A 56,562-nucleotide genomic window follows, 5' to 3' on the forward strand; every position below is an offset into this window, starting at 1 on the left:
GGGACAATATAACGGTGGAAGGTGATTTGATAACGCCAATAGCGATGTCCGAGGGGTTGAGGTTTGCAGTGCGTGAGGGCGGCAAGACAGTGGGCGCAGGGGTTATAACAAAGGTAATTGAGTAGAAAGAAGGCTGAAGGTTAGGAAGGCTGAAGACTGAAGGGTAATGTACCTTCTTCCTTCAGTCTTCTACCTTCCTCACCTTCAGTCTATTCTTAAAGGAACTTAAAATGGCAATGGGTCAGAAGATTAGGATACGGTTAAAGGGGTATGATTATAAACTGCTTGATCAGTCTGCGGCTGAGATCGTAGATACAGCGAAGAGGACAGGAGCCAGGGTATCAGGTCCGATCCCCCTCCCTACGAGCATAAACAAGTTTACAGTTCTCAGATCGCCTCATGTAGACAAAAAGTCGAGAGAGCAATTTGAAATGCGGACGCATAAGAGGCTTATTGACATTTATGAACCTACTCCTGAGACAGCGGATGCATTGATGAAGCTGGATATATCTGCAGGCGTTGATGTGGAGATAAAATTATAATAATTGGCTGATATCTGGTCAGCATGAACTAAGAAAGACAGAACTCAAAATGATTAATGGATTGATTGGAATAAAACATGGTATGACGCAGATATTTTCAGCAGATGGCCGCGTAATACCCGTGACAGTGGTTGAAGCCGGACCATGCAGGGTAATAAGAAAGAAGACTGTTGAAAAGGATGGTTATGAGTCTGCTCAGGTGTCCTTCAAAGATGCCAAAGAGAAGCATTTGACAAAAGCGGTCCTGGGGCATTTCAGGAAAAACAAGGTGACGCCTTCAAGATATATAACTGAATTTGGCGGTGATATGTCTGCGCTGACCCCAGGGCAGGAGCTTACAGTGGAGATATTTCAGGAAGGTGATGTGGTGGATGTAAGCGGAGTCACCAAGGGCAAGGGTTTTCAGGGGGTTGTAAAGAGGCATAAATTTGCAGGCGGCCCGGCAACTCATGGATCTATGTTTCACAGGGCTCCTGGATCAATCGGAAGCAGTGCTTATCCATCAAGGGTCAGAAAGAACAAAAGGCTTCCGGGGCACATGGGGAACAAGAGGCGTACGGTGCAGAATCTTGAGGTTGTTGGCGTGCGAAAAGAAGATAACCTGCTTTTAATAAGGGGGGCTATTCCCGGAAGCAAGGGATCGCTCGTATACGTAAAGAAGGCCGTCAAGGCGGGTAAATAATCAGAAAAGTGAGTGTGGGTGATAAGATGCAAGTGCCGGTAGTGGATCTGAACAATAATGTGGTTGGTAATGTAAGTCTTGATGATAAGATATTTGGTATTCCTGTAAACAGGGCGCTCCTTCATGAAGCAGTGACGCTGTCATTAAATAATCAGCGGCAGGGGACTCATGAGACCAAGACAAGGGCTGATGTCAGCGGCGGCGGGAAAAAGCCATGGAAGCAAAAGGGGTCAGGCAGGGCCAGATCCGGTTCTTCAAGATCTCCTGTCTGGAGGAGCGGTGGTATTGTGTTTGGTCCGCATCAGCGTGACTACTCCTATAGCATGCCAAGGAAGAAGGGCAGGCTTGCGTTGTTCAGTGCCCTTTCATCAAAACTAAAGGATAATAATCTTGTAGTAATTGATTCTTTTGGCATCAAGGATGGAAAGACCAGGGAGGTCGTATCACTTTTGCGCAGGCTGAATGTATCAGACAGCACCCTGATTGTATGTGATGCCGGGAATGAGGCTCTATACAGGGGTGGGCGCAATGTAGCTGGAGTTGCTGTTATTGATGTTGAGCAAATTAATGTCTACGATCTTTTAAAATTCAAGAACCTTATTATCACGAAGGATTGTATTGAGAAAGTGGCTGAGGTGTGGTCGTGAATATTGATATCCATGATATAATATGCTATCCGATTATTACGGAGCGCAGTACAGTGCTTCGTGAGGAGATGAATAAGGTGCTGTTTGTTGTGAATGCCAGGGCGAATAAAATACAGGTAAAGCAAGCGGTTGAAGAATTGCTTAAAGTAAAGGTTGAGAAAATAAACCTGATCAGTGTGCATGGGAAAAAGAAGCGGCTTGGCAAGTTTGAGGGTGTCCGGCCCGGAAGGAAAAAGGCAATTGTAACCCTGAAAAAAGGGGAAAAACTCGAAATATTTGAGGGCGCGTAAGTTATGGGGCTGAAAAAATTTAAACCAACATCTCCAGGAGTAAGGGGAAAGACAAGTCTTACATTTGATGAGATAACCAGGTCAAAGCCTGAGAAATCGCTTGTATCATCAAAGCAGCAGCATGGTGGCAGGAATAATAACGGTCATATCACCGCTGATCATAAGGGGGGCGGTCATAGAAAGCTTTATCGTCAGATTGACTTTAAACGGGACAAGACAGCAGTCCCGGCAAAGGTTGCTGCTATTGAATATGATCCGAACAGGACTGCCCGGATCGCTTTATTGCATTACACAGACGGAGAAAAGAGATACATCATTGCTCCGGAAGGTTTGAGGGTGGGCGATCTCGTAAGCTCTGGTCCGGACAGCGAGATCAGGGTGGGAAATGCCCTTCCTCTGGCAAATATACCGCTGGGTACGGTTGTTCATAATGTGGAGTTGATGCCTGGCAGGGGTGCAAGACTGGCAAGAAGTGCAGGTGCAGCAGTTCAGTTGATGGCCAGGGATGGTGATTACGCGACAATCAGAATGGGGTCCGGTGAGATAAGGATGGTTAATTCGAGGTGTATGGCAACGCTTGGTCAGGTCGGAAATGTTGAGCATTTTAATGTTTCCATAGGAAAGGCCGGCAGGTCACGTTGGCTTGGAAAGAGGCCTCATGTGAGAGGTGTTGCAATGAACCCTGTGGATCATCCTCATGGTGGAGGCGAGGGTAAGACATCAGGGGGAAGGCATCCGTGTACCCCGTGGGGCAAACCGACCAAGGGTTATAAGACGCGCAGGAATAAGACTACTGGTAAATTGATTATAAAGCGGAGGAAGTAAGGTAAATGGCACGTTCCATCAAAAAAGGACCTTTTATAGACTCTCATCTTTCAAAAAAGATTGAGGTGATGAATCAGGCAGGTGAGAAGAAGATAATCAAGACATGGTCAAGAAGGTCAACTATAATCCCTGAAATGATAGGCCATACTATAGCTGTGCACAACGGAAAGAAATTTATTCCTGTCTATGTAACTGAGAATATGATCGGTCACAAGCTTGGAGAATTTTCCCCCACGAGGACGTTTAAGGCGCACTCCGGCGCCAAGACAGAGAAATCTACTGCATTAAAATAACAGGGTTATAAGACAGGGGAGTCGTAAACTATATGGAAGCGAAGGCTATATTAAGATATGCAAGGGTGGCGCCAAGGAAGGCAAGGCGCGTTATGAATCTTGTCCGCGGCAAAGATGTCGGTGAGGCGCTGAATATTCTCAAGTTCCTGCCGCAGCATGCGTCATTTACGATAGATAAGGTGCTCAAATCTGCTATAGCAAATGCGAAGCAAAAAAACATCGGAGATGTGGATGACCTGATCATTAGCAGCGCATATGTGGACCATGGACCGGCGCTAAAGAGGTTTAAGGCAGGACCAATGGGGCGTGGCATGAGCAGAAAGCGTCATATGAGTCATATAACTGTAGTGTTGTCTCCTAAAGAGGCAGTAAAAAGGCATTAATAAAACGTATTAAGTAAGGGAGGGGGTCAGCTTGGGACAGAAGGTTCATCCGGTTGGGTTCAGATTGGGATATATTAAGTCATGGCAATCCAGGTGGTATGCAGAGCGCGGGTATGCTGCATTACTGCATGAGGACCTTAAGGTGAGAAGACTTGTCAAGAGTAAGCTGGCTCACGCAGGTGTTTCCACTATAGGCATTGAACGTTCTACCCAGACTGCAAAGGTTAATATTCATACGGCCAGGCCCGGAATCATTATAGGAAGAAAAGGGGCTGAGGTTGAAAAGTTGAAAAAGGACCTGGAGGCGCTTACTGGCAAGCAGGTCTTTGTAAATATACTTGAGATAAAGAAACCGGAGATTGACTCACAGCTTGTTGCAGAAAATATCGCATCGCAACTGGTGAAGAGGATTGCCTTCAGAAGGGCAATGAAAAAGAGCGTTGCTTCTGCCATGAGGTTTGGTGCGCAGGGGATAAAGATACAATGTTCAGGCCGTCTTGCCGGCTCAGAGATTGCGAGGACAGAATGGTACCGTGAAGGTCAGGTACCACTGCACACCCTCAGGGCTGACATTGATTATGGATTTGCAGAGGCAAAGACTACATATGGGCAGATTGGCATTAAGGTATGGATCTACAAGGGAGAGGTACTTTCTGACAGGGAGGATATAGCAGGTGTTAGCGCCTAAGAAGATAAAACACAGGAAGCGTCACAAGGGACGCACTAACGGCAAGGCGACGAGAGGGGCTGACCTTAGTTTTGGAACATTTGGCCTTAAGACTCTGGAGCCTGGGCTTATTACGGCAAGGCAGATAGAGGCTGCCCGTATTGCTATAACAAGGCACGTCAAGCGCGGCGGAAGGGTATGGATAAGGATATTTCCCGATAAGCCTGTAACCAAGAAGCCGGCTGAGACGAGGATGGGAAAAGGCAAGGGGCCTGTTGAAGGATGGGTTGCAGTCGTGCTTCCCGGGCGCATATTATATGAGATGGATGGTGTTACAAAAGAGATTGCCAAAGAGGCATTGAGGCTTGCGTCACATAAGCTGCCTGTAGCGACTAAATTTATTGAAAGAGGCGGGGAGGTCATATGAAACTGAAAGAGATGCTCGGCGCCACCCTGGAGGAGCTCGCAGGACGTGAGACAGAATTGAAAAGAGAGATGTTTAATCTTAGATTCCAGCAGGCTGTTGGCGGAAGTCTTGAGAATCCAATGCGCATCAGAAACGTAAGGAAGGAAATTGCGAGGCTTAAGACTGTGGTTCAGCAGAGGAAGGCGGAGGGGTAATGGCTGTAAAGAGGCGGAAAGAATTCGTGGGCCGGGTGATAAGTGACAGGATGAACAAGACGGTGACCGTGCTTGTTGAAAATCTGTACAGGCACCCGACATATGGAAAGATAGTTAAAAGGCGGATGAAATTCAAGGCACATGATGAAGATAACAAGTGTCACACAGGCGATAAGGTAAAGATTATTGAGACAAGGCCTATAAGCAAAGATAAGCATTGGGCAGTTATTGACATACTTGAAAGCAGTCAGGCAGGGGAATAGGAACTAACATGATTCAGCCAAGGACAATATTAGAAGTCGCGGATAACTCAGGTGCAAAGAAGGTTATGTGTGTAAGGGTAATGGGCGGATCCAATAAAAGGTATGCCGGCATCGGCGATGTCATCGTTGTAAGTGTTAAAGAGGCGATCCCGGATGGAACTGCAAAGAAAGGCCAGGTTGCCAAGGCTGTAGTTGTAAGGTCAGTAGACAGCCTTCGCCGTGACGATGGTTCTTATATCAGATTTGACAAGAATGCTGCGGTTCTTATCAATGCCCAGGGCGAACCGGTAGGCACTAGAATCTTCGGCCCCGTGGCCAGAGAGCTAAGGTGGAAGAAATTCATGAAAATTATTTCTCTTGCTCCGGAGGTGGTCTGATGCAGTTAAGAATCAGGAAAGGTGACACAGTTGAGGCCATTTATGGAAAAGAAAAAGGCAAGAGGGGCAAGGTCCTCAGGGTGTTGTCATCAAAGGGGAGCAGATTTGTGCTCGTCGAGAAGCTCAATATGATAAAAAAACATATGAAGCCTTCACAAAAGATCAAAGAGGGCGGCATACTTGAACGGGAAGGACCGTTGCATATATCCAACGTATCCATGGTTTGTCCAAAATGCAGCAAGGCTACAAGGGTAGGAATGCAGGCAGGTGATGATAAGAAGATGCGTTATTGTAAGAAGTGCAGGGAGATAATAGATTAGTTAACTTTTTTTGTTGAATAAAGGTACATTATGGGAAAAGGTGAAGCAAAAAAGAGTCAGCCAAGATTAAAGGAAAAATATCAAAAGGAGGTTGTTCTCGCACTGATTCAGGAGTTTTCTTACGAAAATCCCGTTCAGGCGCCTCATATTGAAAAGATTATAATCAATGCAGGTATTGGTGAGGCTGTTCAGAATGTTAAATTGCTGGATGGGGTAGTTGAAGAACTGAAACAGATTTGCGGACAGCAGCCACTTGTCAGGAAGTCAAAGAAGGCTATAGCGACTTTCAAGCTTCGCGCCGGGATGCCTATAGGTTGCAAGGTTACCCTCAGGGGCGACAGGATGTACGAGTTTCTTGACAGATTAATCAGCATTGCATTACCCAGGATAAGGGACTTCAGGGGGATTAACGGAAATGCATTTGATGGGCAGGGAAATTATACCCTTGGTTTAAAAGAGCAGATCATCTTCCCTGAAATTAAGTATGAGTCTGTAACATTCGTACATGGCTTTGACATTACAATAGTTACAAGCGCAGTAAATGACAATGAGGGTAAGGCTTTATTGAAGATGATGGGTATGCCGTTCAGAAATTAAAGTAACTGATGGAGGGAATGTGGCAAAGAAGTCTCTGATAGCAAAATCAAAACTGGAACCCAGGTTTAAGGTTCGAAAGTATAACAGGTGTCCGTTGTGCGGGCGGGCGAGGGCATTTTTACGGAAATTTCAGATGTGCCGTATATGTTTCAGGTCTCACAGCCTCCTGGGTGAAATTCCGGGAGTAATCAAGTCGAGCTGGTAGAAGGAGCGATTAAATTATGGTAATGACAGATCCTATAGCAGACATGCTGACAAGAATAAGAAATGCGAGTAACCAAAAGCATTCTGTGGTTGAAATACCATTGTCCAAACTGAAACTTGAGATGGCAAGGATTCTCAAGGAAAGTGGTTTTGTTTCGGGTTATAGTGTTGACGGAGATGGAATAGACAGGAAGATCTCTGTTCATTTGAAGTATAGCAGGAATGACATTCCGGTACTTACTGGTATTAAGCGGGTCAGTAAACCGGGGTGCAGGGTTTATGTGGGCAAAGATGAGATTCCGCGCGTTGTGGGCGGGATCGGAGTTGCCATACTTTCGACATCCAGAGGGCTTCTGTCAGACAGGGAAGCACGGAGAGACGAGGTTGGCGGTGAACTGTTGTGTTATGTCTGGTAACAATATCAAGGGGTAAATAACGTGTCAAGGATTGGCAAGAAACCTATAGTAATCCCCAAAGGGGTGGAAGTCAGGATAGAAAGTAATATAGTGTCTGTTAAGGGGCCAAAGGGAAATTTACAAAAGGCATTCTCAGGAGACGTGAATATTTCGAAGGATGACGGTAATATCTCAGTTGCCGCTTGCGGCAATGAAAAACACTACAGATCTCTTCACGGACTTACACGGACACTTATATCCAATATGATAGAAGGTGTAACCAATGGATATGAGAAGGTGCTTGAAATTAGCGGTGTTGGTTATAAATCAGCGCTGCAGGGCAGGAATATCATGCTGAATTTGGGTTACTCTCATCAGGTTACTTTTCCGCTTCCTGCAGGCATAGATGCCACTATTGACAAACAGACTGTAATTACACTTAAGGGGTCTGATAAGGAGTTGCTGGGGCAGGTTGCCGCAAATATACGTGGAATGCGCATGCCAGAACCTTATAAGGGCAAGGGTATTAAATATAAGAGTGAACGCATACTTAGAAAAGCCGGGAAGACCGGTAAGAAATAGGGAGGATTAAGTTGTCTAAAGCAGATTCAAGGGAGAAGAGGCATAACAGGGTCAGGAAAAAGATCAGCGGAACAGAGGAGAGGCCAAGGCTGAGCGTATACAAGAGTAACCGCTTTATCTATGCCCAGCTGATTGATGACATGAAAGGTCACACCCTTGTTAGCGCATCCTCCATAGAGGAAGCGCTGCGAAGTGGCAATGTAAATTGTGAACTCTCAAAGAAGGTTGGCCTGTTGATAGGAAAACGGGCAGTGGAGCGCGGTATAAAAGCGGTTGTCTTTGATCGCAGCGGCTACAGGTATCATGGTAATATTAAGTCCCTGGCAGAAGGCGCCAGAGAAGGCGGACTGGAATTTTAATGCACTGTATTTGTTAGGGGGGGGTCTTGAAGAAGATTAATGCGGACGAACTTACTTTAAAAGATAAGGTTGTTTACATAAACAGAGTTGCCAAAGTGGTTAAAGGCGGGAGGAGATTCAGCTTCAGCGCACTCGTTGTGATAGGCGACGAGAATGGTTGCGTGGGATTTGGCAAGGGCAAGGCTTCCGAAGTCCCGGAAGCTATACGCAAGGCAATGGAGCATGCCAAAAAGAATCTTGTAAAATTTCCTTTATCTAATGCAACTGTACCGCATGAAATAATCGGACGTTTCGGCGCCGAGTCTGTGGTCATCAGACCTGCCTCATCAGGTACAGGGATAATTGCAGGAGGGGCTGTCAGGGCAATGATGGAGGTCGCAGGAGTGCAAAACGTATTGTGCAAGTCCCTTGGCAGTGGCAATCCTTTTAATGTGGTACGTGCAACTATAGAGGGTTTGAAATCATTACGTATACCTGAAGATGTGCTGAAAATGCGCGAGACTAAATCAGAGAGTGCATGCTGATCTGATTAAATAACCTCTGAATTTCCGGAGAATATAATGAAAAAGATTGCGATAAGGCAGGTCAGGAGCGGGATAGGGACTCCTGTAAAACAAAGGTTAGTTATTAAAGGATTGGGTTTAAGGCGAATAGGGCACACTGTTATGCGGGACGATACACCTGAAACAAGAGGTATGGTCTGGAAGATCAGGCATCTTGTAGAGGTGGTGGAGGGGGCCGATGAAGCTTAATGAATTAGGACCTGCAAAGGGTGCTAAAAAGAAACGCAAGATTGTTGGCAGGGGGCCCGGTTCAGGCCATGGCAAGACTTCTGCAAAGGGACACAAGGGACAGCTTGCCCGTTCCGGTGGGGGGAAGGGGCCTGGTTTTGAAGGCGGTCAGATGCCGCTTCAGAGGAGACTGATCAAAAGGGGGTTTAAGAATCCCTTTAAGATAAAATATGATGTGGTTAATCTTGATACTCTTGATAAGTATTTTAAGGCTGGTGAAACCGTTACTCCGGATACCCTTTCTGGAAAGGGTATAGTTAAAAGATCTGCAGATGCCATAAAAATCCTCAGCCGCGGAGAGATAAACAAGCCGCTGCTGGTAAAGGCCAATAAATTCAGCAGGAAGGCTATTGAGATGATCCAGAGCGCCGGTGGAACTGCAGAGGTAATTTAAGTGTTTGAAAGAATCGTCAATAGTATTAAAAATGTCTTAAAAATTGAAGAGCTCAGGAGCAGAATCCTCTTTACATTCGGACTACTCGCTATATACCGTCTTGGTGCTCACACGCCTACCCCTGGTATTGATGGCTCTGCATTAAGTAAGTTTCTGCAGGAAAAAGGCGGAGCACTGATGGGATTTTTTGATATATTCTCAGGTGGCGCCCTCTCAAAACTTTCGATATTTGCACTTGGTATTATGCCGTATATTTCGGCATCAATCATTCTGCAACTGCTTACTGTAGTCATTCCTACACTGGCAAACCTTGCCAAGGAAGGAGAGAGCGGACGGCGTACAATTACGCAATATACAAGATATTTGACTGTTCTGATCAGTGTAATTCAGTCATTTGGAATTGCGGTCGGTATTGAAGGAATGCAAAATGGGATGTTCGTTACGTCCCCGGGCTGGTCGTTCCGTATTATGACTGTGCTGACACTAACTACAGGAACTATTTTTGTCATGTGGCTCGGTGAGCAAATTAATGAACGCGGTATTGGAAACGGCATATCAATCATTATCTTTGCAGGTATTATTGCCAATATTCCCAAAGCGGCGATTAATACCTTCAGGCTGTACGATGCTGGCCAGATCGGCACAATGCTGCTGATACTTGTTGGAGTCATGATATTGGTTGTTACTGCCGGTGTTGTATATATTGAGAGTGCAAAGAGGAAGATACCGGTACAGTATGCTAAAAGAGTTGTCGGGAGAAAGGTATATGGAGGCCAGAGCACCCATATACCGCTTAAACTGAACACAGCAGGTGTTATACCGCCTATTTTCGCATCGTCACTTATTGCTTTTCCTGCAATGGTTGCAGGATTTATTACAGTTCCGTGGGTTAATTCAATAGCCAATCAGTTTGCCCCCGGTTCTTTTCTGTACACATTTCTTTATGCCGTGCTTATAATATTCTTTTGTTATTTTTATACAGCCGTTGTTTTAAATCCCGTTGACATGGCAGATAACATGAAAAAGTACGGTGGTTTTATTCCTGGCATAAGACCCGGGCAGAGGACATCTGATTATATCTACAGAGTCATGTCAAGGCTGACGCTTGTTGGTGCTATCTATCTGACAGCTGTATCCATACTGCCAGAGCTGCTCGTCAGGTATGCAAATGTCCCTTTTTACTTTGGCGGCACATCCGTGCTGATAGTAATAGTCGTTGCAATGGATACCGCACAGCAGATTGAGACTCATATGATAAGCAGGAATTATGAAGGGTTTCTGAGAAAAGGGCGGGTCAAGAGTAAGGGGTCCTGGTAAACGGAGAATCTGAAATGAGATTTATATTGTTAGGACCTCCTGGTGTTGGCAAGGGTACGCAGGCATGGAAGCTTGCAGAGAAATACGGTATTCCGCAGATATCTACCGGGGATATGCTTCGAGGCGCCATACAGCAGGGAACTGAACTTGGTTTGAAAGCCCGATCATATATGGACAGCGGCAGTCTCGTGCCTGATGAGGTTGTTATTGGAATTGTGGAAGAGAGGCTTAAGATGAGTGACTGTGCTGCAGGCTGGATACTTGATGGATTTCCAAGGACTCTCCAGCAGGCTGGTGCATTGGATAAGGTGTTGAGCAGCATCAATTCAGGGATTGACCATGTCCTTAGTCTCGAAGTCAGGGAAGAAGAGGTCATAAAAAGGATCAGCGGAAGAAGAAGCTGTGAGGGCTGTCAGAAAACGTTTAATATTTACTTTAACATGCCCGGGAAAGACGGCATTTGTGACAACTGCGGCGGCAGGCTTGTTCAGAGAAAAGATGATATGGAAGAGACTGTACGGAACAGGATGAAGGTGTACAGGGAAAGTACGGCACCGCTTATTTCGTATTATAAAGGGCGCGGATATCTGAAGAGTATAGATGCTAATGGTGATATAGCAGGTGTATTTGATTTAATCTGTTCCGTGATTTAAAATATGATAATTATAAAGTCCCGGAAGGAGATTGAAAAGATCAGGGCATCCTGTATAATAGTTGCCCGGGCGCTTGAAGAGGTAAAGAAAAGGGTTAGTGCGGGGATCACAACTGGGGAATTAGACAGGATAGCAGAAGAGTATATTGTTAAAAATGGCGCTAAACCGGCATTTAAAGGATACAGGGGTTATCCGAGCGCGACGTGTATATCTGTAAATGATGAGATCGTACATGGGATACCATCTTACAGATGTTTAAAAGACGGCGATATCGTCAGCATTGATATCGGGGTTTTGCTTGACGGTTATTACGGTGATGCTGCGGTTACTGTGCCGGTTAACGGAATAGACAGTGAAAGCAAGCGGCTTCTGGAGGTAACTGAAGAGTCGCTGTACAAGGCATTAGATGTTGCAGTTGCAGGTAACAGGGTGTCTGATATCTCCTGTACCATTCAGGATTTTGTTGAGGGAGCGGGTTACTCTGTAGTAAGGGAATTTGTCGGGCATGGGATCGGGAGTTCTCTGCACGAAGATCCGCCGGTACCTAACTACGGTGAGAGGGGCAGGGGGCCCAGGTTGAAGGTCGGGATGGTACTGGCCATAGAGCCAATGGTTAACGCGGGCGGCTGTGAATTAAATATACTGGATAATGGCTGGACAGCAGTTACAAAGGATAAAAGCCGTTCAGCCCATTTTGAACATACTGTGGCGATTACAGAGGATGGCCATGAAATTTTGAGTATGCTATAATGTTTCAGATTCGGGATTAAAATAATATTTCCTTAGATCAGAGAGATGGCAAAAGAAGATTCAATTGAGGTGCAGGGTACAATAGTGGAGACACTGCCTAATGCAATGTTTAAAGTAACATTGGACAACGGACATAAAGTGCTGGCACATGTGTCAGGCAAGATGAGGATGCATTTTATAAAAATACTGCCTGGCGATAAGGTAACGATAGAGCTGTCACCATATGACCTGACAAGAGGGAGAATTGTATATCGCTTTAAGTAGCTGAGGAGAGAGGAGCTTTAGTAATGAAAGTCAGATCATCCATAAAAAAGATGTGCATTAAGTGCAAAATTATAAGACGAAGAGGGACGTTGAGGATTATTTGTTCTAACCCAAGACATAATCAGAGGCAGGGATAAAAAGCAATCATCTGAAGCCGCGGGAAGCCGGCTTTAATAAAGAGGGGATTATAAATTGGCAAGAATAGAAGGTGTGGATTTACCGGGTGTTAAAAGAGTGGAGGTAGGCCTTACTTACATATATGGCATTGGCCGGAACGCATCAAGAAGGATACTTGCTGCGGCAAATGTTGATTTGAATAAAAAGGTCAAAGACCTTACTGAGGAGGAAGTAGTTAAGATCAGGGACGAGATAGACAAGAATTTTACGGTCGAGGGTGACCTAAGGCGTAAGATTGCAATGAACATCAAGAGGCTTATTGATATCGGGAGTTACAGGGGAACTCGTCATAGAAGGGCACTTCCTCTGCGTGGTCAGAGAACGAGGACAAATGCGAGAACGAGAAAGGGACCACGCCGTACAATAGGTACAAAGAAGAAGGAAACAAAGTGAGGCTATAGAAATGGCGAAGAAGACACCGAAGAAAAAGGAAAAAAAGAATATTCAAACCGGAGTTGCCCATATTCAGGCATCTTTCAACAATACGATAGTTACTATTACGGATGTTGGCGGAAATGTTATTGTATGGTGCAGCGCCGGATCAGAAGGATTTAAGGGGTCAAGAAAGAGTACACCATTTGCTGCCCAGAAGGCAGCGGAGGCAGCTGCCAGGAAGGGCATGGAACATGGACTCCGGCATGTTGAGGTACTGGTTACAGGTCCAGGCGCAGGAAGGGAATCAGCAATAAGGGCTCTTCAGGCTGCAGGGTTAAAGATTAATGCAATTAAAGATGTTACACCTATTCCACATAATGGCTGCAGACCGCCAAAGCGTAGAAGGGTGTAGGAGGGAGACTTAGTTGGCAAGATATATAGGGCCTGTCTGCAGGTTATGCAGAAGAGAAGGGATGAAGCTGTTTTTCAAGGGAAACAGATGCATGACGGAAAAGTGTGCATTTGAGAGGAGAGGTTATCCTCCCGGATTGCATGGTCAGAAGGGACAAAGAGGTTCAAAGGCGACCAACTATTCTATTCAGTTGAGGGAAAAACAGAAGGTGAAGCGCGTATACGGTCTTCTGGAGACACAATTCAGGGGATTCTTTGAAAAGGCATCCAAAAGCAAAGGTGTTACAGGTGAATTGCTGTTGCAGATGCTTGAGAGAAGACTTGATAATACGGTATTCAGGGCAGGGTTTGCCGAATCACGCAATGAGGCGAGGCAATTGGTAAGGCATGGACATTTTCTTGTAAATGGAAGGAAGGTCAATCTGCCGTCATACCTCATTAAGGAAGGTGACATTATAGAGATAAGGGAGAAGAGCCGTGAGGACGTCAGATTAAAAGACGCCATTACTAACCTTGGGAATAAAACTATCCCTTCATGGCTGGGTGTAGAGGGAGAGAATTTCAGGGCGCGTGTTACCGGACTTCCGGCACGAGAAGAGATTCTCCTGCCTATAAGTGAGCAGTTGATTGTAGAGCTCTACTCTAAGTAAATACGACCGCATGAGACAGGTTGTATTTACCCTGAGCGTAGCGAAGGGACTGATATAAGATAATATTATTCAGGGGGAGCTAATGATAATAAGGACTAAAGACTTTCAGATTCCAAAGAAATTAGAAGTAAACAGCGATACACTGACACCGACATATGGTGAATTTTATGCTGAACCATTTGAAAGGGGATATGGTGTTACAATTGGAAATTCGCTGAGAAGAGTGCTCGTGTCCTCAATAGTCGGTGCTGCAGTAACATCTGTTAAGATAAATACAGTTCTGCACGAGTTTTCTGCCATACCAGGGGTAAAAGAAGATGTAACTGACATAATACTGACCTTAAAAAATCTCAGGCTGAAGATGTACACTGATAAACCCAAGACGATTTACCTCCAAAAAAAGGGTGCCGGTACAGCTCTGGGACGGGATATTATTCATGATGCTGATGTGGAAATACTGACGCCTGATCTCGTGATAGCCACGATAGAGAAGGATGCGGCGCTTGACATGGAGATGACGGTTAAACCCGGAAGAGGTTACATTACATCGGAGCGAAATAAGGAGGAAGGGCTTCCAATAGGTGTAATACCTGTTGATTCAATTTTTTCGCCTGTTCAGCGGGTCAATGTCCGGATTGAAAATGCGCGTGTGGGGAAACAGACTGACTATGACCGCCTTATCCTGGAAGTGTGGACTGATGGAAGTATAAGGCCTGATGAGGCCATTAATCATGCCGCAAGAATCCTTAAAGACAATCTGAACATATTTGCAGAGGGTGATAATGACGAGTCCGATGCAGATAATGAATCAAATGCAACTACCCTGCAGGCAGCAAAAGAGGAGACTACTGTAGAAGGGAAGAAGTCTGATCTTGCCAGGAACCTTTACAGGAGTGTGGAGGAACTTGAGTTATCTGTAAGGTCTGCCAATTGCCTCAAGAATGCAAACATCTACACCCTTGCTGACCTCGTCAAAAAAACAGAAAACGAAATGCTTGAGACAAAAAACTTCGGCAGGAAATCACTCAATGAGATCAAAGAGCTTTTGATTGGCATGGGGCTGTCATTTGGCATGGATATCGACAGCATGGTAAAAAATGATGAAGGACAAAAGATATGAGACACAAAAAAGCCGGAAAACAATTAAGCAGGGATACAAAACACAGAAGATCATTATTAAGAAATCTTGTAACTGCGGCACTGGAGCATGGCAGGATAGAGACCACGCTTGTAAAGGCAAAGACTGTCAGGCCAATCGTTGAGAAGATGATTACCATAGGCAAGAGGGGAAGCCTGCATGACAGAAGACAGGCCCTTTCCTACATCAGGAGTGAGTCGGTAGTGACCAGGCTATTTGATTCGCTGTCCCCCCGTTTTCTTGACAGGACAGGTGGTTATACAAGGATTATCAGAACCAGAAGAAGACTGGGTGATTCTGCTGAGATGGCCATATTGGAATTGATTAATACAGGAAAAGATACCGGTAAGAAAGAGACTACCTGAGTCTTCGCAGTTAATCCTCTCTCCAGGACTTGCCGTTCGTTAAAAAGTGATTATATATCAACCTTGTCAAAGTATCATTGACAGGGAGACTAAAATAACCATTTAACTAAGAAAGGAGGCGATAAAATGTCAGGAGCAACAAAAATCAATCTGAAGTTCCGGCCCTTAAAGGACCGTGTATTTGTCAGTTATGCGGAGGAGGGTGAAAAGACAGCCGGCGGGATTTATTTACCTGAGACTGCCAAGGAGAAGCCGCAGAAGGGCAAGGTCGAGGCCGTCGGGAGCGAGGTAAAAGAGGTGAAAGTCGGGAATACGATACTTTTTGACAAGTATTCCGGATCCAAGACCAACATTGATGGCACTGAGTATCTGATTATAAAGGAAGAAGATATTCTGGGAATACTGGAAGGTTAGTAAAAATACAAAAAAATAAAAGGAGGGATGTTGAATGCCTAAACAGATAATGTACGGTGATGACGCAAGGGCAGCCATTCTTAAGGGTGTTAATCAATTGGCTGATGCAGTAAAGGTGACCCTTGGTCCGAAGGGGCGTAATGCGCTGCTTGATAAGAAATTTGGTGCCCCGGCAATTACTAAGGATGGTGTTACTGTCGCAAAAGAGATCGAGCTTAAGGATTCCTGGGAGAATATGGGGGCGCAGCTTGTCAAGGAAGTTGCAAGCAAGACCAGTGATGTTGCCGGTGATGGAACAACAACTGCAACTGTTTTAGCACAGGCTATTTTCAGGGAAGGCGCCAAGAATGTTTCAGCCGGTGCAAACTCCATGGAGATTAAGCGTGGTATTGATAAGGCTGTTGAGGTCGTGGTTGAAGAGATCAAAAAGATGAGCAAGCCTTGTCAGGACCGTTCAGAGATTGCACAGATCGGTACGATATCGGCCAACAACGATAATACTATTGGTGAATTGATTGCAGAGGCTATGGAGAAGGTTGGAAAAGATGGTGTAATTACTGTTGAAGAGGCCAAGACAATGGCGACTTCTCTCGATGTTGTAGAGGGGATGCAGTTTGACAGGGGATATATATCTCCATATTTTGTGACCGATCATGATAGAATGGAGGCCGTTCTTGAAGATGTTCTGATTCTTATCTATGAGAAGAAGATCAATTCCATGAAGGACCTCCTTCCGGTTCTTGAACAGATTGCAAAAATGGGCAGACCTTTGTTGATTATATCCGAGGATATTGAAGGCGAGGCCCTTGCAACATTGGTGGTAAATAAACTCAGAGGCACATTAAACTGTTCAGCAGTGAAGGCTCCGGGGTTTGGCGACAGAAGGAAGGCCATGCTGGAGGATATAGCTATCCTTACAGGCGGTCAGGTAATATCAGAAGACATCGGGCTTAAGCTGGAAAACGTAAAGATTACAGATCTTGGACGTGCAAAACGCGTTACCATTGATAAGGATAATACCACTATAGTTGAGGGCGCCGGCTCACACGACAAGATTCAGGGTCGTGTAAAGCAGATCAAGACGCAGGTTGAAGAAACCACTTCTGATTATGACAGGGAAAAATTGCAGGAGCGTCTCGCAAAATTAGTCGGCGGTGTTGCTGTAATCAATGTCGGGGCATCCACTGAGACTGAGATGAAGGAGAAAAAGGCCAGGGTGGAAGATGCACTGCACGCAACCAAGGCTGCTGTGGAAGAAGGTATTGTACCTGGCGGCGGGGTTGCACTCCTCCGTAGTGTTTCAGCTCTTGATAAGCTGAAGCTTGATGGTGATCAGAAGATAGGCGTTAATATTATACGCAGGTCTCTGGAAGAGCCTATCAGACAGATTGTAAATAATGCCGGGCTTGAGGGTTCTGTTGTTGTTGAGCGTGTAAAGCGTGAAAAAGGGACCTTTGGTTTTGATGCCTCTAAAGAGGAGTATGTTGATATGTTAAAGGCCGGGATTATAGATCCGACCAAGGTTACAAGAGTAGCCCTGCTTCATGCCTCGAGCGTTGCGTCACTTATGCTGACCACTGAGGTAATGGTCTCAGAGATTCCGGAAGAAAAGGAAAAGATGCCGCGCATGCCTGCAGGCGGCGGCATGGGTGATATGTATTAAGTCGTCTTGTCAGAATTGTTCACAAAAAGCCTCCCGGATGAATTCCGCGGAGGCTTTTTTTTTGGCCTGTTTTTTGCTGCTAAAGAAAAAGCACCTCTCTTACGATTTATAATGATGAAAGTGAGGCCTATACTTGTCATTGGATAAGAACAAAATATTAGTAGCAGCACAGCAATTCACTGTCAGAGGGCAGATACAGAAGGCTGTTGAGGAATGGAAGAAGTTAATCACAGACACCCCAAATGACGCAAATATTTATAATACAATAGGAGACCTGTGCCTGAAATATCAGGTGTCAGAGCAGGGAAAAGGCGAGGCAATATCAAACTACGTCAAAGCTGCTGAGATATTTGAATCATCAGGTTTTGCACTCAAGGCGATCGCCGTCTATAAAAAAGTCCTTAAAATAGCCCCTTCCCGGAAGGACATTTACATAAAGCTTGGAAATCTTAATTGTGAGAGAGGGCTCATAGGTAACGCCCGTGAGGACTACTTAGTCGCAGCCAAACTCCATACTCAGGAAGGCCAGATCCGTGAGGCGCTGGATGTTTACAGAAAGATAGCAGACCTGGATCCTTCTAATTTGAACGTCCGCCTCAAGATTGCGGACATTTTCATGAAAGAAGGTCTTAATAGTGAAGCAATAGAGGAATACAACAAGGTCGCCTCTGCCCATCTTCAGGCAGGAAGAAAGGAAGACGCAGAGAGTTTGTACAAGCTTATTTTACGTGTGGAGCCAAATGATGCAAGTGCTACATTAAATATTGGGAAACTACGGCTGGAAGACGGATATTGTGATGAGGCCATTGCATATGTGAGAAAGGCGCTGGAAAACTCTCCTGATTCTGAAGATGCCTTTTCATTACTTATTGACTCCTACAATAAGGCAAAAAAGTACGATGAAGCTGAAGAACTTATAAATAAACATATCAATGATTATCCTGATCAGATTGGATGCAGGGAAAAACTTGCGTCTATTCTGCTGAACAGAGGTGAGCTGCAGCGTGCGGCAGAAGAATATCTGAATCTGAGCAAAGAATATCTTAGCAGACACAATATTGAAAAGGCGTATGGGTTTGCAGAAAAGACTATAGGCATTTCGCCGGAGTTAGTTTCCGCACATGAGATATTATTTGAAATGTCTCTTTCGTCCGGGAATAAAGATACTATTGAGCATAAAGGCTTGTTCCTTGCAAAATATTATTTTGACAGGGGGGATAAATCAAAAGCAGGGTACTATTTTAAGAAGATACTGGAGGTAAATCCATTCTCAGCAGAGGCTAAAGATGGCCTGAGTAATATAGAGCCGGTGAATGAATCTGAAATCCCCGCTCCTGTGGTTTTGCCTGAAACTGCGGACATTTCCAATCATATAACATCCGCTGATGCCTATATGAAATATGGACTTGTTGAAAAGGCTGTAAATGAACTTAAGTCAGCATTGAGCATTGATCCTGATAATAAGATTGCCCATTCAAGATTGAAAGATGTCTATAAGACTACCGGAGATCTCGAAAAGGCTATTGATGAGTGCCTGATCCTTTCTGAAATATATGAGTCAGAAGGTGATGGAGACAGGATAGCTGAATTGATTCAGGAGGCAGCAGTCATAAACCCTTCTGACAGAAGAATCCAGGAATACAGAGACCGGATGACCCCGAGCGCACAGGTTGATGTAAGTGAACTTCTTGAAGAGGCGGAATTTTATGCTCAGCAGGGCATGAATGATGAGGCCGTAAATGTGTATGAAAAGATCCTCCATGCAGACCCGGATAATCAGGAGGCTAAGGCGAAGCTGCTCCGGCTGAAAGGATCTCAGCCTGAGATAGTAAGACCAGCGGCAGATGCCGGCAGTAAAGATAAAGCGGTGTCATCCCCATTTTTTGATCTCGGAGAGGCCCTGAAAGAATCTGAAACAGAAGAGCCTGTAAGGACCTTTACTCAGGAAGATGGCCCGGCTACAAGGAGTTTTGAAGAGTTATTTCAGGAATTTCAGGAAGGCATAAGATCGCAGTTAAGCTCAGAAGACTATGAAACGCACTATAATCTTGGCATAGCTTATAAGGAAATGGGCCTGTTTCAGGAAGCTATTGAAGAATTCAGGCTGTGTCTCCCCGGAGAGCATAGAATCATTGATGCATCGTTTATGATTGCACTATGCTGCAAAGAAATTGGTCAATATTCAGAAGCCGCTGAAGTTCTTAAAAAGGCGGCTCAAAGCCCGCAGTTTAATGACCGTAACCACCTTGTTGTGAAATATGAGCTTGGTGCCTTATTGGAAATGTCGGGTAAAAAGGAAGATGCGCTTAGTGTTTTCAATGAAATCCACGATACTGATGCCACCTACCGCGATGTTTCCGAGAAGGTGATGACCCTCCAGAAAAGTCTTTAATTTAAAAATCCAGGCAAGCAGGGATGAAGTCCATTATCATTAGAAATAAAACTCTTTTGCCATTTATTATTCAATGTTAGAATAGCGAATAATTATGCCAATAGTAATAATGATAATAGTCTTATTATCAGTGTTATCTCCGGTCATATCATCAGGAGAGAATCTTAATGTTTCCGGAATTAGTCCCGTTGAGGTCTCTGTGTTGCGTCAGCTTGATTCTGTTTTTGCCCACGATGCCAGTTCAGTAGCATTAAGCCGGGATCTTTTGTATGACAGTCAGATGCATGATGCAACAATGACTGTAATGGACATAAGAATGCGATGGAATGAGTTCAGCCCTGAATTCAGAGAGATTGCTTCCGGCTATTTTTTATCGAAGACCGTTAATACAACATATCAACTTCCGTCGCGGATGCTTGCGAAAGGTGTAAATATGGTTCGGGCAACGCATCTACTGCCCAACTGGATCGAGACTGAGCACTTCAATATTGAATGGGGAAATAATCTTATTAACAGCGACAGGGGAACAGATTCAGGTCATGTGACAGCATGCTCTTCAGCATATAATAATGGAACAGGTTGTTCCGGCATTCCGGACTCTGTGGATAAGTGGGCCGATTATCTTGAAGAGGTCTGGGCGTTTGAAACAGTGCAGCTTGGATATATCCGTCCAACTGGAACCGACACCTATCTCTATGACGTCTATATCGCCAATACAAAAGACAATATATCCGGTAATTCCGATGATCTGACACCGGCGCTTGCAGGCACTTATCTTGGTCTCACAGTGACATACTGTGATAAGAACTATTTTCAGATATGCAAAGACGAAAACACACAGGAATCATACTCATATATTGTTGTAAACAACTCTTATACAGACGAGCAGACAATGAAGATTACTGCCGCGCATGAGTTTTTCCATGCAATTCAGTTTGCTTATCCCTCCATTGATGAATGGTGGTATTTCCCTGATAACCACTGGTGGATAGAGGCAACAGCAACATGGATGGAGGAAGTAGTATACGATGAATCCAATCATTATTACCCGAGGGTTTGGTCATGGTTAAGGAGTCCTCAATTATCGCTGAAGAATTCCGGTACATCATATTCAGGACATGAATATGGGGACGTAATATTTATTCTTTATATGACAGACGTCTATCTGAAAAACAGGGAGTTCGTCCGTGATGTCTGGGAGAATGGCAAGAGTGGAACTGAATCATTAAATACGGTCCTCGCAACAGACAAATATGGCCGGGGCGATTTTGAGTCTGCCTTCAGGGGGTTTGTAGCCTTAAATGCCGTGGCTGATATCGGAGAGCCGTCCGGCGGTTATGAAGAAGGTGAAAGCTACGGCAGGGCTGCTGCTGTCAGAGCAGTCGGTATCTACCCGGTTGCATCATCCGTGTCCCCATTGTCTGCACCCCATGAACTTGGATCAAACTATATACAATTCCTCCCGCAGGATAAAGAAAATAATACCCTTACAGTTGAGTTTGACGGCGCTGACGGCATAAACTGGGGAACAATGCTTGTAAAGGTCAGAGGTGATGGAACAGGTTTTGAGAGGAACGATATGGCAATTGATTTATCATCCGGTTCCAGCTGTCTGTCTGTTGATGGATTCGGATCTGATTACAGTGAGGTCTTTCTTGTGGCTTCAGTGCTTATTGAGCCTGGTCTCATGGAGACTGCCCCTTATGGTTATAAGGCTTCTCTGGGAAGCAAGTGTCCAGATACAGGTTCATCTCAGGCATTCTCAGTTGCGAGGATTAGTGAAGACTCTCCTGAGACGGCCGGTTCGTCTGATAAGAGGTGTTTTATAGCAACTGTTGCATTTGGTTCTTCTGACTCACCTTATGTGCTTATACTGCGTGAATTCCGGGACAGGTATCTTATGACTTCGATGTACGGGCGCCTGTTTGTTGCTGCGTACTACACCGTAAGTCCGTCAATAGCTGATTTCCTTGAGAATCACCATCCTGCCCCAATGATTGTCCGGTATGCACTGTTCCCATTTATTGGGATCGTATATCTTATATTGCATACATCAATATTTGCCCTGACTCTGTCAGTCGTTATCCTGCTTTCAATACTTAGCAGGATAAAGCATGTATCCAGATAAAAGTATTCAAATAATTGACAATTATACCTCAATTCTGTATAATTCCAATTTTGATTGGAAGGTTTATTTATTCTTTCCCGGTAAGGCAGTATATACAGCTATGAAGATAATAGTTAGTCAAATTCCGGATGAAGGCATTGAAATTCATAGCGTAGAAACAGCAAAGGGCATGGGTATAGAACCAGCTGATCTGAAACTGAATGATGATGTCCGGATAGATGCAAGGGTCAGCCGGCAGGGAAGTGTTTTTTTTGTAGACGGTTCGCTGAGGACTTCACTCTGTTTGACATGCAGCAGGTGTGCCGGTGAATTTAACCATCCGGTAAGGGCTGAGTTTTATTGCCAGGAAGAACCTGTCCGTGAAACTGACACAGGGAAGGAAGCTGTGCTTCACAGAGGAGATATGGATATTGACCACTATGCCGGAGATGAAGTTGAATTAAATGACATCTTCAGAGAGCAGGTTATGCTGGCAATCCCAATGCATCCCTTATGTAAAGCTGATTGCAGGGGGCTTTGTCCGAAATGCGGACAGAATCTGAATATTAAAAAGTGTGATTGTACCGAAGATAAGGCGCACAACCCGTTTAGTATAATTAAAAATCTATTTGAATAAGGAGAGTAATACAATGCCTAACCCAAAACATAAAATATCCAAATCCCGCGGAGCCAAGAGGCGGACGCACAAAAAACTTGCCATGCCGGGTTACGTAGTGTGTCCTGACTGCCGCGAGACCAAATTAGCCCACCATGTTTGTCCATCCTGTGGAACATATAAAGGCAGGGAAGTAGTCGCCGTTATCGAGAAATAGCCGGTAGAAAACCAGTATGAGGATTGCTTTAGATGCTATGGGTGGAGACAGCTCTCCGGCTGCTGAAGTCGAGGGGGCGATCCTTGCGGCAAAAGAGTTCAATACAGATGTGGTGCTTGTCGGCGAGGAAAACCTGCTCAGGAATGAGCTTGGTAAACACAATGCATCCGGTCTCCCGATAACCATATGTCATGCTTCACAAAGGGTTGAAATGCATGAAAGCCCGGTCTCTGTTCTCCGTAAGAAAAAAGACTCATCTATAATTGTCGCAACAAATCTTGTACGTGATGAAAAGGCGTCGGCTGTTGTCAGCGCCGGTCATACAGGCGCTGCAATGGCAGCCTCCCTTCTGATACTCGGGCCTGTAAAGGGTGTGGAAAGACCGGCTATTGCCACTATCCTGCCTACAATGGAAGGTGTTGCAATCATGCTTGATGTTGGTGCAAATGTGGATTGCAAGCCCAAGCACCTTTATCAGTTCGCTATCATGGGACATGCATATGCAGTGAAGATGCTGCAGAAAGAGAACCCGAAGATAGGCCTGCTGAGCATAGGCGAAGAGGACACAAAAGGGAATGTCCTGACCAGAGAAACATTCAGGTATCTGAAAAACAGTCCTCTTAATTTTATCGGCAATGTTGAAGGTAAAGATGTTTACAGAGGGAGTGCGGATGTTATAGTATGTGATGGTTTCATTGGGAATGTAGCTCTTAAGATCAGTGAAGCTGTTGCTGATACAATGGGAAAAATGCTGGCCCGGGAAATTAGAAAATCTTTAACAGGGAAAATAGGCTATCTGCTTTTGAAGAAGGCGTTTGCATCTTTCAAAAAAAAGGTTGATTATGCTGAGTATGGAGGTGCTCCGTTGCTTGGAGTTAACGGCGTCAGTATAATATGTCATGGCCGCTCTTCACCGAAGGCCATCAAGAATGCAATCGGGATGTCTGTCAGATTATCGGAAGTTCAGACTGTCCAGTATCTGCAAAGAGATGTATCAGAGTTAATGGCATTTTTCAGGGAGGAGACGAGTTAGGATGTTTATCCGGTCAAGGATAGCAGGCACAGGCTCCTACCTGCCCCTGAGAGTCCTTTCAAACAAAGACCTTGAGAATATGGTTGACACATCGGATGAATGGATTGTCGAGAGGACAGGCATAAGCGAGAGGCGGATAGCGGCTGAGGATGAAGCGGCGTCTGACCTTGCATTCTTTGCCGCTGAAAAAGCCGTCAAAAACAGCGGAATTAAGCCTTCTGATATTGATTTCATAATAGTGGCTACTGTTACCCCGGATATGTTGTTCCCATCCACTGCCTGCCTTGTTCAAAACAGACTCGGAGCAAAGGGCGCCTTTGCGTTTGATTTGTCCGCCGCATGTTCAGGTTTCATTTATGCACTCTCAGTTGCAGACCAGTATATAAAATCAGGTATGTACAGTACCGGGCTTGTCATTGGCTCTGACGTGTTCTCAAAGGTGACGGACTGGACTGACAGAAATACCTGCGTCCTGTTCGGCGATGGAGCCGGTGCCGTGATACTGAAAGCTGACAGCGGTCCAAAAGGTGTTATATCAACACATCTCTACTCTGACGGGACATCATGGGATATGCTTTATGTTCCAGGCGGCGGGTCCCGAATCCCCCCCGGAGAGGATATGATAAAAAGCAGACTCCAGTTTGTTAAGATGCGGGGTAATGAGACATTCAAGGTGGCTGTAAACACAATGTGCAATTCAATTAATGAGGCATTAAAGAGCAACGGCCTTACGGCTGACGACATAAAGCTGTTTATTCCACATCAGGCAAATTTAAGGATAATTCAGGCAATCGGGAAAAAGCTTTGTGTACCGATGGAGCGGTTCATGATAAACCTTGACAGGTATGGAAACACATCTGCTGCATCAATTCCTATAGCTCTGGATGAGGCTCTTAATGAAGGAAGGATATCAGACGGAGATAATATCCTGCTTGAAGCATTTGGCGGGGGGCTTACATGGGGGGCAGTGCTGATAAAATGGTAAGAAAAGTTGCGTTTCTATTTCCGGGACAGGGTTCTCAATACACTGGAATGGGTAAGTCTCTGTATGATAATTATGCATCTGCAAGGGAGGTTTTTGATGTTGCACAGGATATACTGAAGTGGGACATTAAGGGGTTATGTTTTGATAATACTGGAGACAAAATCAATTTGACAGAATATACTCAACCTGCTATTTTAGTCACGAGCATAGCGGCGTGGAGCATCCTGGCGAAGGAGAATGTAGTACCTGTTGTTGTTGCCGGTCATAGCCTTGGAGAGTACTCAGCTATTGTATCTGCCGGAGGCCTGGCCATTACAGACGCACTGCCTGTAGTACAAAAGAGGGGCAGGTTTATGCAGGATGCTGTACAGAAATACAGCGGCATGATGGCCGCAGTACTTGGATTATCAAGGCATGATGTTATTGAGGTTTGCAGGTCGGCTTCGTCCGGGGCGGAAGACATTGTCACACCTGCTAATTTTAACACTCCGGAGCAGATAGTTATTGCAGGCACAGCCGGGGCAGTTCAAAAGGCAATGGAGTTGGCTAAGGAAAAAGGTGCAAAGAAGGTAATCCCTCTTAATGTGAGTGTCCCATCTCACTCTCCGCTGATGGAACCGGCTTCGCAGAAGTTGTCAGAGGTGCTGGACAATATCAAATTTTCAAACCTGAATATTCCTTTAATTACAAATGTTGATTCAGTGCTTGTTAACGACTCAGATGCCATAAAGAATGCACTGGTCAGGCAGTTGACAAGTCCGGTGAAGTGGGATGATGCGATGCAGTCTCTGTTAAAGGATGGATTTAATACATTTGTGGAAGTAGGTCCGGGGCGTGTCCTGACAGGATTGCAGAAAAGGATAGCAAAGGAGTTGCAAACGGTTGCAGAGTTGTTTAATGTAGAAGATGCAGCAAGTTTTGATAAAACTTTAGAGGGATTGACGACATGACCGGAGAAAACAGGGTAGCATTTATTACAGGGGCGAGCCGGGGTATCGGATATGCCATAGCTGAAACGCTTGCCAGGGACGGTGTTGATATAGCTGGTATAGATATAAATATAGGCGAACTGCAGTCTGCAATGAAGGCTATAGGAGAGGCCACTGGAAGGCAGACACTGGCCCTGCAGGCTGATGTCGGAGATTTCCCGGGCATCGAGAGTGCAGTAGGTGAAGTGATAAAAAAATATGGCAGGATCAGTATACTTGTAAACAATGCCGGAATTACGAGGGATAATCTTATACTTCGCATGAAAGACAATGAATGGGATGATGTAATAAGAATAAACCTGACAGGAACATTTAATTGTACCAGGGCGGCAATCAAGGGTATGGTAAAGAACAGATATGGAAGGATAATCAGCATAGCATCTATAGTTGGTATGATGGGCAATACAGGACAGGCAAATTATGCTGCGTCAAAGGCAGGCATAATTGGACTTACAAAAACAATTGCAAGGGAGTATGCCAACAGGGGTGTTACTGCCAATGCTATAGCGCCGGGATTTATTGAGACAGATATGACAAGGAAACTGCCGGAAGATGTTACGAAGGCCCTTCTGAATCAGATACCGATGGGCAGGCTTGGCATGCCTGAAGATATCGCCAATACCGTGAAGTTTCTTGCATCAGATGAGGCAGGATATATTACAGGGCAGGTTGTAAATGTAAATGGCGGGATGTACATGTAAACAAACAAAAAGGAGGTGATGTACCTGTGGCATTGTCAGTAGAGGAAAAGGTGAAAAAGATCGTTGGGGAACAACTTGGAGTTGATGAGGAAGAAATTACTCCTGATGCGTCATTCGTCGAGGATCTTGGCGCAGATTCACTGGATACAGTGGAACTGGTCATGGCCTTTGAGGAGGAGTTCAGCATCGAGATACCTGATGAAGATGCAGAGAAAATAATAACGGTTCAGAATTCAGTTGATTATATAAAAGAGAGGATTTAGTATTGAAAAGGCGTGTAGTAGTAACAGGCATTGGACTTGTTACGCCACTCGGTACGGGGGTGAATAAAACATGGGAAGCCCTGTGTGAGGGAAGCCCCGGAATTGGCAGGATAACACGGTTTGATCCGTCAGAACTCCCTTCTCAGATAGCTGCTGAGGTTAAGGATTTTGACCCTGCCGATTTTATCGAGAAGAAAGAGATAAAGAAGATGGACCGGTTTATCCAGTTTGGCGTTGCTGCTGCAAAGATGGCAGTTGAAGACGCAAGGCTTGAGATTGCCGGGTCAATGGCAGACAGGGCAGGCGTGTATGTCGGTGCCGGAATTGGCGGTCTGCCGGCCATAGAGTCTAATCATATCAAATTCCTTGAAGGGGGTATAAAGAAACTCACCCCATTTTTTATCCCAATGGTAATAATTAACCTTGTCTCCGGACACATTGCCATAATGGTTGGGGCAAAAGGACCAAATTCATCTGTAGTAACTGCATGTGCAACAGGCACCCATGCTATAGGTGATGCATTTAAAATTATACAGCGTGGGGATGCGGACGTAATGATTGCAGGAGGTACTGAATCAACAATAAGTCCGCTTGCTGTCGCTGGATTTTGTGCCATGCGTGCATTATCTGTAAGAAATGATGAGCCTGAAAAGGCAAGCCGGCCTTTTGATGCTATGAGGGATGGGTTTGTGATGGGTGAGGGCGCCGGTGTGATGGTGCTGGAAGAACTGACGACAGCGTTAAAGCGGGGCGCCAGGATATATGCAGAGGTCTGCGGTTATGGCATGACAGGTGATGCCTACCACATTACATCACCTGCTCCCGAGGGGGCCGGCGCCGCACGGTGCATGGGGCTTACTCTTAAAGATGCCGGATTATCGCCGGAAGATGTTTCATACATCAATGCACATGGAACGTCCACCAGGTTCAATGATGAAAATGAGTCGTCGGCAATCAAGACAATATTTGGAAAGAAGGCGTATGATATTCCGGTCAGCTCTACAAAATCCATGACAGGTCATCTGTTGGGTGCTGCCGGCGGTATAGAGGCGGTATTCTCTGTGCTGACTATTGATAAAGGTGTCATTCCTCCTACCATAAATTACGAGTTTCCGGACCCCGAATGTGATCTGGATTATGTGCCGAATAAGGCCCGGGCATCCAGTGTGGATGTTGCAATGTCCAACTCCTTTGGATTCGGCGGAACTAATGCATGTATCCTTTTCAGGAAATATTCAGGTTAAAGTAAATGAAAGAAGAACTGACAAGAGACCTTCAAAAGAGGCTTTCCTATCACTTTATTAACATTGACCTGCTCAGAGAGGCAATCACACATAAGTCGTACGTTAATGAGAACCCGGAGCTGAATGCCAAAGACAATGAGAGGCTGGAATTCCTTGGTGACGCAGTTCTGGACCTTTCCATAAGCTCATATCTTGTGGAGCACTTTCCTGATTATCAGGAGGGAGAGCTCTCAAAACTGAAATCAATGATGGTTAGTGAGCCGTCACTGTCCAGGATAGCCTCTGAACTTGACATAGGGGAATATCTTCTGCTTGGGAGGGGGGAAGAGCACACCGGTGGAAGGAAGAAAGAGTCATTACTTGCCAATGCCTTAGAGGCCATTATAGCTGCAATTTACCTTGACGGCGGCTTGCCGGCGGCTGATGGCTTTATAAGGATGGTATTCGTTTCGCAAATTCAGGCTGTAACGCGCGATGGGATCAGCCTTGATTATAAGACGGATCTTCAGGAGTATTGTCAGGGACATAATCTTGAATTACCGTTATACAGGGTCTCAAAGGAGACAGGCCCTGATCACAGGAAGACCTTTGAAGTTGAACTTCTCATTAACGGCGAGGTATTAGGTCTCGGCATTGGAAGGAATAAGAAAGAGGCGGAGCAAAGGGCGGCAAAAGAGGCATTAAAATACTTGACAAGTAAATCTTAAACATGATAAGTTAGCACTCCCATGAACAAGAAATACTTATTAGCTCCAGGTCCAACACAGGTGCCGCCTGAGGTGCTCCTCAGAATGGCCCATCCCATGATTCATCACCGTTCTCCTGATTTTACGCCTGTAATGGAGGAGGTGAGCGCCGGTCTTAAATGGTTATTCCAGACAAATAATGATGTGCTTATCCTTGCCTCAAGCGGTACAGGTGCAATGGAAGGTTCAGTCTCAAACTTCCTCAGCCCGGGCGACAGGGTTATCACGGTAAATGGCGGAAAGTTTGGCGAGCGCTGGGGGAAGATTTGCAAGGCGTTTGGTGTAAATGCCGTTGAGATAAAGGTTGAATGGGGTGATGCAGTTGATCCGTCAGTTATAGCAGATCATCTCAAAAAAGATCCCTCAATAAAGGCTGTTTATGTACAGGCAAGCGAGACATCCACAGGAGTAGCTCATGATGTAAAGACTATTGCCGGGATTGTCAGAAACTATCCTGATACTATGTTTGTCGTTGACGCCATAACTGCTCTTGGCGTTTTCGATATTAAACCAGACGAGTGGGGGATAGACATACTTGTTACAGGCTCTCAGAAGGCTTTAATGCTGCCCCCGGGCCTTGCCTTTGCCAGTGTCAGTGAAAAGGCGTGGAAAAAGAATGAAACTGCAAAATGTTCGAGGTTCTATATTGACTTTAAAAAGGAACGGGAGAATATAAGGAAGAATACTACTGCCTATACACCTGCAGTGTCTCTTATAATAGGACTTCAGCAGGTGCTAAGGATGCTTAAGGAAGAGGGTCTGGATAATATTTTTACAAGGCACCATATGCTGGCAGCTGCTACAAGAGAAGGTATGAAGGGTTTTGGGCTCGATTTGCTTCCACGCACGTCTCCGAGCGATGCAGTTACCGCTGTCCGGGCGCCTGAAGGTTTTGACGGCCAGCAGATATACAAGCGGTTGAGAGAAAGACACGGCATTACTGCCGCCGGCGGTCAGGATCATCTGAAGGGGAAGATATTCAGGATTTCCCACATGGGTTATTGTGATAAATTTGATGTGATAACGGCAATTGCCGCGACAGAGATGGTATTAAAGGAAATGGGCTATAATGGTGAACTCGGGAGTGGTTTGAGAAGGGCAGAGGAGGTCTTTCTTAAAATCTGAGAGCCCGGATCACAGGTGACAGATTTGAGTTAGCAACAATTGCAATGCGTGTACTGGTCAGTGACAACATATCTGATAAGGGCGTAGAGATACTTAAAAACGCCGGCCTCGATGTTGACGTAAAAACAAAATTAAGCCCATCTGAATTAATCAATATTATAGGTGAGTATGAAGGCCTTGTTGTGCGCAGCGCTACAAAGGTTACAGCAGAAGTAATCAGCGCTGCAAAAAAACTGAAGGTTGTAGGAAGGGCAGGGGCCGGACTCGATAATATTGACGTACCGGCGTCTACCAAAAAGGGTGTGGTTGTAATGAATACACCCGGAGGCAATACTGTGACAACCGCAGAGCATGCTGTTGCAATGCTTTTGTCTCTGGTTCGAATGATCCCGCAGGCCACTGCATCTACAAAGAGCGGGAAATGGGAGAAGAACAAATTTACAGGTCAGGAGTTTTTTAATAAGACTTATGGCATAGTCGGCATGGGAAGGGTTGGGGGGCATGTTGCCAAACTGGGACAGGGCCTTCTGATGAATGTGCTTGCCTTTGATCCATATTTATCACAGGAAAACGCTCAGAAAATGGGTGTTGAGCTTGTGTCTCTTGATGAAATTTACCGCCGTTCCGACTTTATAACCATACATACACCACTTACAGCCGAGACCAGAGATCTGATTGGAGCCGGTGCAATTGCCAGCATGAAGGATGGGGTTCTTATAGTCAATTGCGCGCGTGGCGGAATAGTTGATGAATCTGCGCTTTATGAAGGTTTAAAATCAGGGAAGATCGGCGGAGCGGCCTTTGATGTATTTGTGCAGGAGCCGGTGGATGCGCAAAATCCGCTTCTAACCCTTGACAATTTTGTATGTACACCTCATCTTGGCGCGTCAACAATGGAGGCTCAGGAAAATGTTGCGCTTGCCATTGCAGAGCAGATAGTGGATTACCTTACAAAAGGGGTAATTCGCAACGCAGCTAATTTCCCTTCTGTATCCCCTGATGTCCTTCCAAGACTTCAACCCTATATATCACTTGCTGAAAAGCTTGGGGCATTTCAGGCATCAGTCTGCGAAGGTGCCATAGAAAAGGTTAACATTGAGTATCGCGGGAAGGTGGCGGACCTTACTGTAGCTCCGCTCACGATTGCAGCGCTCAAGGGATTGCTGACTCCCATACTGGAGGACTCTGTAAATTATGTCAATGCACCGTCTATTGCGCAGGAGAGGGGAATCAGCGTAGAGGAGTCCAGAAATCGTGATGCAGGAGATTATATCAGTCTTATTACAATTAAAGTCAGTACCAGCGCAGGTGCAAATGAAGCTAAGGGTGCGTTATTCAGCAGGAGAGATCCAAGAATAATAGAGATAAACGGATACCCTCTGGAAGTGGTACCTGAAGGATACATGATTGTACTGTCTAATGTTGACAAACCAGGAGTAGTTGGAAACATAGGTTCAATACTTGGACAACATAACATTAATATTGCCAGGATGCAATTTGGAAGAGATGTACCCGGTGGCAAGGTGTTGTCAGTTATTAGCATAGACTCTCCAGCCTCGCCTGAACTGATGGAGCAGATGAAGAGGCTTCCTAATGTTCTGTCAGTAAAGCAGATAAAACTCTGACGACTTCTAAAATGGCCAGACGCGGTGTTGCGCTGCATCCTTCGTCACTGCGGCGTACCTGAAAGTACGCATCATTCCTCAGGATTTGCGTGCCTTGCGCACGATTGCAATTAAACCTCTAAAATGTTATTGTAATGTAATTTATCAGGGCAAATTAATCTTAATTTTCTATAGCATACATTGATCATGAAAAAAAGCGTTCAGCCGTCCAGTACCTCTACCCCTCGCGGGATGGCAACACATTTACCAGCCAGCGCATTGCTGCGCCGTCATGTACAGGATACAGTGCTGGCAACTTTTTTTAAATGGGGCTACAGGGAAGTTATACCTTCTGTCTTTGAATACCTTGATGTTCTTGCCAGAGGTCTCAGCAGTATACTGCTCGAGAAAAGCTATAAATTTGTGGACAGGGACAGCGGAAGGCTGATGTTGCTGAGGCCTGATATCACTCCTCAGGTTGCCAGGATGGTGGCAGGTATCCTGTCAGATGAACCAAAACCAATAAGGTTGTGTTATTACGGCAATGTCTTCAGGTATGAGGAGTCTCATGCAGGACTGGAGCGGGAGATGTTTCAGGCGGGATGTGAGCTTGCAGGTGCGGCATCACCGGAGGCAGATGCGGAGATTATTGCTGTTGCAGCAGAGTCAATAAAAAAGTTTGGGATAAGTGATTTCAGGATTGTAATAAGCCACGCAGGCTATCTTTCAGGGATGATGACATGCATCAGAGAGTCTTTGCCGGGGGCCCTGTCTCATGATTTTGAGCATGCCTTGCGGGATGCAATATCAAAAAAGGATGCGTGCCGGGCAGGAGAATTACTTGATAGTTCTGGAGCAGATCTTCCGGTAAGGGAAAACGTCCTGCAGGTATTGAAGTTATATGGCGAAGAAGATGTTTTTGAAAGGGCCGCCCGATTTATCAACAACCCTGAGTCAGATAATGCCTTGCGCAACCTCCGTGAAATTTATGAGTTGTTAAGTGTATACGGCCTTAAAGGACGGGTATTTATAGATTTGTGTGAGATGAGGGGAATTGATTACTATACGGGATTATTTTTTGAAATATTTCATGATGGTGTAGCCTATCCTCTTGGACGCGGAGGAAGATATGATAATTTGATCGGCAGATTTGGCCTTGACTGCCCATCTACAGGATTTGCAATTGATGTGGAATCAATAATTATGGCAAAAGAAAAGAGGTATGGTGTTTCTCTGCCTGATGAAAGCATCGGATATCTGGTTTATCTCTGTAATGAACAGGTGAAAAATAACATTGCGTTATCCGGGGCATTAAGAAGCGCCGGACACAGGGTAATTCCAGGTACGGGTTTGGAAACAATAGATGTGGCAATCGAATATGCAACAAGCAATAACATAGAGAAGATTATCACAGATGGAAAAGACTCCGGACATTATTTTGTGATTGATGTCAAAACAGGGAAGATGGAGCATATGGATCGAACCCGGCTGGTTTATAGTGATTGAAATAAAGTGAGGCATGACTATGGGTGCATATACAGCTGACATAGAAGATTCGACATTCAAGGTACCTCCCCAGAATATTGAGGCAGAGCAATCTGTCCTTGGCGCTATACTGATTGAAAACAGCGCTATATACAAGGCTATTGAAGTTATTAATGCCAATGATTTCTACAAAGAGGCGCATAAGAGGATATTTGTCTCGATGCTCGAACTGAATGAAAAGAACGAGGCAATAGACCTTGTAACCCTTACTGACTATCTGCGAAAAAAGAATGACATTGAGTTTGTGGGAGGAGTTACATATCTTGCAATGCTCTCAAATATGGTTCCTACTGCCGCAAATATCAGATATCATGCAAAGATTGTATCTGAAAAATCATTGCTAAGAAGTCTGATAAACACTGCAACAGAGATTGTTACCAGGGGATATGAGAATCTTCAGGATATTGATGACCTACTCGATTTTGCTGAAAATGCCATCTTCAGCATATCTGAAAACAAGATTAAACGTTCGTTCATTCATATAAAAGATATTATTAAAGACAGTTTTGAGACTATAGAGAAACTGTCGGAGAAAAAGGAACGTGTTGTTGGGGTACCTTCAGGATTTGTTGATCTTGATAGCATGACAACGGGATTTCATCCTGCTGATCTGATAATTATTGCAGGGCGGCCATCCATGGGCAAGACCGCGTTTTGTTTATCCATTGCCCAGCATGCCGGTATTGAAAAAAAAGAACCGGTAGCGATATTCAGTCTTGAGATGACAAAGGAGCAGATAGTAACGAGATTATTATGTGCAGAGGCAAGGGTTGATGCGCACAAGTTACGCTCCGGATTCCTGAGTAAATCTGACTGGCCGAAATTGACAAATGCCGCCGGACGCATATCTGAGTCTGCCATTTTTATAGATGATACACCGGCAATATCTGCACTTGAAATAAAGGCCAAGGCAAGACGGCTTAAAGCTGAACATGGTTTGAGTCTTTTAATTGTTGACTATCTTCAGATCATGGGAGGGAGGTCTGCCGGCAGGAGGGGAGGGACGGAAACCCGTGAACAGGAAATATCTGACATATCAAGGTCCCTTAAGGCCCTTGCCAAAGAATTAAATGTGCCTGTAATAGCATTGTCTCAGTTAAACAGGGCTGTTGAGGCAAGGCATGACAGAAGGCCTATGCTCGCTGACCTCAGGGAGTCCGGTGCCATCGAACAGGATGCAGATGTGATTATATTTATTAACAGGGAAGAGGTTTACAAGCAGACTGAAGAAAACAGGGGGATTGCTGAGATTATAATTGGTAAGCAGAGAAATGGCCCGATAGGATCGGTTAAACTTGCCTTTCTTGATAAATATACAAAATTCGATAACCTCGAAAAGGTTCATGGTCAGTAACAACATCTAACACTTGTCTTAATGTATGTGAAAGAAAGGAATGGAATGGCCTTACGTTCAATAATCCTTGTGCTATCACTGGTAATAATGATTAATTCCTGTACGGCTGTGAAACAGGTTGCACCGGTTCAGCCGGAAGACGTTCTCACAGTTGAGACTGATGTTCAGGTCAGGACTTCTCCGGAGGCATATTATAATTTCATGCACGGATATATGGATGAGCAGGATGGTAATATCAGGGAGGCCCTTAAGAAATATGAAATGGCACTGTCTTATGACGAGAATTCACTGTTTATGCTGGCCCGGGTTGCGACACTTCAGGCCAAATTGGGACAGATTGAAAATGCCATTGAGAGCATGAAGAGGCTAATTAATGTGGCGCCACGTCCGAATGCAGCAAAGTTCCTGCTGGCGGAGATGTATTTCAATGCAGGCGAATTTGAGAAGTCTGTTGAAACATTTGACCAGCTTATTGATAAGGAACCTGTTTCCGTCAAGGTATATTTAAACCGGGGGCTGGCTCTTGCTAACATGAAACGATTTGATGAGGCTGAGGAATCAATCAGCAGGGGAATCAGTCTTGATCCGGACAATCCCACCGGATATGTATTCATGGGTGATCTGTTTTTTGAGCAGGGCAAGACAGGGAAGGCAAGGAGATATTACAAGAAGGCAATCGCAAGGAAGAATAACTATGAGCAGGGATACCTTAAAGTGGCGTCCACTTACATGAAGGAAAAGAATTATGATAAGGCTGAGAAGACGTACGAGACGATACTGACAGAGGTCAATCCATACAGCCGTGATGCCGTTGCACAACTGACTCAATTGTATGTACAGGACAAGAGATTTGAAATTGCCATTTCGGTTTTGGAAAGGGCACTTGAGCACAATCCGAGGGATTATGATCTGCTTTTAAACCTGTCGTATCTCTATAAGGAAATTAAGGAATATCCCAGGGCCATCCAGAAGGCACAGATAGTAGTCGCTGCCAGATCAGGGGACACAAGGATGCATGCATATCTCGGATATTTGTATGAAGAGGCTGGCGATTATGACAATGCCGGAAAAGAGTACGAGAAAGTAATTCAGGCAGATCCATCAGACATTGATGCCCATCTTCACCTTGGTTTAATACTGATAAGAAAAGGTGAAAAAGGGAAGGCCGAAGAAATTCTAAAACATTGCATAGAACTTGATCCGAAACGTCCCAATAGTTATTTAATACTTGGCGTGCTTTACACTCAGGATAAAAGGTTCAGGGATGCAGAAAATGTGTACATTAGAGGTCTAGAGGCCGTACCTGACAACACGGGCATGCATTTCAATCTGGGTGTTGTATACGACAGGCTTGAGATGTTTGATGACATGGTCATGGAGATGCGAAAAACCCTTGAGCTTGATCCTGAACATGACAATGCCTTAAATTATTTGGGATATAGTTATGCTGACAAAGGGATTAATCTCGATGAGGCAGTTGAATTAATAACAAAGGCGCTCAGGGCGAATCCAGATAACGGCGCTTATGTGGACAGCCTTGGATGGGCATATTTCAAAAAAGGGATGGTAGAGCCTGCTTTGGAATATCTGAAGAGGGCTGCCCGGTTAATGCCTGATGACCCGGCGATCCTTGAGCATCTTGGTGATGTGTATCTTGAAAAGAACATGCGGGATGAGGCTAAGGCAGAGTGGATAAAGGCACTTGAATTGGATATAGCTAATGATAAACTCATTGCAAAATTCAGGGATGCAGGGTTTGGAGAGCCTGGAAATGAAGAGCTATTAAAGAATATATACAATGAATTAATGAACAAAAAAACCATCGAACAGCAAAAGCAAGAAAAATCAGCGCCCCGTTGAACCAACAAACAGCTTCTCTAACCTTATCAGTTCGTCAAATAATCAACTATTGATGACAAAATTTGTCACTATCGAATGAATTACAGTGCGGTAATCTATAGTGTAATACATTAAATAATACGCATATCTATCTGAATAATAAGTCATTAAAGGCTGCTTTTGACGAGCCGATAATATAGGCATGTAATATGCATTCTCATGTTGTCAAACAAATAGAAAAATGACAGTAAAGAGAAGGAGGTGAAACAGATATAACGGTTTAACAATAACAATAACAATGCCGGACCTTTTGGCCGGTAAAAAGGAGGTATTAGAGATGTCAGTTTACAGAAAGATAGCAGGTAGGATTAAGATAGACAGAGAAAAGGGTTTTACCCTTATTGAATTGATGATCGTGGTTGCAATACTTGGTATATTGGCAGCCATAGCAATTCCTAATTTTATGAGGTTCCAGGCCAAGTCTAAGCAGAGTGAGGCAAAGACGAACCTGGGAGCCATCGGAACGACTGCGGAGGCATGGCGTACTGAAAACGATACATATATTGCCACGGTAGCTCAATTGGGTTGGGCCCCTCAGGGGAATACCCGTTATGGCTATTCGTATAATGCGCTGCTGTTAGCCGCCAACAATGTTGCCGGAAACTGTGCGACATCAGGGGCTGCAAACGCGGCTGCGGTTGCAGCGGCGGCCACATTTATTGCGATCGCCAATGGGGATGTGGATAGCGATGCTACGTGTGATGTATGGCAGTATAATGAGCTTCGTGCATTGACTAACTCAACAAATGACGTTAGTGGTTAACAGATAAAACAAAACGTCATGTTGTTTCATAAAAGGGGCGTTCGTAATCAGCGCCCCTTTTTTATACCCTGTGACTCTGGAAAAGGCAGGATTATGGTTAGAAAAGTCAATCAAAATGGTTTTACACTCATAGAGCTGATGATTGTTGTAGGCATCCTCGGCATTCTTGCTACCCTGGCCCTGGGCAGTTTTCTAAGCTACCAGGCGAAGGCCAAGCAGGCTGAAGTGAAGGCAAATTTGGGCGCCATCGGAGAGATGGCCATTACATACAAATCGGAATACGATACCTATAATACAGACTGGGCTGGAATCGGGTGGGATCCCCGCAAAATAACCAGATATTGTTATTGGTATAATGGCATTGCTGCAGCCGGAACCCCAACAGCCCCGGAAGCCGGGGTTGACTATTCTGATCCTGGTTCTGCAGCTGCCGCTAATTCTTTTTCTGCTGCTGGTGTGGGGAATATTGATCGTGATGTTTCTTCAGATCAATGGCTGTTCGATCAGAATAGAATCTTTATTATTCAGCAGAATGATGTTACCACCCCATAACGAAGTAATATATGCATGTTCTCTTCTCAAGGTCTAAGCATACGGTTATTTTCTTACTGATATCCGTTTTAGCTCTTTCCATATATATTGTCCAGCGTCAGTTATCAATCTATAAAGGGATGGGAAAAAAGATCGAAGGGTTTGCTGCACTCCCGAAAGGGGAATATCTTAAAGCCGCTGTTATAGGATATGAACAGTTGACTGCTGACATAATATGGCTCCAGGTAGTACAGGTTATAGGGGATGATACGGTTACGCCGGATGGGTATGAGTGGATATATCATGCGCTTGATGTCGTAACTACGCTTGACCCAAAATTTGATTATGCCTATCAGCTTGGGGGGATAACCCTCTCAGCGCTTGGAAATGCGCCGGAGAAGAGTAATGCATTGCTCTATAAAGGTATGAGAGAAAATCCGGATGTATGGCAGATCCCTTTTTATATCGGTTTTAATAACTTCTTCTATCTCAATGAATATGGCAAGGCTGCAGAGTATATGGCCAGGGCATCTGAACTTCCGGGTCACCCGGAGTATCTGCCAAAACTTGCGTCAAGGCTTTATGTACAGGCCGGAGACCCTGACGTTGCGCTCGACTTTTTATTGAAGATGTATAAGGAGTCAGGGGATGATAAAGTCAGGATAACTTTGGACAGGAGAATAAAAGAGGTGACAGTGGAGAGGGATGCGCTCTTCCTGGAAGAGGCAATAAAAAAATACAAGGCTGTATTCAAGGCATACCCTGAAAGATTGATAGAATTGGTTGAACGGGGTATTATTGTTGAATTGCCGGCTGAGCCTCTTGGAGGTTATTACTATTTTAATCCGGAGGATGGGCGGGTATACAGTAGTGTGGTCAAGGATAGGATGAAGGTTTATGGGAAGCAATGAGAATTAAGCAATGAGCAATGAGTTATGAAGCGAGAGAGATAAATGGGCAACGTTGTAATCAAAACAGTGAATCTTACAAAGGTTTTCAAGGCAGGTTTCAGAGGGAAGAATGCTCCAGCCCTTAAAGGTCTTAACCTTGAAGTCAATGAAGGCGAAATCTTCGGTTTTCTTGGCCCTAATGGGGCAGGGAAAACAACCACCATAAAGATACTTATGGGACTTATATATCCAACTACCGGAAATGCCTGGATATTGGATAAAGAAGTTACTGATATTGAAGTAAAGAATCGTATCGGTTTTCTTCCGGAGCAGCCCTATTTCTATGATTACCTGACCTCAAAAGAATTTCTGCGTTTCTATGGTCAATTGTTTGGTTTGAAAGGAGATGAGTTAAGGACACGGATGAATGACCTCCTGACCCTTGTCGGACTTGAAGGCGCTGCAAACCTCCAGCTTCGAAAGTTTTCCAAAGGTATGCTCCAGAGGATAGGCATAGCCCAGGCGTTAATAAACCAGCCTGACCTTATAGTTCTTGATGAACCGATGTCAGGTCTTGATCCTGTTGGGAGGAAGGAGATACGGGATATTATCCTGCGGCTGAAAGAGGATGGTAAAACGGTCTTTTTCAGCACCCATATAATTCCTGACGTTGAGATGATATGCGACAGGGTGGGCATATTGATGAAGGGTGAGCTTGTCAATGTAGGGAGGCGAGATGAGATTATAAATGCCAGTGTCAAATATGTAGAGATTATTACAGGGAATATCAGTAAGGAGTTGATTGACCATATGGAAGCAATGGGGTTCATTGTTAATGAGACATGGGAGCATGTGTCCATAATGGTAAAAGATGAAAACAGGGTAGATGCAGTATTGCAGATGGTAATGGATGGAAAGGGGAGGATTGTCTCTGTGGCGCCTCAGAGAGAGACGCTGGAAGAATACTTCATGAAAAAGATAGGAGGGACTTCATGAAGGTGCTCACAATTGCCCGGAATACATTTAGAGAGGCTATAAGGGATAGGATTCTCTATAACTTACTCTTCTTTGCACTTCTCATGATTGCCATGTCTCTCCTTCTTGCAAGCTTAACCGTTGGGGAACAATCGAGGATTATTATAGATATAGGCCTTGGAAGCATCAATATTTTTGGCGTCCTTATAGCGATATTCCTTGGTATAGGGCTAATTATAAAGGAGATTGACAGAAAAACGATCTATAACATACTTTCCAAGCCGGTTCCCCGTTATCAGTTTATTGCCGGTAAGTACTTAGGGCTACTCATAACAATTATTGTAAATTTAGCAATTATGGGGGCAGGACTTTATATTATCCTTATGGTAAATGAACTCAGGTGGGGAAACTATATATTTAATGTTAATCTCGATGTCTGGAAAGCAATCTATATGATATTCATTGAATTAATGGTTGTGACTGCTATAGCCATGATGTTTTCTACATTCTCAAGCTCATCTACATTAAGCGCCATCTTTACAATAGCAGTCTACCTGATAGGCCATCTTACAGAAGAACTTAAACTAATAGGTGGAAAGTTCCAGGATTCATTGATGGAGACAGTCATTAATATCTTTTATTATTTACTCCCGAATCTTGATAATTTTAATATCAAGGGTAAGGTGGTTCACGGTATCTATGTGTCACCAGGCTATATGATCATGGTTACATTATATGGTATTTTGTATATTGGCGCCGTGATGTTGATATCAGGAGTGATATTTCAAAGAAGAGATTTTAAGTAGCAGGTTCTGTCTTGCCTGTGCTTGACGCAGGTGCAGCAGTCTCGGCCTTTTTTTCTTCCTTCTTGTCAGATGTCTTCTCATCAGCAGTCCCCTTCTTAGGTCTTGATGGTTCTGAAGTCTGCTTTCCTTTTGTGGAATAGTCAGTTATATACCATCCGCTTCCTTTAAATTGCAGGCCGGCGGGTGATATTACTTTAGACATTTTACCATCGCATTTATTGCAAGTTGTAACAGGCGGATCGCTTACTTTTTGAAGGATCTCAATCTTGTTACCACATTTGTTGCACCTGTATTCATAAATTGGCATCTAACCAGCACCTCCTGCATAATTTTGTTCCGGATTTCATTTATTTAAGCACTTTTATTGCGGCTTCAAGCCTGTCGAGTCCCTTTTCTATTTTATCCATGGAGGTTGCGTATGACAGCCTCATATAACCAGGGGCGCCAAATGCATCCCCGGGTACTGCCGCAACATTTGCCTCTCTTAAAAGGTATTCTGCCAAATGAACAGAGGTATCCAATACAGTACTATTGAATCTCTTTCCTAATATGCCTGATACATTTGGGAATACATAGAAGGATCCAACAGGCAGAAAACAGGAGACTCCGGGGATTGCCCTCAGTCTGTTAACGATATAGTGCCTTCTCTTATCAAAACGTTCTACCATCATGCTTATGAAATCTTCATATTTGCCGCTAAGCGCCTCAAGGGCAGCCTTCTGTGCAATTGAAGTAGGGTTGGAAGTACTCTGACTCTGAATATTCCCCATTGCCTCAATAAGCTTGCCAGGTCCGGCTGCATAGCCAATTCTCCATCCTGTCATTGCATATGATTTCGAAACTCCGTTTACAACTATAGTACGATCAAATATTTCTTTATTCAGGGAAGCGATACTTGTGTGTCTGAAACCATCATAAACTATTCCTTCATAAATCTCATCTGAAATGACATAGATATTGCTCCGTATGGCAATATCAGCTATCTTCTCGAGATGCTGCCTGTCGTATGCTGAACCTACCGGGTTAGATGGCGTATTAAGGATCAGTGCCTTTGTTTTCCTGGTTATAATCCGTTTCAGTGAGTCAGCATCAAGGAGAAATCCGTCTTCTTCTGATGTTTCTGCAATTACGGGTTTTGCACCACTAAGCAGGACCAGTTCAGGATAGGTAACCCAGTATGGCGCTGGTACAATTACCTCATCCCCCTCCTCAAAAAGCGCCATGGCAATGTTATACAAGCTGTGCTTGGCACCGCATGATACAAGTATTTCTTCAGGTTTGTACATCAGTCCGTGTACTTTTGCGAGTTTGTCTGCTACAGCCCTTCTGAGTTCTATAATCCCGGATGATGCAGTATATTTTGTAAATCCCTCCCTGATGGCAGAAATTGCTGCATCTTTTATTCCGTCAGGGGTATCAAAATCAGGTTCACCTGCGCTAAAACTTATTACATCAATACCCTCTTTTATCATTGCCTTTGCCTTCGCCTCAAGCGCGAGGGTAGGTGAAGGCTTTATTAATGAAACGCGTTTTGTAAGATTCATCTAATCAAAAGTCCTTTCTGTCCTTAAACTTATTCTTTAACATTGCATGAACATCTTTCGGAACTAATGAGGAAATATCGCCATTTAAGCTACTCACTACCTTGATAATTGTAGATGTGAGATATGAATATTCTTCGCTTGGCATCAAAAAAACAGTTTCAATTTTGTCATCAAGTTTTCTGTTCATTAAGGCCATCTGAAATTCATACTCGAAATCCGAAACAGCGCGCAGTCCCCTAATTATGACAGATGCCCCCTTTTTTCTGGCGAAGTCAACAAGAAGACCATCAAATGTTTCAACAGATACATTTGGCAGGTCTTTGATTGCCTCTCCTGCCATCTTTATCCGTTCATCAAGAGTAAACAGGGCAGTCTTCTTTGGATTAGGACCTATACCAAGAATAATATGGTTAAATAGTCTTAGGCTTCTTTGAAGAATATCGAGATGTCCGTTAGTTATCGGGTCAAATGTTCCCGGATAAATTGCTGTTATTGACATGCCTTCTGTAAACCGTTAAGGTTGTATCCCCGTAAACATATTTGCCATAATCTTCAAAGTTGGTCAATGCTTCCGGCATTGAAATCTTTGATGAGTGCTCAATTATCAGAAATCCGTAACCTGAAATATTAACATTATTGATTATCTTTGACAAGAGGTCAGGCCAATTATTGTAATTATAGGGAGGGTCAGCAAAAACAATGTTATACTGCATGCTGCCCCTGATAATTTCTTCTATAACAGTCATGACATCTCCAAATAAGACAGTAATTTCCTTCTCATAACCGCAGGTCTTAATATTATCCTTAATTGTTTTTAAATGTCTGACATTGTTTTCAACTAATGTGGCATGCCTTGCCCCCCGGCTGACAGCCTCGATGCCAACTGCACCGGAACCTGAGAAAAGGTCCAGAAATGCTGAATTTACAATATATTCATGGCCTACAATATTGAACATAGACTCCCTTACCTTATCCGAGGTGGGCCTTATCCTGTCACCGGCTGGTACCCTGAGATGGCGTCCCTTTGATTTTCCTGATATTATTCTAAGCATTTTCCCCTTACTAAAATGAATAACATATATTGACAATCATCATAACATTATGCTAACAACATTGTTAGGGTCAGGGAGGTAAAATATGACAAAAAATGAAGGCAGGATCTACTTGTTAATAAATACTGAAATAGGCAGGGAAAGACACGTCAGAGATGAATTGCGTAAGTTGGATCATGTAAAGTATGCAGATATGATAACAGGGAGATATGATATTATCGCAACCCTTGAAGGCGAGAGCGTTGGAGACATTTTTGCAACCGTAATTAGCAATATCAGGGCCATAAAAGGTATAATAAGAACCGAGTCAAATGTTGTCTTTGAATAAACAGCAGGAGTCTTTTAAGCTTTAAATGGAATTAGTCCTCCCATCAGAATGAATGGTTTCTTGTTCTGGAGTATTGTGCTGTCAAGGAGTGTGCCGCAGTTCACGCATCTCCAGGCATAAAAGACAAGAGAATAATCAGTACACCTTTCTGTGACCATGAATCCACCGCATTTAGGACAATGCATTATAGTCCTCCTTTTATTTGAATTGTTCGTACAACTGTATTAAGCATATTGAGCAAATTTAATGCCATATTTTTGACAATCAGAGTTGTGCATTGATCCGATCGTGATTTATCCTAAATTATGATTATAATTCAATAAGATACATGGATTAAACCCGATAGTGGAGTGATGATGGAAGGATGATTTTATTCATAATTCAGGCAATAATATGAGTGTCGCAGCAGTCAAATTGTGCACATGGTGACAAAAAAATGGTCATGAGATAGATGGTGACTTGGTTGCCTGATTAAATGCAACGTCTGATAAGAGATATTATGTAAACTCACCTTGATTAATGCCGTCTTGTGAGTTTACATAATATCAGTCTTAGTAATACCTGCCATGTTTATCGCAACGTGTGAGTTTGATGCAAAGGCAAAGGCCCCGCTATACCGGTAGGTTTTTCCTGCGCTTCCGGTAGATAACGTCCTGGAGGTCATCAAATAGGTCATAAACAACAGGAACTACTACAAGTGTAAGAAACAATGAGGTAAGCAAGCCGCCGATTGTGGCTATTGCCATTGGCGAACGTGTTTCAGCCCCTTCGCCTATTCCTACGGCGATAGGCATCATGCCAAGCACCATGGCAAAGGTGGTCATCAGGATTGGCCTGAGTCTGACAGGCCCGGCTGCAAGAATAGCCTCTTTCCGCTCCATTCCCCTTGCCCTTAGTGTATTTGTATAGTCAACGAGGAGTATTGCGTTCTTTTTAACGAGCCCCATAAGCAGGATCAGGCCGATAAATGTAAAAATATTTAGGGTCTTTCCGGTAATCAGGATTGCAAGAAATGCCCCTATAAACGAAAATGGCATTGAAAGGAGTACTGTTATGGGATGTATAAAGCTTTCATACTGTGACGCAAGGACCATGTATGCAAGGATAACTCCGAAAACCAGGGCGAACATCAGGTAGCCAAAAGATTCACCCATCATCTCTGCCATTCCTTTATATCCAGTTGAGTAATCGGATGGAAGTATCCTTGCTGAGATTGCATCGAGTTCTGCCATTGCCTCGCCAAGTGGTTTTCCTTCCAGGTTGGCAAAAAGTGTTATTGCCCTTTGCCGGTCAACCCTGTTTATTATTCCAGGTCCCCCGGCAGGCTGGACTGTTACAATATTTGAAAGTTCTATGAGTCTGCCGTCATTGGACCTGGTGTATAGTCTTTTAATATCTTCAGGAGAGTTCCTGTCATCGGGATTTAATTTCATTTTGACGTCATATCTTCTTCCGCGCGATTCATCCCTGTATTTTGTGGTCTCAACTTCACCACTTATCAGTAGGTTGATAGTTTCAGCCACTGAAGCAATATTGACACCAAGGTCTGCGGCTTTATCCCTGTCAATATGTACTCTGATCTCAGGTTTGCCTGTCTCAAGTGAAGAATCAACGTCAACTATTCCCGGCAATTTTGAAAACTCAGCAACTACATTTTCTGAATATTGCTGTAACCCTGTCAGGTCTCTTCCTTTGATCGTATACTGTATTGGAACCATCCTCTGTCCGCCGCCTACAAGAGACACGTCTTCAGCAAATCCCTTCAATCCCGGTGTCTTTCGCAGCCTGTTCCTTATCTCCGCCATTATCTCCTGCTGACTCCTGGTTCTTTCAGCCTTTGGTTTGAGGCCTACGAACATAGAACCTTTGTTAGTTTCACCGCTGGTACCCTGTCCGTAGAAAACTGTTTTTACCTCAGGTATAGTGAGGACAAACTCTTCTGCGCCTTTGAACAGTTTTTCTATCTCATCAATGGAATAGTCCCTGGGGGCCTCGAGTCTTACTATGAATCTTGACTGATCCTCAGACGGCAGGAATTCCTTGCCGATAAATTTGACTAAATACATGCTTATTATAAAGATGATGCCTGCTGAGATGACTACGATGGCCCTGTGATTGAGGGCTACAGTCAGAATCCGTCTGTACCAGTCTTCAACCACCAAATATCCTGCCTCGAGCGATGATGACAGACGTCCTGCAGGATGTCTGTGCATATTGGCGGTTGTGCCTTTTAAATAACGTGATGCGAGCATTGGAATTAAGGTAAAGGACACGAACAGTGAAACTGCAACAGCGAAGACAACAGTTAAGGCAAACTGAAAGAAAAACCGGCCGATTATCCCCTTCATAAAAGCGACGGGCAGGAATATTACTATGATTGCAAGTGTCGTAGCTGATACGGCAAGCCCGATCTCTGAGGTAGCGAACGATGCTGCCTCCCGTGGAGAAAGCCCCCTTTCAATGTGACGGTGAATGTTTTCAATGACAATAATTGCATCGTCAATGAGAATGCCGACAGAAAGCGACAACGCGAGCATTGTCATGTTGTTAAAGGTAAAACCAAAGGCATTCATGATTGCTAAGGTCGAGATAATGGAGGTCGGTATGGCAAGCGCACTAAACAGCGTTATCCTGAGACTGCGAAGGAAGAACAGAACGGCAATTGTTGCAAAAATACCTCCATAAATCAGGTGGTGCTGAACCTCGCTTATTGAACGCTTTATGAAAGTTGACTGATCAAAGCTGATTCCTATACTCATGCCTGGAGGGAGTGACTTCCCGATATTTACAAGTTCCTTTTTGACTCTTTCAATTACTTCTACCGTGTTTGTTCCGGATTGTTTCTGTATCCCAAATCCAACTGCCGGCACCCTGTTGAACCTCGTTACAGACCTCTTTTCCTGCATCCCGTCTTCAATACGTCCGATGTCACGAAGCCGCACCGGGGCGCCATCCTTAAAAGTAATAACAAGGTCATTAAAGTCTGAGACAGCAGCAAATTCTCCCTTAATTTTTATTGAATACTCAGTAGTCCTGTCCTCTATCCTCCCTCCCGGCAATTCTATGTTTTCCCGCTGTAATTTATTCAGTACGTCGTGAGCAGTTATACCATATGCTGCCAGCTTATCTGAATCGAGCCATACTATAATTTCCCGCAACTGAAGTCCTGCCATGCGAACAGCTCCGACTCCGTCAATTTTCTGTAATTGTTCCCTGAGGATTTCATCAGCATAAGTGGACAATTCCCGGATTGTCTTATTGCCGGAAAGGGCTAACCATAGAATGGGGTTTGCATCTGGGTCAACCTTCTCAATAACAGGCTCATCAATGTCCCTGGGAAGACTGCCTCTTATGACAGATATCTTTTCCCTGACGTCCTGAACAGCAAGGTCAATATCCCGTTCAAGAACGAATTCAACAATTACCTGAGACCTACCTTCGGTGCTTGATGAGGTAATAGACTTTACCCCGTTGATTGTATTAATGGCGGCTTCAACCTTATCCGTTACATCTATATCCATTGTCTCGGCATTGGCGCCATTGAGTCTTGTTGATATATTGACAATCGGGAAGTCAACTTTTGGAAAGAGGTCAACACCAATACGGGGGTAGCTTACTGCGCCGAGCAGGACTAGACCGAGTATGACCATTGTTGCGAACACAGGTTTTCTGATTGATGTATCAGCGAGCCACATTTACCCTGATCCCGTCAGAAAGGTTCTGCTGACCGGCAATTACTACATTTTCGCCGGACCGCAAACCATCTGTAATTTCCATCAAATCACCATATTTACTCCCTATCTTTACAATGTGTTCTTCTGCCCTGTCATCGCTTACGGTGAAGACCTTTATAGTTTCACCTTCATAAAGCAAAGCGGTCGCTGGTATGAGCACTGTACCTTTTGCCGCGCCGGTAAAGAGCCTGATCCTTGTAAACAGCCCAGGTCTTAAAACGCCGTCTGGATTGGGAACCACAGCCTCAGCCATGAGAGTCCTTGTCTTCTCGTCAAGGCCAGGATAGATTATGTTAATCTTCCCATGGAATTCCCTGTCATGGAATGACTCTGCCTTGAACTGTAAATCCTGCCCCTTCTTTAAGACGCCTGAGTCCTTTTCAGATACAGAGAAATTCAATTTCAGCGGGTCAACCTGTATGACGGAGCATACTGGACTTCCGCTGCGTATGAAATTGCCTCCGGATACCATCCTGCTTTTAACTACACCGGAAATAGGGGAGTATATCCGGGTTTTGGTCAGCCTGTGTTCGGCAATAGATAATGCTGCTCCGGCTTTTTCAGCATCTGACTCAGCTAAAGACAATTGTGATGAAACAGAATCGTAATCATGCTGAGAAAGGAGTCCATCACCGTAGAGGGATTTCTTGCGATTATACTCCAATCGTATATTTGAGAGACTTACTTCTGCCTGTTTCATGGCAGCCTTTGCCCTCGTGACCTCAAGCAGATAATCAGTATTGTTAATTGCTGCAATCAGCATCCCGCTGGTTACAACTGTTCCCTCATCTATATAGATACTGTCCAATATTCCATCTACCTCAGCGCCAATGGTAACCTCTTCATAAGGATATAATGTACCAACAGTTTCAATAAATGGCCTTAATGATTTTGTCTCCGCCGGCCGTACAGCGACATTGATGCTTTTTACCTTATTGACAACGGTTTCTTTTTCACCGCACCCCGAATACATAAACATTGAAGCTGTGACAAGCATGGGGATTACAACGTACCTGCTCATTTCAATACTCCCTTTAACGTACCATCTGCAAATATGCCGGCAAACTGGCTTATGGTCCGCTTTATCTCATTTTTCCCCACGTTTCTCTCTTTTATAATTTCCTCTATATGAAAAAAAGAAAATATCATGCCGAGAAAAGCCCTGGCAGCTACTTCAGATTGAAACTGTCTTATTTGTCCCTGACTCCGCCTGACATTTAAATAGCCGGCAAGAAGCCGCACCATCTCATCTATAAATCTGCTGTGAACGACCTTCACTTTTTCAGGATATACATGAATTTCACATGTTATGATACGGACTAAAGATTTTCTTTCCTTAAGCGTCTCGAAAAAACGTGTTCCAATTTTACTGAGGCCGTCTTTATAATCAGAAGAGTTGTTTTCAAGTTCAGGAAGAAGTTCTCTCAGCCTTGGGAGAAATGAATATCTCTTCAGCATCTCCTCAAATAGATTTTCCTTGGAACCAAAGTGCCGGAAAAGGGTGACTTCAGTAACGCCTGCTTCAGACGCTATCTCTCTGGTAGATGTGCCTGGATATCCCTTCCTTGAGATGAGTTTTAGTGTCGCTGCAAGCAGTCTCTGACAGGTTTCTTCAGGTCTGGGTGTCAATTTACGCACAGGCCTCATTCATGACTCCTGATATCCTGTCCGGGCTCCACTGGAGATACTTCATCAAGGATCAATCCCATCTTCTTCTTTAAATCTATTATTGCAAGCTGGAGATCAATGATGCTGTTGGAATAAGACTTTTGAGCTGACACAAGAGTTGAGTTTGCATCTATTACATCAGCATTGGCCGCTAATCCGTATGAGAATTGTTTGAACACAGTATTATAATTTTCTTCTGCAAAGGAAACCTGGGTCTTGTAAAATACTATAGCTGAATTGATGGCGTCAATATTGTAGGAGGCATCGCGTACCCCTAGTTCTATCTCCTTTGCCAGGCTTAGTTTCCTTAACTCAGTTTCCCTGTATTTACTTTCTGCCTCACGCACCTCTGCAATCCGTAATCCTCCCTCATAAAGCGGATATGATAATGTAAGGGAGGCATAGATGCTTTCCTTGTTATAAAAGGAAGAAGAGACCGGATCCTGATCCCTGCCTGAATACACCCCGTCCAGTCTGAGGGTGGGCATAAATCCTCCCTTTGCATAACGAATCCCCTCTTTTGCGGTCTCAACCTCGGCCCCGGTCTTTCTATAATCATTTCTTTTACTGAGAGCTGTCCGGATAAATTCCTCAACAGTGCCATCCGGCGCCTGTTTACCGGCAGGCTCGGATACAGAAAAACCTGACGGAATTCCGAGCAGTCTGGCCAGCATGTCTTCTGCAATGCGGAGCTCCTTATTTACTCTTGACAGATCAGCCTGTATGCCTGCTGTTTCGGCATCAGCCCTCAGAACTGCTGTCCTGGTTACCTCCCCAACCTTAAACCTTGCAGAGGCCACCCTGCTTCTTTCCTCGGCCCTCTTCAGATCAGCCTCCTTAATCTCCTTTTCCCGTTGAATCCTTATCAACCCGAAGTATGAGTTCGCTACAGCCGAGACAATATCCTCTTTCGTTATTCCAACGCCTCTCTCACCGGCGTCAACCATATACTTTGCCTGTCTGAGCGCACTCCATTCCCTTCCGCCCCTGTATATTGGGAGGGACAATATCAAACTGTAATTCAGGCTGTAGTCAGGCTGAATTACAGTGACAGCTGAGCTCTTTTCTTCTGAATACTTTGTGTAGCTTCCTTCAGCAGTCAGCGAAGGAAGTATACTGGACACCGCTTTCTTCCTTGTCTGTTCAAGCTGATACAAACCTTCTCCAGCAATCCTGACGGCCTCATGATTTTTCAATGCAAGGTTATACGCCTCCTGCAGCGAAACAGTGCGATCAGCTGCAGCGGAAGGCGTGACGGAAAGAAATAATACGTAAAATAATGATACAAGAATTAAGTACATAATCTGACCTCCATATTTCCATAATGTCCGGATTTGAACCAAACCTGATTATATGATTGTAAGTGATTACTAACACTATTACAGAAAAAATATATTGTCAACTGTCAATAAACATCATCATGCGTCGAGGCCACCCTGTCTTTGCCGGTGCTGTACAGCCTGTAACTCCAGGATGCCTTGTCAACGGGATATTTATCATAAATGAATTTATTCCCCCATGCATCATAAATTATTCCCGCTTCAAGATAATTTTGAGAGATTAATATTGATAAAGATTCAGGAGAACTGCCATTATCCAGATAGTAGTATCCGATAGCCCTTTTAAGGTACTGCAATCTGGTCATTGTCTCCTGATTTCTGAGAAAATCAGAGACCCCTGTCAGTTCATTCATGCCGGCCATTTTACCTGCCGGAAACAACAGAAGAATAAAAATTAAAATGAAAATCAGCGCTGCGATCTGAAAGGCATACTTAAGTCTGATGCTGGATCCTGTATTCTCCTCAGGAGTTATGTCCGTAGCAGCAGGCGCATCATCCGGCGCCTGATTATTTTCATAAATAATATCCTTCTTTAAAGATCTCTGAGTTATCAATCCTGACATCAGCAGGGTGAGCATTATCCTGTAAAGCGGAAATTGTGGCATTTCAGCCACATTGAGTATATCCGTTATGTCTCGACTGCCGTCTACAAGGTTGTACACTGTTATTTCATCAGGGCTCAATCTGGAGAAAAGATGCTCTATTTCAGCTCCTCTCTCAGTTTGTGAAAAGACTATGTTTGATGAAGGGATCCTGGCCTCAATAAGACCCCATTCATCAACCATCCTTGAGCCTTCCATCAAAATGAAATCAGTCTGAACGGTTATTTGAAATTCCCTGTCATAATCTATCTCACAGGCGGTAAACTTATAATAACCATCCTTCCATCGTAATACATGGAATATGACTTCCATAAGTTGCTGCTGCAATGCCTCTTTTACTTCATCTGTTGAAACATGGCCTGATGATACGAATACATTCCCTATCCTTTCCTTTGTTATTTCCTGCTTACGCAATGACTCCGCAACCTGGTCTTCAGTCATTTTACCGGCACTTTTCAGGATTTCCCCAAGGCGTTTTGTTTCTCCTCCGCTTATTGCCGTAGCAAACACAAGCTGGCCATTATCAAAATGCAGTTTTGTTGATTCACTCTTATGTGATATGGACACGACTCCGCTCTTTTTCTGCATGGATATGAGCTGCAGTATTTCAGCCAGACCAAATTCCTTTATGGAACCTTCAAGAGACATTTCTTCCTACCATCTGGCCGGAGCGGAATGGACGGATACCGGTAAAAAACACCAGTATATAAGACAGGATGATTAATGAAATCCAGAAAATGGATGGCCATTCAGGCATATAATATGCTGTATTCCATGTGGCGGCAGTCTGTTCAGATATTATTCCTGCAATACCTGTACTGAATATAATGCCCAAAATTATCCCTTTGGCGGTTTGTCCTCTGATCATGTGCCACAGGCCAGGTATTATATAATAAATACGGCTGCTGCTCACAGATAGCAGGCTGCCATCCTGCTCCCTGGATTTACATGTTCTGCAAACACCTCCAAATATTTTTGAGCCTGTGCACCTCCCACATACGCTGCGGTTACAGGCAGGACAATAATACGCCATTGGCGTTCGTGGTTTGATATAAGAAATGACTGATAGTATTATGGCAATACTTATTCCCAGAAAGAGAAAGCTCTCAGCAGGTATTCTGATTAAAGCTTTAATAATTCCGCCGGATAATGTGCCGGTATCATTTGAAGTCGTTAATGCAACACGCCACATATCACGTTTAGCAACCGGATATTCAATAACACGGTATCCGCTTCCCTTTGCCGACAACGCCGTAAAACGTTCCACATCGTGCAGGTTTATACTACTGGCTTTATTATAGGTCTCCTCTGCTTCAGCAAACAGGAGTTTTTCTCTGTAAACCTGACTTAAATTATATACTGGGATGGGAGATTCGGGAGATTCACGTATCGCATCAGTATAATATTTGATAGCCCTGTCATAGTTCCCCCTGTAGAAACTGATGTTTCCGAGCGAATTAATTGCATTGATCCTGATAGTTCTGTTGCCTGAGTTTATTAGCCTCTCAAAGTATTGCTGCGATTCATCAATCTTTCCATCTTTATTGGAAAGAAAGGCAATCCCAAAAGTTATATATTCGTTGCCTGGCTCAATTTTAAGATAGTCCTTTAAATGTTCAATAAGTTCCGGCTCGCCATATCCCCTCTCTGCGGCAACGAGTCCCCTGAGGATGATGTTGTTATGTGCAGTAGCAAAGATCGAGCTGTATTTGAGCAATACCGGTAAAAAGAGGAAAAATATGATACAGATAACAGCAAGGATCTTGTCCTTCCTGCTCATATATATCCATGACAGGACTATCCATATCAGAACAAACCATGCAATTCCAAACAGGAACGGGATAAAGGCAATTATAAGAAAGAAGATAATGTTAAAAGGACTGGTTACAAAGCCGGCAGTCAGCTCTTTAAATGTATGAAAAAATAACGGATATGTCCTGCAGCAAAGCGAGGCTGTAAATATAAGTATAGTAAAGCCAGCTCCAAGAAGAATTATTGAGTACAATCTCCCAGCCAGGTTAAATGATGTCCAGAAGTCTCTGAGAGTTGCCTTCACCCCTCCTGTGTATTCATAAAATATCTGTCCGATGCCGGCCCTGGACATATGGCGAAGCGCCTTTGCCGACAGGTAATAGGATGGAGCATAATCAGGTGATAAATCCCTTGCAACAAGGCTTAGATGATAGGCATTATCAGGCGCACCCTTTTCCATAGACATATATCCCTCACGTACAAGGAGGGCGGCGATGTCATCAATTCTGTTGATCCCCAGCCTGTACCTGGTCCTGACAATTTCTTCAAGTATAAGGTCAGCAGAATTTGTATTACCGGCATTAATTGCATTCTGTCTCTCTATCCATAATTTTTCTATCTCCACCGGGACCAGCCTGTCATGAGCGGCTTGTGTTTCTGCATAAGCCATTCCGGATGAAACAAGAATTATTGAGGCAAGGATAACAGCCTTCATACCCCCTGCGCCGATCTTTCCCTCCGTACCTGCGACAAGTCTCCTGATGTTTTCAATATGCCTGAAATAGAGGAGGGAAGAAATAATCAGGGAGAAAATAATAAATAATATATGTCTTTCCCCTATGGCAGTGATAACCGGAAAGAAACCGAAGGATATAAGCGCGGCAAGTGATGAATACTTCCAGAGAAACATGCTTCCTATCCATATACCTATTGTGATCAGCCCTATATAGGGCCATAAGGAAAAGATGACGCCCATGCTTGTGGCTACCCCCTTGCCCCCCCTGAATTTCAGAAATACAGTGTAGTTGTGACCAATGATGGCGGCAAAGGCAATTACAAGAGTCCACATATCAAGCCCCCATAATGATTTGGCTATCAATACCGGTACAGCCCCTTTAAGTGCATCAAACAATAATGTCATGGCACCTCCTAATTTTCCCGTTGTCCGTAAGACATTTGTTGCCCCGATATTACCACTACCCTTTTGTCTTATGTCTCCGGCCCCCATCATCTTTGCAATAATCATCCCGAACGGTATTGAACCGGACAGGTAACCGAAGAAAATCATGAATATCCTGAATGCAGTCATGTTTTTTTCATGCCGGACCAGAACCTGATGGTATAGTCCCCTCCTGATATTATTGCGAGAATAGCTGAATACCAAAGCATAACAGTTCCGATTTCATGTAAATCAATGACCCTCGAACCCAGTGAAACCGGATAATCAAGTATGAGTAATACCAATGCAACAATTTGCACGAGGGTTTTCATCTTACCCATATCCCTGGCAGCAATCACCACACCAATGGATGAGGCTATAGCCCTTAGGCCAGTTATGGCGATATCTCTCCCCACAATCACTATGGCGAGCCACGACGGCACCCTGTGCAGTTCAACGAGCATGATCAGGGCTGACAATACAAGTAGCTTATCGGCAACAGGGTCAAGGAGCTTGCCTGATAACGTGACCTGTTTAAACTTCCTTGCAAGGTATCCGTCAAACCAGTCTGTTAAGGATGCGACTATAAAAATAAGTGCAGCCCAGCCGGACCTTGATGCAGATGGCACTGCAAAGACTATTATAAAAAAAGGTATAAGTAATATTCGCAGAGTGGTAAGGATATTGGGTAGATTCAAATTCAACCCTTTGCCTTAAGTATGAAATCCGTAAGAATTCCGTCAACATGCAGCAGGAACCGGATATTACTGGCCTTTTCAGTCAGAGATTTGATATCAGGCAATTCTTAAACTAGTCCCTTCTTTAACAGATCATGAAGGTGTATTATACCTGCTACTGTCATGTCTTTATTTACAACAGCAAGAGATGTTATTGAATGTTTTTCCATAATCTGGACTGCCGATGCTGCAAGCATGTCCTGGTGAATTATCTTCGGATCCTGAGTAGCTGCCTCAGCGGCAGTACGACTGAATATATCACTTGCGCTGACGGACTCGCGCTCGAGCAATCTTCTTAAATCTCCATCTGTAATTATCCCAAAAAGCCTGTTATTTTCATCGAGAACAGTCGTCACCCCCAGCTTCTTTGATGTCATTTCAAAAAATACATCCTTCATAGGTGTGTCTTTGTACACAACAGGTATATCCAAGCCTGTATGCATAATATCCTCTACACGAAGAAGAAGGCGTCTGCCAAGTGCCCCGCCAGGATGAAACAGTGCAAAATCTTCCTCCCTGAATTTGCGTTTTTCGAGAAGGGTAACTGCAAGTGCGTCTCCCATTGCAAGTGCCGCAGTGGTGCTGGCTGTAGGCACTAAATTCATAGGGCACGCCTCCTCCTTAATACTGACATCCAGGACTGCATCGCTATTTCTGGAAAGAGTGGAATCAGGTTTTCCGGTAAGGCATATCATACGCAGGCCCATCTTCTTAAAAACTGGCAATAAGGCGAGTATTTCGTCCGTTTCACCACTGTTTGATATGGCTATTATTATATCCTCATGAATGATCATACCTATGTCCCCATGTATACCTTCGGCAGGATGAAGAAAAAAAGCAGGGGTGCCGGTACTTGCCAGTGTAGCAGCTATTTTTCTGCCTATCAAGCCTGACTTGCCCATTCCTGTAACAACAACCCTCCCCTTACAGTTGTAGAGAAGGGTAATTGCATCTGAAAAGCTCTGGTTCAGTCTTGCCTTTAGAGTGTCAATGGCCTTAGCTTCAATATCGAGAACCCTGCGGCCTGTTTCTATGTCACCCACTCGAATATATCCTCCATGATCAGGCAAGTCTTAAAAAGTCACTAAGACTGCAGAGGTCTTTTATCAGGGACCTGACATCTTTGAGCGGCACTTGTGTGGCGCTGTCTGACAGGGCCCTTGCAGGGTCAGGATGAACCTCCATAAAGACGCCGTTGCATCCTGCAGCAACAGCAGCCATTGAGAGCGTTTTGATGAATTCACGCTGACCACCTGATGCCGTACCTGTACCACCCGGAAGCTGGACACTATGAGTTGCATCAAATATAACCGGATAACCAAATGACTTCATTACAGGTATGGACCTCATGTCAACTACAAGATTATTGTATCCCAGCATAGTGCCACGCTCTGTAAGCATAATATTATTGTTTCCTGTGGATTTGATCTTGTCTACCGCGTTTTTCATATCCCACGGAGAGAGAAACTGCCCTTTTTTTATGTTTACAGCTTTTTGTGTCATGGCTGCCGATAATAAGAGATCTGTTTGCCTGCAAAGAAATGCCGGTATCTGCAATACATCAAGCACTTCTTTAACTGTGTTGACCTCTTCAGGGGTGTGTATATCAGACAAAACAGGCAGGCCCGTTTCAGTCCTGATCCTGCCAAGGATATCTATCCCCTTTTCGATTCCAGGCCCTCTGTAAGAGTTGACCGATGTCCTGTTGGCTTTATCATACGATGCCTTAAAAATGATGAAGACATCATATTCCCTGGCTATGTCCCTGAGTTCAGAGGCAATCTCAAGCGTTATGTCATAATCTTCAATTACGCATGGTCCTGCAATAAAGAAGAGCCGGCTGGTGCTGTGTATGGATTTTGTCCCTATCTGAATACTCATTTAACTTTTCTGACTGCCGCTCCAATGAATGACGCAAAGAGTGGATGCGGGGCAATAGGTCTTGATTTGAATTCAGGGTGAAACTGGGTGGCCAAAAACCACGGATGATCCTTGATCTCTACTATTTCAACGAGGTCTTTTTGGGGATAGAGGCCGCTTATGACAAGTCCGGCCTTTATAAGGTTATCCCTGTATATGTTATTAAATTCATATCTGTGGCGGTGACGCTCACTTATCCTTGCGCTCTTATATGCTTTATAGGCGGCAGTATCCGGCATGAGGACGCATGGATATGCACCCAATCTCATCGTCCCGCCCTTATCCTTTCCCTCCTGATCAGGCATGATGTGTATTACCGGATAAGCGGTTTTCTCATCGAATTCAGTGCTGTTTGCGTCACTGAACCCTGCCATATTCCTTGCAAATTCAATAACAGCGCATTGCATCCCGAGACATATGCCGAAAAATGGTATCTTGTTTTCTCTGGAATATTTTATCGCTGCAATCTTCCCTTCAATTCCACGGTTCCCGAACCCGCCTGGAACAAGAATCCCGTCTGCATCCGAAAGAA

The 56,562-nt window shown here is 44.3% G+C and carries 71 protein-coding genes (1 of these 71 only partly in view); 56 read left to right on the forward strand and 15 right to left on the reverse strand.

Annotated features, from left to right (window positions below; genetic code table 11):
• The 55 genes from tuf to IT393_11595 form a co-directional block, all read left to right on the forward strand.
• Window positions 1–125: elongation factor Tu (tuf, locus tag IT393_11325; GenBank protein ID MCC7203234.1), on the forward strand; the 125-nt coding region annotated here is incomplete at its 5' end.
• 105 nt (window positions 126–230) lie between these two features.
• Complete coding sequence (gene rpsJ, locus IT393_11330; GenBank protein ID MCC7203235.1) at window positions 231–542, forward strand: 30S ribosomal protein S10; 312 nt, start codon at window positions 231–233, stop codon at window positions 540–542.
• Between the two features lie 49 nt (window positions 543–591).
• Complete coding sequence (rplC, locus tag IT393_11335) at window positions 592–1,224, forward strand: 50S ribosomal protein L3 (GenBank protein MCC7203236.1); 633 nt, start codon at window positions 592–594, stop codon at window positions 1,222–1,224.
• A gap of 26 nt (window positions 1,225–1,250) precedes the next feature.
• Window positions 1,251–1,871, forward strand: a complete 621-nt coding sequence (gene rplD / locus IT393_11340) for a 50S ribosomal protein L4 (protein MCC7203237.1) — start codon at window positions 1,251–1,253, stop codon at window positions 1,869–1,871.
• A 2-nt stretch (window positions 1,872–1,873) separates the two neighbouring features.
• Window positions 1,874–2,161, forward strand: a complete 288-nt coding sequence (rplW, locus tag IT393_11345; GenBank protein ID MCC7203238.1) for a 50S ribosomal protein L23 — start codon at window positions 1,874–1,876, stop codon at window positions 2,159–2,161.
• 3 nt (window positions 2,162–2,164) lie between these two features.
• On the forward strand, window positions 2,165–2,986 hold the full coding sequence (rplB, locus tag IT393_11350) for a 50S ribosomal protein L2 (protein ID MCC7203239.1): 822 nt from the start codon (window positions 2,165–2,167) through the stop codon (window positions 2,984–2,986).
• A gap of 5 nt (window positions 2,987–2,991) precedes the next feature.
• Window positions 2,992–3,279, forward strand: a complete 288-nt coding sequence (gene rpsS, locus IT393_11355) for a 30S ribosomal protein S19 (protein ID MCC7203240.1) — start codon at window positions 2,992–2,994, stop codon at window positions 3,277–3,279.
• A gap of 32 nt (window positions 3,280–3,311) precedes the next feature.
• Window positions 3,312–3,662 (forward strand): 50S ribosomal protein L22, encoded by a 351-nt coding sequence (gene rplV, locus IT393_11360; protein MCC7203241.1) that lies wholly within the window; start codon window positions 3,312–3,314, stop codon window positions 3,660–3,662.
• Between the two features lie 31 nt (window positions 3,663–3,693).
• Window positions 3,694–4,350 carry a 30S ribosomal protein S3 gene (rpsC, locus tag IT393_11365; GenBank protein ID MCC7203242.1) on the forward strand — a complete coding sequence of 219 codons (657 nt, stop codon included), beginning with the start codon at window positions 3,694–3,696 and terminating at the stop codon, window positions 4,348–4,350.
• Window positions 4,337–4,756, forward strand: coding sequence for a 50S ribosomal protein L16 (gene rplP / locus IT393_11370; GenBank protein ID MCC7203243.1), 420 nt, complete (start codon window positions 4,337–4,339; stop codon window positions 4,754–4,756). The genes rpsC and rplP overlap by 14 nt, the downstream gene beginning before the upstream one ends.
• Window positions 4,753–4,950 (forward strand): 50S ribosomal protein L29, encoded by a 198-nt coding sequence (gene rpmC, locus IT393_11375; protein ID MCC7203244.1) that lies wholly within the window; start codon window positions 4,753–4,755, stop codon window positions 4,948–4,950. Before rplP ends, rpmC begins: the two co-directional genes overlap by 4 nt.
• The gene (rpsQ, locus tag IT393_11380; protein MCC7203245.1) at window positions 4,950–5,213 is read left to right on the forward strand and encodes a 30S ribosomal protein S17; all 264 of its coding nucleotides are present in this window, start codon (window positions 4,950–4,952) and stop codon (window positions 5,211–5,213) included. The genes rpmC and rpsQ overlap by 1 nt, the downstream gene beginning before the upstream one ends.
• Window positions 5,214–5,221: 8 nt before the next feature.
• Window positions 5,222–5,590 (forward strand): 50S ribosomal protein L14, encoded by a 369-nt coding sequence (rplN, locus tag IT393_11385; GenBank protein MCC7203246.1) that lies wholly within the window; start codon window positions 5,222–5,224, stop codon window positions 5,588–5,590.
• Entirely contained in the window at window positions 5,590–5,910 is a 321-nt protein-coding gene (locus IT393_11390; GenBank protein MCC7203247.1) for a 50S ribosomal protein L24, read from the forward strand. Before rplN ends, IT393_11390 begins: the two co-directional genes overlap by 1 nt.
• A 30-nt stretch (window positions 5,911–5,940) precedes the next feature.
• Complete coding sequence (rplE, locus tag IT393_11395) at window positions 5,941–6,507, forward strand: 50S ribosomal protein L5 (GenBank protein ID MCC7203248.1); 567 nt, start codon at window positions 5,941–5,943, stop codon at window positions 6,505–6,507.
• A 19-nt stretch (window positions 6,508–6,526) separates the two neighbouring features.
• A complete protein-coding gene (locus IT393_11400; GenBank protein MCC7203249.1) occupies window positions 6,527–6,712 on the forward strand; it encodes a type Z 30S ribosomal protein S14 in 186 nt (61 codons plus the stop codon).
• 16 nt (window positions 6,713–6,728) lie between these two features.
• Complete coding sequence (gene rpsH, locus IT393_11405) at window positions 6,729–7,127, forward strand: 30S ribosomal protein S8 (GenBank protein ID MCC7203250.1); 399 nt, start codon at window positions 6,729–6,731, stop codon at window positions 7,125–7,127.
• A gap of 21 nt (window positions 7,128–7,148) precedes the next feature.
• Complete coding sequence (gene rplF, locus IT393_11410; protein MCC7203251.1) at window positions 7,149–7,688, forward strand: 50S ribosomal protein L6; 540 nt, start codon at window positions 7,149–7,151, stop codon at window positions 7,686–7,688.
• Between the two features lie 5 nt (window positions 7,689–7,693).
• Entirely contained in the window at window positions 7,694–8,047 is a 354-nt protein-coding gene (gene rplR / locus IT393_11415) for a 50S ribosomal protein L18 (protein MCC7203252.1), read from the forward strand.
• A gap of 26 nt (window positions 8,048–8,073) precedes the next feature.
• Window positions 8,074–8,571, forward strand: a complete 498-nt coding sequence (gene rpsE, locus IT393_11420) for a 30S ribosomal protein S5 (protein ID MCC7203253.1) — start codon at window positions 8,074–8,076, stop codon at window positions 8,569–8,571.
• Between the two features lie 36 nt (window positions 8,572–8,607).
• On the forward strand, window positions 8,608–8,799 hold the full coding sequence (gene rpmD / locus IT393_11425; protein ID MCC7203254.1) for a 50S ribosomal protein L30: 192 nt from the start codon (window positions 8,608–8,610) through the stop codon (window positions 8,797–8,799).
• Window positions 8,789–9,232: a 50S ribosomal protein L15 gene (gene rplO, locus IT393_11430; GenBank protein MCC7203255.1), complete on the forward strand. Its 444-nt coding sequence runs from the start codon at window positions 8,789–8,791 to the stop codon at window positions 9,230–9,232. The genes rpmD and rplO overlap by 11 nt, the downstream gene beginning before the upstream one ends.
• Entirely contained in the window at window positions 9,233–10,549 is a 1,317-nt protein-coding gene (gene secY / locus IT393_11435) for a preprotein translocase subunit SecY (protein MCC7203256.1), read from the forward strand.
• A gap of 14 nt (window positions 10,550–10,563) precedes the next feature.
• On the forward strand, window positions 10,564–11,202 hold the full coding sequence (locus IT393_11440; protein ID MCC7203257.1) for an adenylate kinase: 639 nt from the start codon (window positions 10,564–10,566) through the stop codon (window positions 11,200–11,202).
• 3 nt (window positions 11,203–11,205) lie between these two features.
• Window positions 11,206–11,952 carry a type I methionyl aminopeptidase gene (gene map / locus IT393_11445; GenBank protein ID MCC7203258.1) on the forward strand — a complete coding sequence of 249 codons (747 nt, stop codon included), beginning with the start codon at window positions 11,206–11,208 and terminating at the stop codon, window positions 11,950–11,952.
• A gap of 45 nt (window positions 11,953–11,997) precedes the next feature.
• Window positions 11,998–12,216, forward strand: coding sequence for a translation initiation factor IF-1 (gene infA, locus IT393_11450; GenBank protein ID MCC7203259.1), 219 nt, complete (start codon window positions 11,998–12,000; stop codon window positions 12,214–12,216).
• Window positions 12,217–12,239: 23 nt separating this feature from the next.
• The gene (gene rpmJ, locus IT393_11455; protein MCC7203260.1) at window positions 12,240–12,353 is read left to right on the forward strand and encodes a 50S ribosomal protein L36; all 114 of its coding nucleotides are present in this window, start codon (window positions 12,240–12,242) and stop codon (window positions 12,351–12,353) included.
• Window positions 12,354–12,408: 55 nt separating this feature from the next.
• Entirely contained in the window at window positions 12,409–12,786 is a 378-nt protein-coding gene (rpsM, locus tag IT393_11460) for a 30S ribosomal protein S13 (GenBank protein ID MCC7203261.1), read from the forward strand.
• Window positions 12,787–12,796: 10 nt separating this feature from the next.
• The gene (gene rpsK, locus IT393_11465) at window positions 12,797–13,180 is read left to right on the forward strand and encodes a 30S ribosomal protein S11 (protein MCC7203262.1); all 384 of its coding nucleotides are present in this window, start codon (window positions 12,797–12,799) and stop codon (window positions 13,178–13,180) included.
• A gap of 13 nt (window positions 13,181–13,193) precedes the next feature.
• Entirely contained in the window at window positions 13,194–13,829 is a 636-nt protein-coding gene (rpsD, locus tag IT393_11470) for a 30S ribosomal protein S4 (protein ID MCC7203263.1), read from the forward strand.
• An 82-nt stretch (window positions 13,830–13,911) separates the two neighbouring features.
• Window positions 13,912–14,949, forward strand: coding sequence for a DNA-directed RNA polymerase subunit alpha (locus IT393_11475; GenBank protein MCC7203264.1), 1,038 nt, complete (start codon window positions 13,912–13,914; stop codon window positions 14,947–14,949).
• Window positions 14,946–15,332, forward strand: coding sequence for a 50S ribosomal protein L17 (gene rplQ / locus IT393_11480; protein MCC7203265.1), 387 nt, complete (start codon window positions 14,946–14,948; stop codon window positions 15,330–15,332). Before IT393_11475 ends, rplQ begins: the two co-directional genes overlap by 4 nt.
• Before the next feature lie 126 nt (window positions 15,333–15,458).
• Entirely contained in the window at window positions 15,459–15,746 is a 288-nt protein-coding gene (locus IT393_11485; protein MCC7203266.1) for a co-chaperone GroES, read from the forward strand.
• 34 nt (window positions 15,747–15,780) lie between these two features.
• Window positions 15,781–17,409 (forward strand): chaperonin GroEL, encoded by a 1,629-nt coding sequence (gene groL / locus IT393_11490; protein ID MCC7203267.1) that lies wholly within the window; start codon window positions 15,781–15,783, stop codon window positions 17,407–17,409.
• A gap of 139 nt (window positions 17,410–17,548) precedes the next feature.
• Window positions 17,549–19,801, forward strand: coding sequence for a tetratricopeptide repeat protein (locus IT393_11495; GenBank protein MCC7203268.1), 2,253 nt, complete (start codon window positions 17,549–17,551; stop codon window positions 19,799–19,801).
• 94 nt (window positions 19,802–19,895) lie between these two features.
• A complete protein-coding gene (locus IT393_11500) occupies window positions 19,896–21,929 on the forward strand; it encodes a hypothetical protein (protein ID MCC7203269.1) in 2,034 nt (677 codons plus the stop codon).
• A gap of 100 nt (window positions 21,930–22,029) precedes the next feature.
• Complete coding sequence (locus IT393_11505) at window positions 22,030–22,545, forward strand: DUF177 domain-containing protein (GenBank protein ID MCC7203270.1); 516 nt, start codon at window positions 22,030–22,032, stop codon at window positions 22,543–22,545.
• Window positions 22,546–22,558: 13 nt separating this feature from the next.
• Window positions 22,559–22,741: a 50S ribosomal protein L32 gene (gene rpmF / locus IT393_11510; protein ID MCC7203271.1), complete on the forward strand. Its 183-nt coding sequence runs from the start codon at window positions 22,559–22,561 to the stop codon at window positions 22,739–22,741.
• Window positions 22,742–22,757: 16 nt separating this feature from the next.
• Entirely contained in the window at window positions 22,758–23,774 is a 1,017-nt protein-coding gene (gene plsX, locus IT393_11515; protein MCC7203272.1) for a phosphate acyltransferase PlsX, read from the forward strand.
• A 7-nt stretch (window positions 23,775–23,781) separates the two neighbouring features.
• Window positions 23,782–24,759: a ketoacyl-ACP synthase III gene (locus IT393_11520; GenBank protein MCC7203273.1), complete on the forward strand. Its 978-nt coding sequence runs from the start codon at window positions 23,782–23,784 to the stop codon at window positions 24,757–24,759.
• Window positions 24,753–25,709: an ACP S-malonyltransferase gene (gene fabD, locus IT393_11525; GenBank protein MCC7203274.1), complete on the forward strand. Its 957-nt coding sequence runs from the start codon at window positions 24,753–24,755 to the stop codon at window positions 25,707–25,709. Before IT393_11520 ends, fabD begins: the two co-directional genes overlap by 7 nt.
• Entirely contained in the window at window positions 25,706–26,449 is a 744-nt protein-coding gene (gene fabG, locus IT393_11530; protein ID MCC7203275.1) for a 3-oxoacyl-[acyl-carrier-protein] reductase, read from the forward strand. The genes fabD and fabG overlap by 4 nt, the downstream gene beginning before the upstream one ends.
• Window positions 26,450–26,481: 32 nt before the next feature.
• Window positions 26,482–26,712 (forward strand): acyl carrier protein, encoded by a 231-nt coding sequence (acpP, locus tag IT393_11535; GenBank protein MCC7203276.1) that lies wholly within the window; start codon window positions 26,482–26,484, stop codon window positions 26,710–26,712.
• A gap of 2 nt (window positions 26,713–26,714) precedes the next feature.
• On the forward strand, window positions 26,715–27,956 hold the full coding sequence (gene fabF / locus IT393_11540) for a beta-ketoacyl-ACP synthase II (GenBank protein MCC7203277.1): 1,242 nt from the start codon (window positions 26,715–26,717) through the stop codon (window positions 27,954–27,956).
• 5 nt (window positions 27,957–27,961) lie between these two features.
• Window positions 27,962–28,663 carry a ribonuclease III gene (rnc, locus tag IT393_11545; protein ID MCC7203278.1) on the forward strand — a complete coding sequence of 234 codons (702 nt, stop codon included), beginning with the start codon at window positions 27,962–27,964 and terminating at the stop codon, window positions 28,661–28,663.
• Between the two features lie 21 nt (window positions 28,664–28,684).
• Window positions 28,685–29,827 (forward strand): alanine--glyoxylate aminotransferase family protein, encoded by a 1,143-nt coding sequence (locus tag IT393_11550; protein MCC7203279.1) that lies wholly within the window; start codon window positions 28,685–28,687, stop codon window positions 29,825–29,827.
• Between the two features lie 44 nt (window positions 29,828–29,871).
• Window positions 29,872–31,452, forward strand: coding sequence for a phosphoglycerate dehydrogenase (locus IT393_11555; GenBank protein ID MCC7203280.1), 1,581 nt, complete (start codon window positions 29,872–29,874; stop codon window positions 31,450–31,452).
• A gap of 231 nt (window positions 31,453–31,683) precedes the next feature.
• A complete protein-coding gene (gene hisZ, locus IT393_11560; GenBank protein MCC7203281.1) occupies window positions 31,684–32,937 on the forward strand; it encodes an ATP phosphoribosyltransferase regulatory subunit in 1,254 nt (417 codons plus the stop codon).
• Between the two features lie 19 nt (window positions 32,938–32,956).
• Window positions 32,957–34,330: a replicative DNA helicase gene (gene dnaB, locus IT393_11565; protein MCC7203282.1), complete on the forward strand. Its 1,374-nt coding sequence runs from the start codon at window positions 32,957–32,959 to the stop codon at window positions 34,328–34,330.
• Between the two features lie 108 nt (window positions 34,331–34,438).
• On the forward strand, window positions 34,439–36,190 hold the full coding sequence (locus tag IT393_11570) for a tetratricopeptide repeat protein (GenBank protein ID MCC7203283.1): 1,752 nt from the start codon (window positions 34,439–34,441) through the stop codon (window positions 36,188–36,190).
• A gap of 352 nt (window positions 36,191–36,542) precedes the next feature.
• Window positions 36,543–36,992, forward strand: coding sequence for a prepilin-type N-terminal cleavage/methylation domain-containing protein (locus IT393_11575; GenBank protein ID MCC7203284.1), 450 nt, complete (start codon window positions 36,543–36,545; stop codon window positions 36,990–36,992).
• A gap of 93 nt (window positions 36,993–37,085) precedes the next feature.
• The gene (locus IT393_11580; GenBank protein ID MCC7203285.1) at window positions 37,086–37,544 is read left to right on the forward strand and encodes a prepilin-type N-terminal cleavage/methylation domain-containing protein; all 459 of its coding nucleotides are present in this window, start codon (window positions 37,086–37,088) and stop codon (window positions 37,542–37,544) included.
• A gap of 119 nt (window positions 37,545–37,663) precedes the next feature.
• Complete coding sequence (locus IT393_11585) at window positions 37,664–38,434, forward strand: hypothetical protein (protein ID MCC7203286.1); 771 nt, start codon at window positions 37,664–37,666, stop codon at window positions 38,432–38,434.
• Window positions 38,435–38,476: 42 nt separating this feature from the next.
• Window positions 38,477–39,409, forward strand: coding sequence for an ABC transporter ATP-binding protein (locus IT393_11590; protein MCC7203287.1), 933 nt, complete (start codon window positions 38,477–38,479; stop codon window positions 39,407–39,409).
• Window positions 39,406–40,194 (forward strand): ABC transporter permease subunit, encoded by a 789-nt coding sequence (locus IT393_11595; protein MCC7203288.1) that lies wholly within the window; start codon window positions 39,406–39,408, stop codon window positions 40,192–40,194. Before IT393_11590 ends, IT393_11595 begins: the two co-directional genes overlap by 4 nt.
• Here the strand turns inward: IT393_11595 and IT393_11600 are convergent.
• Genes IT393_11600 through rsmD form a run of 4 tightly spaced genes read right to left on the reverse strand, consistent with a single transcriptional unit; the run spans window position 40,187 to window position 42,790 of the window.
• Window positions 40,187–40,501: a zinc ribbon domain-containing protein gene (locus IT393_11600; protein ID MCC7203289.1), complete on the reverse strand. Its 315-nt coding sequence runs from the start codon at window positions 40,499–40,501 to the stop codon at window positions 40,187–40,189. The genes IT393_11595 and IT393_11600 overlap by 8 nt on opposite strands.
• Window positions 40,502–40,541: 40 nt before the next feature.
• The gene (locus IT393_11605; GenBank protein ID MCC7203290.1) at window positions 40,542–41,738 is read right to left on the reverse strand and encodes a pyridoxal phosphate-dependent aminotransferase; all 1,197 of its coding nucleotides are present in this window, start codon (window positions 41,736–41,738) and stop codon (window positions 40,542–40,544) included.
• 4 nt (window positions 41,739–41,742) lie between these two features.
• Window positions 41,743–42,237 (reverse strand): pantetheine-phosphate adenylyltransferase, encoded by a 495-nt coding sequence (gene coaD, locus IT393_11610; protein MCC7203291.1) that lies wholly within the window; start codon window positions 42,235–42,237, stop codon window positions 41,743–41,745.
• Window positions 42,203–42,790: a 16S rRNA (guanine(966)-N(2))-methyltransferase RsmD gene (rsmD, locus tag IT393_11615; GenBank protein MCC7203292.1), complete on the reverse strand. Its 588-nt coding sequence runs from the start codon at window positions 42,788–42,790 to the stop codon at window positions 42,203–42,205. Before rsmD ends, coaD begins: the two co-directional genes overlap by 35 nt.
• Window positions 42,791–42,875: 85 nt before the next feature.
• Here rsmD and IT393_11620 point away from each other — a divergent pair, with 85 nt between their 5' ends.
• On the forward strand, window positions 42,876–43,118 hold the full coding sequence (locus tag IT393_11620) for an Lrp/AsnC ligand binding domain-containing protein (GenBank protein MCC7203293.1): 243 nt from the start codon (window positions 42,876–42,878) through the stop codon (window positions 43,116–43,118).
• A gap of 14 nt (window positions 43,119–43,132) precedes the next feature.
• On the opposite strand, the gene IT393_11625 is transcribed toward IT393_11620, so the two are convergent.
• The 11 genes from IT393_11625 to IT393_11675 all read right to left on the reverse strand — a co-directional run.
• Entirely contained in the window at window positions 43,133–43,303 is a 171-nt protein-coding gene (locus IT393_11625; protein ID MCC7203294.1) for a hypothetical protein, read from the reverse strand.
• A 426-nt stretch (window positions 43,304–43,729) separates the two neighbouring features.
• Window positions 43,730–46,813 (reverse strand): efflux RND transporter permease subunit, encoded by a 3,084-nt coding sequence (locus IT393_11630; protein ID MCC7203295.1) that lies wholly within the window; start codon window positions 46,811–46,813, stop codon window positions 43,730–43,732.
• Window positions 46,800–47,873: an efflux RND transporter periplasmic adaptor subunit gene (locus IT393_11635; GenBank protein ID MCC7203296.1), complete on the reverse strand. Its 1,074-nt coding sequence runs from the start codon at window positions 47,871–47,873 to the stop codon at window positions 46,800–46,802. The genes IT393_11630 and IT393_11635 overlap by 14 nt, the downstream gene beginning before the upstream one ends.
• Entirely contained in the window at window positions 47,870–48,490 is a 621-nt protein-coding gene (locus IT393_11640; GenBank protein MCC7203297.1) for a TetR/AcrR family transcriptional regulator, read from the reverse strand. The genes IT393_11635 and IT393_11640 overlap by 4 nt, the downstream gene beginning before the upstream one ends.
• A gap of 5 nt (window positions 48,491–48,495) precedes the next feature.
• The gene (locus IT393_11645) at window positions 48,496–49,821 is read right to left on the reverse strand and encodes a TolC family protein (protein ID MCC7203298.1); all 1,326 of its coding nucleotides are present in this window, start codon (window positions 49,819–49,821) and stop codon (window positions 48,496–48,498) included.
• Window positions 49,822–49,925: 104 nt separating this feature from the next.
• Complete coding sequence (locus tag IT393_11650) at window positions 49,926–51,110, reverse strand: DUF4388 domain-containing protein (protein MCC7203299.1); 1,185 nt, start codon at window positions 51,108–51,110, stop codon at window positions 49,926–49,928.
• Window positions 51,100–53,523, reverse strand: a complete 2,424-nt coding sequence (gene plsY / locus IT393_11655) for a glycerol-3-phosphate 1-O-acyltransferase PlsY (protein ID MCC7203300.1) — start codon at window positions 53,521–53,523, stop codon at window positions 51,100–51,102. Before plsY ends, IT393_11650 begins: the two co-directional genes overlap by 11 nt.
• A complete protein-coding gene (pgsA, locus tag IT393_11660) occupies window positions 53,520–54,077 on the reverse strand; it encodes a CDP-diacylglycerol--glycerol-3-phosphate 3-phosphatidyltransferase (protein ID MCC7203301.1) in 558 nt (185 codons plus the stop codon). Before pgsA ends, plsY begins: the two co-directional genes overlap by 4 nt.
• 101 nt (window positions 54,078–54,178) lie before the next feature.
• Window positions 54,179–55,153 (reverse strand): KpsF/GutQ family sugar-phosphate isomerase, encoded by a 975-nt coding sequence (locus IT393_11665; protein MCC7203302.1) that lies wholly within the window; start codon window positions 55,151–55,153, stop codon window positions 54,179–54,181.
• Between the two features lie 19 nt (window positions 55,154–55,172).
• Window positions 55,173–55,991: a 3-deoxy-8-phosphooctulonate synthase gene (gene kdsA, locus IT393_11670; protein ID MCC7203303.1), complete on the reverse strand. Its 819-nt coding sequence runs from the start codon at window positions 55,989–55,991 to the stop codon at window positions 55,173–55,175.
• On the reverse strand, window positions 55,988–56,562 hold the 3' end of the coding sequence (locus IT393_11675) for a CTP synthase (protein MCC7203304.1). It continues 1,036 nt past the right edge of the window; 575 of the gene's 1,611 nt are visible here — the last part of the coding sequence; the start codon falls outside the window, past its right edge; it ends in the stop codon at window positions 55,988–55,990. The genes kdsA and IT393_11675 overlap by 4 nt, the downstream gene beginning before the upstream one ends.

It is taken from the genome of Nitrospirota bacterium, from assembly GCA_020851375.1.
Lineage (GTDB): Bacteria > Nitrospirota > 9FT-COMBO-42-15 > HDB-SIOI813 > HDB-SIOI813 > RBG-16-43-11.

What these genes read in the sequence shown, in the direction of transcription:
- IT393_11390 (MCC7203247.1), top strand. Translation starts at nt 5,590, where the DNA reads ATGCAGTTAAGAATCAGGAAAGGTGACACAGTTGAGGCCATTTATGGA.
- rplN (MCC7203246.1), top strand. Translation starts at nt 5,222, where the DNA reads ATGATTCAGCCAAGGACAATATTAGAAGTCGCGGATAACTCAGGTGCA.
- IT393_11620 (MCC7203293.1), top strand. Translation starts at nt 42,876, where the DNA reads ATGACAAAAAATGAAGGCAGGATCTACTTGTTAATAAATACTGAAATA.
- rpmD (MCC7203254.1), top strand. Translation starts at nt 8,608, where the DNA reads ATGAAAAAGATTGCGATAAGGCAGGTCAGGAGCGGGATAGGGACTCCT.
- rplE (MCC7203248.1), top strand. Translation starts at nt 5,941, where the DNA reads ATGGGAAAAGGTGAAGCAAAAAAGAGTCAGCCAAGATTAAAGGAAAAA.
- rsmD (MCC7203292.1), bottom strand. Translation starts at nt 42,790, where the DNA reads ATGCTTAGAATAATATCAGGAAAATCAAAGGGACGCCATCTCAGGGTA.
- coaD (MCC7203291.1), bottom strand. Translation starts at nt 42,237, where the DNA reads ATGTCAATAACAGCAATTTATCCGGGAACATTTGACCCGATAACTAAC.
- IT393_11485 (MCC7203266.1), top strand. Translation starts at nt 15,459, where the DNA reads ATGTCAGGAGCAACAAAAATCAATCTGAAGTTCCGGCCCTTAAAGGAC.
- kdsA (MCC7203303.1), bottom strand. Translation starts at nt 55,991, where the DNA reads ATGAGTATTCAGATAGGGACAAAATCCATACACAGCACCAGCCGGCTC.
- IT393_11500 (MCC7203269.1), top strand. Translation starts at nt 19,896, where the DNA reads ATGCCAATAGTAATAATGATAATAGTCTTATTATCAGTGTTATCTCCG.
- IT393_11475 (MCC7203264.1), top strand. Translation starts at nt 13,912, where the DNA reads ATGATAATAAGGACTAAAGACTTTCAGATTCCAAAGAAATTAGAAGTA.
- rpsH (MCC7203250.1), top strand. Translation starts at nt 6,729, where the DNA reads ATGGTAATGACAGATCCTATAGCAGACATGCTGACAAGAATAAGAAAT.
- rpmJ (MCC7203260.1), top strand. Translation starts at nt 12,240, where the DNA reads ATGAAAGTCAGATCATCCATAAAAAAGATGTGCATTAAGTGCAAAATT.
- rplO (MCC7203255.1), top strand. Translation starts at nt 8,789, where the DNA reads ATGAAGCTTAATGAATTAGGACCTGCAAAGGGTGCTAAAAAGAAACGC.
- plsX (MCC7203272.1), top strand. Translation starts at nt 22,758, where the DNA reads ATGAGGATTGCTTTAGATGCTATGGGTGGAGACAGCTCTCCGGCTGCT.
- IT393_11625 (MCC7203294.1), bottom strand. Translation starts at nt 43,303, where the DNA reads ATGCATTGTCCTAAATGCGGTGGATTCATGGTCACAGAAAGGTGTACT.
- rpsJ (MCC7203235.1), top strand. Translation starts at nt 231, where the DNA reads ATGGCAATGGGTCAGAAGATTAGGATACGGTTAAAGGGGTATGATTAT.
- IT393_11600 (MCC7203289.1), bottom strand. Translation starts at nt 40,501, where the DNA reads ATGCCAATTTATGAATACAGGTGCAACAAATGTGGTAACAAGATTGAG.
- IT393_11585 (MCC7203286.1), top strand. Translation starts at nt 37,664, where the DNA reads ATGGGAAAAAAGATCGAAGGGTTTGCTGCACTCCCGAAAGGGGAATAT.
- rplD (MCC7203237.1), top strand. Translation starts at nt 1,251, where the DNA reads ATGCAAGTGCCGGTAGTGGATCTGAACAATAATGTGGTTGGTAATGTA.
- rplC (MCC7203236.1), top strand. Translation starts at nt 592, where the DNA reads ATGATTAATGGATTGATTGGAATAAAACATGGTATGACGCAGATATTT.
- IT393_11440 (MCC7203257.1), top strand. Translation starts at nt 10,564, where the DNA reads ATGAGATTTATATTGTTAGGACCTCCTGGTGTTGGCAAGGGTACGCAG.
- rpsK (MCC7203262.1), top strand. Translation starts at nt 12,797, where the DNA reads ATGGCGAAGAAGACACCGAAGAAAAAGGAAAAAAAGAATATTCAAACC.
- IT393_11645 (MCC7203298.1), bottom strand. Translation starts at nt 49,821, where the DNA reads ATGTACTTAATTCTTGTATCATTATTTTACGTATTATTTCTTTCCGTC.
- IT393_11605 (MCC7203290.1), bottom strand. Translation starts at nt 41,738, where the DNA reads ATGAATCTTACAAAACGCGTTTCATTAATAAAGCCTTCACCTACCCTC.
- rplB (MCC7203239.1), top strand. Translation starts at nt 2,165, where the DNA reads ATGGGGCTGAAAAAATTTAAACCAACATCTCCAGGAGTAAGGGGAAAG.
- rpsS (MCC7203240.1), top strand. Translation starts at nt 2,992, where the DNA reads ATGGCACGTTCCATCAAAAAAGGACCTTTTATAGACTCTCATCTTTCA.
- IT393_11580 (MCC7203285.1), top strand. Translation starts at nt 37,086, where the DNA reads ATGGTTAGAAAAGTCAATCAAAATGGTTTTACACTCATAGAGCTGATG.
- IT393_11550 (MCC7203279.1), top strand. Translation starts at nt 28,685, where the DNA reads ATGAACAAGAAATACTTATTAGCTCCAGGTCCAACACAGGTGCCGCCT.
- IT393_11630 (MCC7203295.1), bottom strand. Translation starts at nt 46,813, where the DNA reads ATGTGGCTCGCTGATACATCAATCAGAAAACCTGTGTTCGCAACAATG.
- hisZ (MCC7203281.1), top strand. Translation starts at nt 31,684, where the DNA reads ATGGCAACACATTTACCAGCCAGCGCATTGCTGCGCCGTCATGTACAG.
- IT393_11590 (MCC7203287.1), top strand. Translation starts at nt 38,477, where the DNA reads ATGGGCAACGTTGTAATCAAAACAGTGAATCTTACAAAGGTTTTCAAG.
- fabG (MCC7203275.1), top strand. Translation starts at nt 25,706, where the DNA reads ATGACCGGAGAAAACAGGGTAGCATTTATTACAGGGGCGAGCCGGGGT.
- IT393_11650 (MCC7203299.1), bottom strand. Translation starts at nt 51,110, where the DNA reads ATGTCTCTTGAAGGTTCCATAAAGGAATTTGGTCTGGCTGAAATACTG.
- rplV (MCC7203241.1), top strand. Translation starts at nt 3,312, where the DNA reads ATGGAAGCGAAGGCTATATTAAGATATGCAAGGGTGGCGCCAAGGAAG.
- IT393_11555 (MCC7203280.1), top strand. Translation starts at nt 29,872, where the DNA reads ATGCGTGTACTGGTCAGTGACAACATATCTGATAAGGGCGTAGAGATA.
- infA (MCC7203259.1), top strand. Translation starts at nt 11,998, where the DNA reads ATGGCAAAAGAAGATTCAATTGAGGTGCAGGGTACAATAGTGGAGACA.
- rpmC (MCC7203244.1), top strand. Translation starts at nt 4,753, where the DNA reads ATGAAACTGAAAGAGATGCTCGGCGCCACCCTGGAGGAGCTCGCAGGA.
- map (MCC7203258.1), top strand. Translation starts at nt 11,206, where the DNA reads ATGATAATTATAAAGTCCCGGAAGGAGATTGAAAAGATCAGGGCATCC.
- plsY (MCC7203300.1), bottom strand. Translation starts at nt 53,523, where the DNA reads ATGACTGCATTCAGGATATTCATGATTTTCTTCGGTTACCTGTCCGGT.
- IT393_11595 (MCC7203288.1), top strand. Translation starts at nt 39,406, where the DNA reads ATGAAGGTGCTCACAATTGCCCGGAATACATTTAGAGAGGCTATAAGG.
- rnc (MCC7203278.1), top strand. Translation starts at nt 27,962, where the DNA reads ATGAAAGAAGAACTGACAAGAGACCTTCAAAAGAGGCTTTCCTATCAC.
- fabD (MCC7203274.1), top strand. Translation starts at nt 24,753, where the DNA reads ATGGTAAGAAAAGTTGCGTTTCTATTTCCGGGACAGGGTTCTCAATAC.
- rplQ (MCC7203265.1), top strand. Translation starts at nt 14,946, where the DNA reads ATGAGACACAAAAAAGCCGGAAAACAATTAAGCAGGGATACAAAACAC.
- IT393_11505 (MCC7203270.1), top strand. Translation starts at nt 22,030, where the DNA reads ATGAAGATAATAGTTAGTCAAATTCCGGATGAAGGCATTGAAATTCAT.
- dnaB (MCC7203282.1), top strand. Translation starts at nt 32,957, where the DNA reads ATGGGTGCATATACAGCTGACATAGAAGATTCGACATTCAAGGTACCT.
- IT393_11635 (MCC7203296.1), bottom strand. Translation starts at nt 47,873, where the DNA reads ATGAGCAGGTACGTTGTAATCCCCATGCTTGTCACAGCTTCAATGTTT.
- rpmF (MCC7203271.1), top strand. Translation starts at nt 22,559, where the DNA reads ATGCCTAACCCAAAACATAAAATATCCAAATCCCGCGGAGCCAAGAGG.
- rpsQ (MCC7203245.1), top strand. Translation starts at nt 4,950, where the DNA reads ATGGCTGTAAAGAGGCGGAAAGAATTCGTGGGCCGGGTGATAAGTGAC.
- groL (MCC7203267.1), top strand. Translation starts at nt 15,781, where the DNA reads ATGCCTAAACAGATAATGTACGGTGATGACGCAAGGGCAGCCATTCTT.